The following is a 57671-nucleotide window of genomic DNA, read 5'->3' as shown; positions in this document are numbered from 1 at the left end:
AACTCTTGGCAAGTTTCAGGTGCAGCCACAGGCACAGCAATCACAATCTGAGCAGGTTGCTGTTTTCGCACAGTTACAACAGCAGCCCACATCGTTGCACCAGTGGCTAAACCATCATCTACCAAAATGACTGTATGTCCTTGTAAATCTGTTAAGGGGCGATTTCCCCGATAAAGCCGTTCCCGCCGCTCTAACTCCCGTTCTTCTTGTAGCGCCACTCTGGCAATTACTTCATCAGGTATCTTTTCCAGGCTAATAATATATTTATTGACTATCCGCACACCACCAGATGCGATCGCTCCCATCGCTAATTCTTCTTGATCGGGTACACCCAATTTCCGTACCACTAAAACATCTAAGGGGGCATTTAAGGTTTTGGCAACTTCAAAGGCGACGGGTACACCACCCCTTGGTAGCCCTAATACTAGAACATTTGGGTCGTTAGCATAAGCGCTTAACTCCTTAGCCAAAACTTGACCCGCAAACCTCCGATCTTTGAATAGCATGGTGTGATATTCCTAATTGAGTTTTCAAAAAAAAATAAATATTTACATAAGTTTGTTATTGGCTATCAACCTCAAAAAATGGAGCAATTGAGCAAATTCCAAACTTGTTGTTATAGTTCAGATGTTCTAAATCGATCTTAGAAAGCTAAATGTTCCCTGTCCTCCACTAACGGAGCGACATCTTCTATCTACAGTTCTATCAAACGGATGAGTTAGCTTTAATGCAACAAGATTTCTGCCTCTTGCGCTGAGACTATTTTACTACTCCACACTCAATATCCGTCCCCAAATGGCTTGTTGAGAAGACACAGTGACGCGGTGAACTCTCACTGTAGGGGGTTTACTGCTGTAGATAACTGGTGTTAGCGTGAAGCAAAGTTATAGCGCGACCACAAAAGAAGGGTGACATGGAAAACCTAATGTTTAAGTAGGGGTGCATTTAAAAAATGCTATAAATTTTGCCACTTGCTAACATTTACTGTTAGACTTTTACCGAGTATTTTTTTTACTGCTAATTAAGAAAAAAATACTTACTTGCTAGCAGATGCAAAAATCTATGAAAATCCAGTGATAATTCAATTGTTAATTCTTCGCTTGTCCTCTATTACTGGCATTGTGTTGATATTATCTTTACATTATCCCTTAATTGTGAATATGAGATAATGCACCATCTGCTTGTTCGTTATATAATGCTTAATATTACAGAGACAAGTCATCAAAGTTACCCAATTAACACTTTTAAATAAAAATTAATAGGGTAGAATTACTGAATATGCTTGAAAATCAAAAGAAGGGTGTTTTTAATGATCGGCTTAACTAATTCAGAAAATGGCACAGTTAGCAGCACAGCAGCCACTAAGAGGCTGGCAAGGGCGATGATGGTCTCTGGTGGACAGTTTTCACTGTTATTGGCGTGTTGCAACTGTGTTCAAAGGCAGCAGCAAGTGTTAAATTTGTTAACAGAATTTTCATCAGCAGATATCCACGAAATTTTGCTCTCACCTACTGCTGACAAATTGTACACAGCTATTACAACTGAAATTGGTACTACTCAACCCGAAGCTTTGATGGTACGAGGCTTAGAATCTGTAGTAGCAATTAACCAACTGATTATTAGTACCAATATCATGCGAGATGAGTTTCGGAAACAGTTTCAGTTTCCCTTGGTATTGTGGGTCAATGATGAAATTCTGCGCAAGCTAGTCTGGCTAGCACCCGATTTCAAAGACTGGGCAGCTAGTACTATTAGATTTGATGTACCTAATAATCAGTTAATTGAATCTGAACAACAACCCATCAGCGCCTAGTATTGCCCGAAATTACTTTTATTTAACCCTCCCTTACCCAAGTGAGCTAAAAGCTGCTGGAAGCTATTTTCAAAATTAGAAGATGTTATGGGTGTCGGGCGTGTTAGTTGAAACGTATTTTTTTTCCTTATCCCTTGTCTCATCAATAATTAGTATTATTGGGCGACATTGAAGTATATATAATCTCAAATTTAATCTTTGCCTCCTTAATTCTTTTACATCCAGGGTGATTCTGTTAAAAAATGGTGTAATATTTGATGACTATTTAGCCTTACAATTTTCAAGTAGATGAGGTACAAAATACAAGACTCAATATCAGACATAAAAAATTTCTATTTCCTGCCTCAAAACCCGTAACTTTGTACTTCATCTAAAAGAAAACTGCTGTATGAAACAGCCCTGTCCATCATTCCCCACTCAAGAGCAGGGCTGTTTCATTCCCCAAAGAGCTTTAAAAATCAAGGATTCTAGCAATTAAAATTGATTGGTTTGCGATCGGCGTGCCGATAAAATGAACTATTTTACTGATATTTAAGTGCTTAAATGTTCATCTCATCGTCACCCTTACTTACAATTTTCTCGCTAACCATCTTGACAAATCCTGTTTGAAATGGGATGAATCAGCCCTGCCACTCAATAGGGATTTGAATCAATCCGTCCCCTTTTGACACTTCTAAGATAGTACCCAGAAGTTGGTCTATTTCTTAAGTTGAAGGTGTCGCCACTGCGAACTTTCCAAATTTTGTAATTGGAAAAGGTCAAAGGCTTTCGGGGTTCGCATACTTCTGGTAGATGATTGCCAAGTACAAAGTATGCTGCACCCCTACCCATAACTTTCACCAAACCATTTTTATCCACAAGAACCGACGTACTTTCACTAACCGCTATACCTAAAACACTGCTAGATACACCATCCTTAATTTGACGGGCAATGAAAGTCATAATTCGACCCATTCTTTCCCGCCTGTCAAAGTGTGTATCTACGATAGTTCCCTTCAAATTACTCCAATTGAAAAAGTTGTAAGTAAAAGTAATGTCTCGATAGGGATCTTCAAGTGCGTCTCTAGTTTCAATGCCTTTTTCGGAAGAAGCGCAAGCATCATAAACACAATCACTTTGGATCATTGCACCCGCACTAGTGCCACCAATACCACCTCCCTTAAGGTAAACTGATTTAACGGCAGCCTCAAGCTTGGTATCTTTCCAGTTGCGGATGTATTGACATTGATCCCCGCCAGCAAAGAAAACTACATCAGCATTTCGGATTTTTTCATAAATCTCAGCTTTGTTTGCCTCTTGTCTATCCCTAACCAAAAGAGTTTCCACAAAATTTACACCCTTCATGGCATAAATTAGCCGATTGTAATCGTGATTACCATTAGTGCGGATAACTACAACATTAACTTTAGTGCTGGAGTTACTACCTCCTCTAACTTGGTTAATCATCCACTGGATAGCATCATCGACATCGGGGCCTCCCCCACCCAAACTCAGGACTGGGCCCGCTAAGGAGGGACGGACATCAAAGGAGGGAGAGGTGGAGGGGCGAACATCAACAGTATCACCCAGAAAGAAGCGTTTCCAGCTCGCAATAAAACGGGTTATTAGGAAGGTTCCCATTTTCAACAACTTGATTCCTGTACTTTTCAAGCGCCTTGCTATGCTTGGGAATGCCTTTGTCATACTAAACTTCTAGAGCAAACTGCAATTATTGCTAGGCTGTGACGCATTTTAATTGCTTATTTATTCGTGAAATTTGTCATTTGTCATTAGTCATTTATCTGTTGTTGTGAATAACCAATTGACTTAGGACAGTCTTAACGAAAAATGTGCAATTGAGACGCGCACTAGCTTAACTGTGGCACTAGATCGGGTAGAATTTCCAGCGTACAGGTCTTGTACTGTTTGTTAACACAAAATAACGCAGAGTAATCATTAATTCTCTGCGCTACTGTGCAAAAATCTCTACATTGCTTGTGGCGTTTAATTCTGACCAGATGAAATTTAAAATAGACTAAGTATTAGTTGTCCAGATACTTCCGTAATTACTGGGAATAGTTACCTAATATGCTGAATAACTGGGAACGCCGATTAAATTATTTTCACCATTTAGTTCTTCGTGATAATTGCCAGCGATTGAAAACTAGAAGCGTGATCCCAAGGTATAAATAGTCCACAATAAACAATATCATTAGTTTCTTTAGCTCATAATTTATCCCAAAAGGCAGTTTATTTATGGATTTATTAAAAGCTGATTAAGGATTTATGCAAGTTAAAATAAAATTTTAGATCCCCGATTTCTTCAAGAAGTCGGGGGTCTATATTACCACGGTATTTGCGATCGCTCTTGTACAACTTGCTGATATACTAGTTCGGTTTGCTTGGCTAATTTCGGCCAGCTAAATCGTCGCTCTAAATCCTCATAAGCGTTATCCACCAGCCATTGGCGATAACCGGGATTTTTCAACACTTCCAAAATTCCCCAAGCCAAAGAATCGGGATTGTTCACCCAAGTGACAATGCCTGTTTTGGTATGTTGCACTACTTCAGGAAAACCACCAGTATCAGAAACTACTACAGGTACACGAGAAGCGAAGCTTTCTAAAGCTACAATTCCAAAGGGTTCGTAAAGACTCGGAAAAACCGCGCAGTCTGCAACAGTTTGAAATTTATCTAAGTATTCATCGGAGAGAAAACCAGTAAAATAGCAATGATGCCAAATTCCCAAATCCCAGGCTTGGCGCTTGAGATGGTCAGTATTGCCGCCACCAACGATCACAAATTTTACGTTACCTCCCATTTCTGAAAGGATTTTGGGTGCAGCATTGAGTAATATAGGTACACCTTTTTCGTAGGTCATACGACCGAGGTAGTAAACGATTTTCTCTTCGTCTGCGGCAAATTGGCGGCGAAAATCTAGAGCATGAAAATCGATGTGATGCTGTTTCTTTTCGGCTCGGATACCGTTATAAATGACATCAATTTTGTCCCAAGGACTATATAGCGCTCGTTCTACTTCTTGGCGCATATAGTCGCTACAAACAATAATCCGCCACGCATTGTAAGCTAACAAGGTTTCTTTGCCATTTATATAACCTTGGATATCTGTGTGAATCCCGTTATATCGTCCGTATTCTGTAGCATGAATTGTGGCAATTAGTGGTATTTTAAAATTATGCTTGAGAGCGATCGCAGCATCTCCCACTAACCAATCATGGGCATGAATTAAATCAAAGGGCCCTTCTTCTAAAATTAACTTACCACCGTGATCTCCCATACTCAAGTTGAGATTCACTACCCAGTGGAAAAAGTCGTTACTATATGCGACTGGCACTCGATGTATGTTTACTCCTTCAACAACCTCATACATCGATGCGTGACCAAACTCCGCTGTAATCAGGTGGATTTCATGTCCTAGCTTTACCAGTTCCGGGTACAACTCCGCCACATGCCGCGCAATTCCCCCAATAATCCTTGGTGGAAACTCCCAACTCAGTACCAGTATCTTCATCTACTAGACTCCCCAACACTTTATAAATATCTAACAAACTACATTTACCTAAAAATACAAGTCTGGCTAATGTAGTGAGTACTTTTACTAAAATTTTTAGATTTTTTAACAGTGATATTGTTAAAGGTTATCAACTGTAGGCTAAGGATAAAAAGCAAGGTATAGTAATAATTCGTAATTAGAACAATTGAGCCTCTCGCAACTCAGGTGTCAAGAAGGAATAACGACGGAAACGGCATGAACTCGATCGCGTCCTTGCTGTTTGGCTACATAAAGTGCTTTGTCCGCTGCATTAATCAAGTCTGACGGCGAAATTTCGGAATTTGGCACAATGCTAACAACGCCTAGACTAACGGTAACACGATCGCTCACGCGAGATTGAGCATGGGGAATGGCTAAGTCGCGCACTGCTTGTCCAATAGTTTGAGCTACATAGATTGCTCCTTGAATCTCTGTATTAGGCAGAATGATAGCAAATTCTTCCCCACCGTAACGAGCGACTAAATCGGCTGGACGCTTAACAATATTTTTGAGGGCACTTGCTAATTGCCGCAAACAATCATCCCCTCCTAAATGACCATAAGTATCATTGTAGAGTTTAAAAAAATCGACATCCAACAAAATTAAAGACAGTGACAGTTGTTCGCGTTTGAGTCGCTGCCACTCAGCTTCCAGATACTCATCGAATCGGCGGCGATTGGCTATTTGAGTCAAGCCATCTAAGGTAGCTAATCTTTGTAATTCTTCATTGGCAGCTTGCACTTGCTGGTAAAGTACTGATTGATGAATAGCGATCGCTACTTGACTTGCCAATTGCTGCAACAAATTCACTTCAAATGCTTGCCAATAACGAGGTGCGGCATACTGGTGAACAATGAGTAAACCCCACAGATGCTCCCCATTCAAAATCGGTACTATTACAGCAGCCTTAATTTGATAGAGTTGTAATAACTCAAAAAGATCGGCTGAAAAATCAGACTCCTGAATATCATGGAAGACTTTAGGTAATCCCTGGTAATAGTAGCTAAAATCTTGGTTGAGCGAAAATGGGTGCATTGTCAGTTCTAATCTCTGAGGATAGTTATCACTCAGTGATTCCGCCGCAAAATTGCCACTTCCGTCAGATTCTAACTGGTAGATAGCTACGGAATCTGAACCCAAACATTGGCGAATACTATTGACTGTTGTATTCAGAACCTCCTCCAAATTCAGTGATTGTCGAATCTGTTGAGTTACTTCAGTAATTAGCCGTTCTCCCTCTGCTTGCTGTCGCAACATCACTTCAGCTTCTTTACGAGTATTAATATCTTCTACCGACCCAAGAATCTGTGTTGGAGTGCCGTTAGCATCTCTGGCAAATACGACTTCTCGTGTATTTAGCCAACGCCATTCTCCATTTTTGTGTCGGAATCGGTATTCAGTGGAAAGTACTTCATTATCTTTCAGGTTGACAAAGCGATTCGGTATGTCATTGCAGAGGTGTTGGTCGTCTGGATGAAAGCAATTCATGAACCACTGCGGATCTGCGTTACAAAATTCCTCTGGAGAATAACCTAAAATAGTTACACTTTTCTCGTTAAGATAAACACTTGTGCCTTTTAAGAGGTCAAACAGATACAAAATATGCGGTACGGTATTAGCTACCTTTTGTAGAAAGTCTTGACTGGAGCGTAATGCTTCTTCAGCTTTGTGGCGTTCCTGAAGTGCGACTTTATATCCAGTAATATCTCGTCCCTCTGAGATTAGTAGTGTCACGCGCCCAGTTTCATCAAGTATGGGGCGCAGTGAGAAATCAATCGCGATCGCTTGACCATCTCGACCTACAATGTCAATTTCATAGCGAATAGATTCACCATTAGCAGCAGATGCGATCGCAGTTTTTAATTGCTCTTGAGTATTTAGAGAAATTGTCCACCACTTTGCTTCCCAAAAAGGCTTGCCGACTACTTCTTCGCGATTTATCCCAGCAAAGTCTAGTGCTGTTTGGTTGACTTCTAATACTATTCCATTCGGCTGAAGCAATCCCATAAACTGAATGGTTTGATTGAAGATCGCCCGGAATTTTTGCTCGTTTTCACTTAAAGCTTGTTCTACCAGTTTGCGGTCAGTTATATCTCGTCCAACAGATTGAAGTTCTACAATCGCACCTCGGTCATCAAATATCCCTCGAACAATCCACTGCGTCCACCGCACCCCTTGGCAAGCTACGACACGATTTTCAATGGTGATAACAGGATTTTCTAAGCTGATAGAATTTACCAGACTAAACACACGTTCTTGGTCTTCTTCAAACACAACAGGTTTGTAGTGCTGACCGATAATTTTGTCTCGCTCCAGTCCAAAAAATCGACAGTAAGCTTCATTAACAAAGGTAAAAGTGCCATCTGGCAAGCCTCTAGCAATCAGTTCCGTTTGGTCTTCGAGGATGGCACGAGAACGCGCTTCGCTTTCTTGCAGTGCGGCTTCTGCTTGTTTGCGATCGCTAATATCAAACACTAAACCCTGAAGTACCTGAGTTTCTCCATCGATACCGAGAACGAGATTGGCTTGATCCCGTACCCAAATTATTCTGCCATCGCGCCTAATCATCCGATATTCGACACTGAAAGGCTCTCCCGTGTCAATTGTAGTGTTTACAGCTTGCCAAACGCGATCGCGATCTTCTGGATGAGTGTAATCTAACCAACTATTAAAGAAACCAAAATTCCAGTCTTCAGGGGCAATGCCTAATAATTGTTGCAGTTGTGGACTAATATAAGCTTCTTTTGTAGTGTCATTAATCGGTGAGACATAAACAACGCCGGGAATTTGTTCTACGAGAGTACGATATTTTTGCTCTGCCTCAGAGAGTTGTTCTTGGGGCTGCTTGCGGCTCATGACGTTTTGAATTTCTACAATAAATTATCATTTTTTCTGCTAGAAATCCCGCACTAGAGGCACACTCAAGGATTGTTTAACCTGCCAGCAGCAGCCTGGAACTCATTTGAGGCTGCTGTTGACAGCCTTTGTAATTAAAATTGACGAATGTTGAAGAAGAATTCAGAATAAAAAATTTTGGTGGGGGACTGAAAATAGTAGATTCAGACACTTTTGCTAGCTTGCTGCTTTGCAGGAGTATGCGGACTCGCTTTGCGTAGCGATATCCGCCACTCGGACTCAAATTCATTCTGACTCCTGACTCCTGACTCCTGAATTCTATTAGTTTTGATCCAAGCGCAGTACTGCCATAAAGGCTTCCTGCGGTACATCTACAGTACCTACAGATTTCATTCGCTTTTTACCTTTTGCTTGCTTCTGCAAAAGTTTTTTCTTCCGACTGATGTCACCACCGTAGCATTTTGCTAGCACATCTTTCCGTAAAGCGGGGATATGTTCGCTGGCAATAACTTTACTGCCAATAGATGCCTGAATTGGCACTTTGAATTGATGGCGGGGAATTAGTTCCTTGAGTTTTTCTGCCATTGCCCGCCCGACGTTGTAAGCTTTATCCCGATGCACAATCATCGCCAAGGAATCCACAGGATCGCCGTTAATCATGATATCCAGCTTCACCAAAGGATTTTCACGGTAGCCAATAATGTGATATTCCATACTGGCGTAACCGCGCGATCGCGATTTCATCTGGTCAAAAAAGTCAGTCACAACTTCCGCCAAGGGTAGCTCGTATGTAAGTGTGGTTCGTCCTTGGGCGAGATATTTCATATCTTTGAAGATGCCCCGGCGATTTTGTGACAACTCCATCAAGCTGCCGACATAAGTTTCCGGCGTAATCATCTCTACTTGGACGTAGGGTTCTTCAATTCTTTCGCGATCGTTGGGAGAAGGTAAACGGCTAGGATTATCGATGTACAGTTCCTCACCTTTTAAGGTAATCACCTTATAAACCACCGAGGGGGCTGTAATGATTAAATCTAGGTTATACTCTCGCTCTAGACGTTCTTGGACAATTTCCATGTGCAGCAAACCCAAGAACCCGCAACGGAAGCCAAACCCCATTGCGCTCGAAGTTTCCGGTTCATAATGTAGCGCTGCGTCGTTGAGTTCCAGCTTTTCCAAAGCTTCCCGCAAATCTTCAAATTGATCGGCATCAATGGGGAACATCCCACAAAAAACCATTGGGTTTGCTTCTGCGTAGCCTGGTAAGGGAGACTCCGCTTTCGCCTTACTCAGGGTAATTGTGTCTCCTACCCGTGCATCAGCTACAGCTTTAATTGCCGCTCCCAAATAGCCTACTTCCCCAGCGTGTAGTTCATCGACTTGCTTTTGAGTCGGAGAAAGGACACCTAACTCATCAATTTCAAATTCTTTACCCGATGCCATTAAATGGATGCGATCGCCTTTTTTCACAGTGCCATCCATCACCCGGAAATAGACAATTACTCCCCGGTAACTGTCATAATAACTATCAAAAATTAACGCTCGTAAGCGTTCATTTATGGTATTGGGTGGTGGCGGTATCCGCTCGACAACTGCTTCTAAAATCTCATTAATACCAATTCCCTCTTTAGCAGAAGCCAGAATTGCCCCACTGCAATCTAGACCGATAATTTCTTCAATTTCGCCAATTACCCGTTCTGGTTCAGCCCCCGGCAAATCAATTTTATTCAAAACTGGAATAATTTCCAGGTTACTTTCTAACGCTAAATATACATTTGCCAAAGTTTGCGCTTCCACACCTTGGGACGCATCTACTACCAATAGCGCTCCTTCGCAAGCAACAAGAGAGCGGGAGACTTCATAAGAGAAATCCACATGTCCCGGAGTGTCAATTAAGTTCAGCACATACTGCTGACCATCCTTAGCTGTGTAGTTCATCCGGGCAGCTTGCAGCTTAATCGTAATGCCGCGCTCCCGTTCCAAATCCATATTGTCGAGGAACTGTTCCTTCATCTGTCGGTCTTCAACAGTGCCAGTAGCTTGTAGCAAGCGATCGGCGAGGGTTGATTTCCCGTGGTCGATGTGAGCAATAATACAAAAATTGCGAATGCGAACTGCGGGAACGTCAGTCATATACTATCTTTGCCTTAGCAGCAACCAAAGTTAAAAGGGCAATTTACTTAATGTATTTTAATGCTTTCTTAGCCAAGACGCTCTGCTTTTAGTGCTGAGTTAGGAGTTAGGAGTTACGAGTTAGGAGTTACGAGTTAGAAGTTAGGAGTTAGGAGTTAGGAGTTAAGAGTTAGGGGTTATTATTCTTCCCCTGCTCCCCTGCCCCTCTGCTCCCGGTTCCTCTTCACCCCATCTTTAACTTTCGATCTAAATAGGTGGACATTTAAGAATATTATGAAAGTCTATTTGTCGCTGCTAGTATTCAACAGCTAGGAGCGTACAATAAATGTAAATAAGTACATGTAGGGATCGTGTAGGGATCGTGGGCAATTGCGACTGGTAATTGCCCATAATCGCTGGTTTATCGGCAAAACTTCTAGAGCCATTGTCTAGTCAGTTATATGAAAAATGCGATTTAAAACTTAAAGCTGTTACTTTGGTGCTATTTCAGGGAAGTATTTAACTGTGCCCTTGAAAATTTTTCAGCGAATTAGCCCAAATAATGAATATAACTACTTTACAAAGCTTTAGACAAAACCAATTCAAAGAATTCAGAGTATATAAACCTATGAATATGAGAGAGAAAACTACCAAAGCGGAAAATACACCAGCCGATAAGGTAGAAATTGCTGTCCGCCTAGACTCCGAGTTACTAGAGCAAATTCAGCATCTCACAAATGACCCAAGTAAAGTAATTGAAGTAGCGATTCGCCAGTGGTTACGGGGTGAAATCCTCAGAGATGACGAACTAACGCGCACGCCTGTGCGTACTCCTGTTCCTCCTCGCGGTGAATGGAACGATTGACGCCATTATTTAACTGTCAATGCAAGTTAAAAAAAGTAAAGTTTGCCAATCTAGTTTTCAGAACACCAAAAAATACCCCATCAAACCCAAAAAAGCTGTAAAAATTTATGTATAAATTTCAGCGGCTTTAGTAAAATTACGGTCGGATACCCTTTGTCTATCCAACTCAATTAATGACTATTACTGCCAATTCCCAATTGTCGAATGTATTTTCCCAAAATCTGGAATCTATTACCAGTAAGACTGATGGCTCATTACCAACTCTAGGAGCCGAGTTGGTTTATACGCAAGATGGGGCAGGGCGCTATCTGACCTTTTGTTGGCAGTACAGCGAACTCCTGGGGTTAAATACTGAAAAAATAGTTGACGATCTGAACCAGACTCAAACCTTTGTTCCGGTGGATAAGGTTACTTATTTGGAACGATTGCACCGAATTTTGACAAATTTGGTGCCAGAAAGGTTTCAATGTTGGTTTAGCTATCAGAAGGAATTATTTGAGTTGGACTTAGTGATTAGTCCGATTATGCCGAGTTTGGGAACTACTGCTACTACCGTTTTAGTGATGGGACGCTTAGTACAAGCGACACTCAACAAAAAACAAGCGCGCGTGGCATCAAAAACGCCCACACAAATAGAGTTAGCTTTACGTTCGCAGCAACATCAAAAATTGGTAAATCGCATTACCAGAAATATTCGCCGGACATTGGATTTAGATATTATTTGGCAGCAAACAGTTGATAGTTTGGGGAAAGCACTGCGGCTAGAACGCTGCATTATTTGTCCTTATCAGCCCTCAAGCCCAAAAGTGCAGGTGAAAGCTGAGTATCGCCAGTCAGAACTCAAATCAATGCTTGGCTTAGATATAGATATAGCTTCTGAGCCTGCCTTTGCTCAAGCCTTGGCAACTCTAGAACCAGTCATGATGGAAGTGCCTGGATATAAAGAGTCTGGGCGGCAGAAAACTTTAGTAGTTGCGACTTGCTATCAAGATCAAGCTAATGGATTGGTTGCCTTAAATTGGCAGGATGAATGCTATACATTAACAGAATCAGAATTAGAACTGGCAAAAGAAGCAGCAGATCAATTGGGAACTGCGATCGCACATGCTACTTTATATGAAGAATTAGAAGTAGCGCGTCAGAAAGCCGAAGAAGCTTCCCGCCTCAAAAGCGAGTTTCTGGCTAATGTATCCCATGAAATTCGTACCCCCCTCAACGGTATGATTGGCTTTTTGAAGCTGATTCTAGAAGGTATGGCTGACGATCCAGAAGAACAAAACCAGTTTTTAGCAGAAGCTCATCACTTATCGATACATTTGCTGAATATCATCAACGACATTTTGGACATTGCCAAAATCGAAGCTGGTAAAATGGAGCTAGCTTACGCTCCAGTCAAGCTAGATGAGCTATTCAGTCATGTAGAAGGTTTCATGCGTCCCCAGGCACAAATGAAAAACCTCAGCTTTCGGATGCAAATGCCTGCTACCTCTGATGAAATCATTGTCCAAAGTAACTATCAACGGTTGCTACAAGTGATGCTTAATTTGGTGAACAATGCCATCAAGTTCACCCATGAAGGCGGCGTTACTGTCAGCGCCGATTTAGTACTCAAAAAGGCGAACTTTCAAGATCAGCAATTTCCTGGCATGGTGAGAGTACGTGTGGCAGACACCGGCATCGGTGTTTCTTTAGACAAACAAGATAAGCTTTTTCAATTATTCTCTCAGGTGGATGGCTCCCGCACTCGCCAGTATGGTGGCACAGGTTTGGGACTGGTAATATCGCAGAAGTTAGTGGAGGCTATGGGCGGCGAGGTACATTTTTATAGTTTGGGCGAAGGACTTGGCTCAACAGTGACATTCACCGTGCCACTATATCAACAACCAGTCATGGTTTCGTCTAATGATAGCGACTCAACAAGTAGTGCTGAGTGCTGTTAGCGGGGCGTTTAGCCCGTGCTAAGTTTGGATACCTGGAAATACTGGGTTTTGAGTTTTAAACTTTAAAGTTTTTTAGTAATTAATTATTATTTAATAATCATATTAGGCATGGGGCAAAACAAGTCTAAGTTCTGAGTAAGGAATTTTACTCAGCACTCAGCACTCAACATTCAGCACTCAACATTCAGCACTCAACATTCAGCACTCTTGAGGGGTATTGGCAAAAAATCTTCCTTGTCCTCAACTCCTCGCGTTCTCTTCAGTACTTTAAAAGCTAAAGTAGAGTAGGAGGGCTTGCATGAGAAATTGTTCAGCTAATCTAATATCAAGTTGCTAAAACCAGCAGTGGTTTAGTCAATCGATTTAACAAAGCTGGAAAATAAAACTTTGGATAATGGTTAATGAGTAAGGGTGCATTGGTTACAGGGATCGTTATTATTCAATGCCCCATGACGGCAGTTGCTCCACTTGGGGAAACCCCAAAACCTCACTGCCTCCCCCATTCCCCGTGCCCATCCCTAACTTAGCAGGTCTAAACTATGGAACTTACAATTGACAACGTTGAAACAGTCTTAGATGAAATGCGCCCTTATCTTATGTCTGATGGCGGCAACGTGGAACTCGTAGAACTCGATGGCCCCGTTGTAAAACTGCGGCTGCAAGGTGCTTGTGGTTCTTGTCCCAGTTCTGCAATGACCCTGAGAATGGGTATTGAGCGCCGCCTTAAGGAAATGATTCCCGAAATTGCAGAAATTGAGCAAGTGGTGTAAAAGTTAGGAGTTAGGAGTTAGGAGTTATGAGTTTTCAATTAACTCCTAACTCCTCATTCTTAACTCCTAACTATTTCTATGTCCCATCCTCTCTATATTGCTTTTGTCTGGCATCAACATCAGCCGCTGTACAAATCCCCTGGCAGCGGCGTTTCGCTATCTCCAAGTCAGCAGTACCGTCTTCCTTGGGTACGTTTGCATGGCACTAAAGATTATTTGGATTTGGTATTGCTTTTAGAGCGATATCCTAAGTTACACCAAACGGTGAATTTAGTTCCATCGCTAATATTGCAACTCGAAGATTATATTGCTGGCACTGCTTTTGACCCTTACCTCACAGCAAGCTTGACACCGAATGAGCAACTCACCCAGCAACAGCGCGAATTTATTATCCAACACTTTTTCGATGCCAATCACCATACCCTGATCGATCCTCATCCCCGCTATGCCGAGTTGTACCAGCAAAGGCAGGAAAAAGGGCAAGCTTGGTGTTTAGCAAATTGGGAATTGCCAGATTATGGCGATTTGCTAGCTTGGCACAATTTGGCTTGGATCGATCCGCTGTTTTGGGATGACCCAGAAATTGCTGCTTGGTTAAAACAGGGACGGAATTTTACTTTAAGCGATCGCCAGCGCATTTATTCCAAACAGCGAGAAATTCTCAGCCGGATTATCCCCCAACATCGGAAAATGCAGGAGTCGGGGCAGCTAGAAGTTACCACCACGCCTTATACCCACCCGATTTTACCGTTACTCGCTGATACTAATTCTGGTCGGGTAGCTGTGCCCAATATGACATTACCGAAGCAACGCTTTGAGTGGGCAGAAGATATTCCTCGCCACTTGCGGAAAGCTTGGGACTTTTATAAAGACCGCTTTGGACAGATACCTCGTGGTTTGTGGCCTTCGGAACAATCAGTAAGTCCGGCGGTACTTCCGCATATTATTAACCAAGGTTTTAAGTGGATATGCTCAGATGAAGCCGTCTTAGGATGGACGCTGAAACACTTTTTTCATCGCGATGGGGCAGGAAATGTGGAGCAACCAGAATTGTTGTATCGACCCTATCGCCTGCAAACCGCCGAGGGTGACTTGTCAATTGTGTTTCGCGACCACAGATTATCAGATTTAATTGGTTTTACTTATGGTGCAATGCCAGCAAAAAAGGCAGCAGCCGATTTAGTAGGACATTTGCAAGCGATCGCTAAAATGCAAAGAGATAGTCATAGCGAACAACCTTGGCTAGTTACCATCGCCTTAGATGGGGAGAATTGCTGGGAATTTTATCCCCAAGATGGCAAACCCTTCTTAGAAGCTTTATATCAAAGTTTGAGCGATGAACCCCGCCTCAAACTCGTCACTGTCTCCGAATTTTTGGAAGAATTTCCAGCCACAGCCACCATCCCCGGAGGGCAACTACATAGTGGTTCTTGGGTAGATGGCAGTTTCACCACTTGGATCGGCGATCCCGTCAAAAATCGTGCTTGGGATTATTTGACAGAAGCCAGAAAAATGCTCGCAAGTCATCCCGAAGCGACAGAAGAAAACAATCCTGAAGCATGGGAAGCATTGTATGCCGCAGAGGGTTCCGACTGGTTCTGGTGGTTTGGTGCAGGACACTCCTCAAATCAGGATGCCATTTTTGATCGGTTGTTTCGAGAACATCTGTTTGGTATTTACAAGGCTTTAAATGAACCTGTACCGCCCTATCTCAAGCAACCGCTGGAAATCCACGAAGCACAGGGAAGTCACACCCCACAAGGCTTTATTCACCCCGTCATTGATGGTAAGGGTGACGAACAAGATTGGGACAAAGCTGGACGCATAGAAATCGGTGGGGCGCGGGGGACGATGCATAACAGCAGTGTTATCCAGCGACTTTGGTATGGGGTGGATCACTTAAATTTCTATTTGCGGTTGGACTTTAAAGGTGGCGTTGCACCAGGACGGGGTTTTCCAGCAGAGTTAAATTTGCTGTGGTTCTATCCAGAAAAAACAATGGTTAACAGCCCAATTCCCTTGGCAGATGTACCAGATGCAGCCCCACTTAATTACCATTTCCACCATCTTCTGGAAGTTAACTTGCTGACGCAATCGATTCAATTTCGAGAAGCTGGAGACAATTATCAATGGCATCCCCGTTTCAGCCGCGCTCAAGTAGCAATAAATAATTGTTTAGAGTTGGCAGTACCGTGGGCAGATTTGCAAGTTCCGCCAGATTATCCCCTACGCCTGATTTTGGTGCTTGCAGATGAAGGGCGTTTTTCCAACTATTTGCCAGAAAATGCTTTGATTCCGATTGAAGTGCCTTAGAACTCAATACCCTTGGTTTTACGAAATATCTATTAGGGGCATACAGATGTACGCCCCTAAAGTCGATTTATTTGGAAATCATATTTAATTTTTATAGTTCTAAATCTAAATAATCGAGCAGTATTGGGATGCGATCGTCGGTGGAAGATAAGCAATAATCGAGTAACATCCAGATTCAGGAGTTGGTGCATGACCGATGACGCAGACGACACAGCGAACAGACACTTCAGTTCAGATGCTAACAAACTCAAAGACAAAGCTTCTCGAAATCAAGTGATCACGGCTCCATTACCAGACCCGATTGCAAAAAATATTGAAGCGATTATTTCACTTCATGCCCAGGAAGTTCGAGATATTCCCCTGCACCAGAGGATACTAGAAGCGATCGCTACATTCTTTGGGCGATCGATATTTCTGTATAGTTTGCTAGTCATACTGGCTATCTGGATTTTTAGCAGTTTTTTCGATCGCTTTTTGCCATTCAATCTGCCCTCGTTTAGCTGGTCAGGTCAAGGCTTAGACGCAGCGTCATTGGTGATCTCAACCGGAGTACTGGTACGACAAACTCGCCAAGAAAACTTTGCCGAACAGCGGGCGCAATTGATGCTACAGCTTAACCTGCTCTCCGAGCAAAAAATTGCCAAGATTATTGCTCTATTAGAAGAACTCCGTACTGATTTGCCTGATGTGATAAATCGGCATGATTCGGAAGCGAAATCAATGCAGGAACCGGCTGACCCGATCGCAGTATTGTCAGCACTCCAGAAAAACCTGGCTGAAGAACTGTCAGCCACAGAAGAAAACAATATGAGTTGATCCCAGTTTTTAGTAGACTTTTGTTTCTATTGAAAGACAAAAAATAAAACTTAATGTAGAGTCTTTGTGTCGGAAATCACAATTCATCGTATATTTAACCAGAGGGATAGATATGGCTCAACTGAATGGTGTAATGATGCAGTACTTCCATTGGTATATCCCTCCAGATGGCAATCTTTGGAATGAATTTAAAGATAAAGTCAAAGAGTTAGCTGATGCAGGTGTTACATCTGTTTGGCTACCCCCAGCTTACAAAGGAACAGGGGGTGGCTACGATGTCGGCTATGGAGTCTATGATATATACGATCTAGGCGAGTTTGACCAGAAAGGCTCGGTTCGGACAAAGTACGGCACAAAAGACGAGTATATCGCTGCTGTGAAGGCGGCAAAAGCTGCTGGCATTCGAGTATATGCTGATGTTGTCCTTAACCACAAGTTAGGTGCAGACCAAGAAGAAGAGGTAGAAGCAACGCCCTATAGTCCAGACGATCGCAACCAGCCCATCGGTGAGATGCAAACAATTAAAGTATGGACTCACTTTACCTTTCCAGGTCGGCAGGGCAAATACTCTGATATGGAATGGCACTGGTGGCACTTCGACGCGGTTGATTACAACGTTTACAACGAAGGTGAGAACGCAGTTTATCTGTTCAAAGATAAAAAATTTGACGATAACGTCGATCTGGAAAAAGGCGCTTTCGACTATCTCATGGGATGCGACCTGGATATGGAAAGTCCAGAAGTTCGCGAGGCGTTGAACGACTGGGGTGAGTGGTTTGTAGAAACTACTGATATAGATGGCTTTCGTTTTGATGCGGTTAAACACGTTAGAGCTGGCTTTTTCCCAGAATGGCTGCAACACTGTCGACACAAGGCAGGTCGCGATCTTTTTGCCGTCGGTGAGTATTGGTCTTATGAAGTTGAAGCGCTGCACCATTTCATTAGCGTCACCGGTGGCGATGTGTTGCTGTTTGATGCGCCATTGCACTATAACTTTAGCGCTGCCAGCAAACAAGGCAATGACTACGATATGCGGCAGATATTTGATAACACCTTGGTGCAACAGCAACCTGCTTTAGCCGTCACCTTAGTTGACAACCATGATTCTCAACCTTTGCAGTCGTTGGAATCTGTAGTGGAAGGCTGGTTTAAACCGTTGGCTTATGCGTTGATTCTACTGCGAAGTGATGGTTATCCCTGTATCTTCTATGCGGATTACTATGGTGCTAATTACAAGGATACGGGCAGCGATGGCAATGAGCATGAGATTTGGCTCGATAGTCATAAATGGATAATTGATAAATTTTTGCACGCTCGTCAAACCTATGCCTATGGCGACCAATACGATTACTTCGATCACGCCAATACAATTGCCTGGACACGCTTAGGAGATGAAGAACATCCTGGCGGTATGGCAGTTGTTCTGAGTAATGGAGGAGAAGGGACTAAGTGGATGGAAGTTGGGCAACCCAACAGCACTTACATTGATATTACTGAACATATCAGCGAACCTGTGACAACGAATGATGAGGGCTGGGCTGATTTTCGATGCGATGCTGGTTCTGTTTCTGTGTGGGTTCCAAAGTCTTAGTCGAGGTTTTAGTAGCATTTATAAGAAGAATTCAGAACTCAGGAGTCAGAATTCAGTATGAATTCTGTACGAGTGGGTATAGCGCAGCGTTAGCGAGTCTGCGATAGCGAGTATTTTCGAGTCGCGTCTAAATAATCGGCGTTTAAGACCCCCACAAAACTAGAATTTTTGGTGAAGTCGCTGGTACCAATCCCCGACTGATAGCGTAGCGGTAGCGTTCGCGCAACGTCTCGTAGAGAGGAACGAGCGTCTTGATTCTGACTCCTGTTAGCGATAGCGGGGCGTTTAGCCCATTCTGACTTCTGAATTCTTCTTCAAAAAGCAATTGAACATTGCCTAAAAAGATTCAATTTAGGCAATGTTTAGTCTAAATTTCAGATATGCTTCTTACTGAACCTGACTATTTGTAGAACTATGGTTCAAACTATATATTTAGAATTAGGTCTGAAAACGGAGAGGGGGGGATTCGAACCCCCGTTAAGTTTCCCTAAACAGACTTTCCAGGTCTGCGCCTTAAACCGCTCGGCCACCTCTCCAGGTGTCACAAGTTACGATCATACTATAGAATCCTAGAAAATGCAAAGATAAAGAAAGATATTCTAGATTGAATCTGATAGTCCTAATCCCAAAACGCAAATCCAGATGTCCCGTACATACACAATTAAAGTTCGCGATCGCGCCACTGACAAAACATACACCCTAGAAGTGCCAGAAGACCGCTACATCCTGCACACTGGCGAAAAACAAGGGGTAGAACTACCGTTTTCTTGCCGTAACGGGGCTTGCACCGCTTGTGCTGTAAGAGTGTTGTCAGGAGAAATTTACCAACCAGAGGCGATCGGCTTGTCGCCAGATTTACGTCGCCAAGGTTATGCCTTGTTGTGTGTGAGTTATCCCCGTTCTGACTTAGAAGTGGAGACACAAGACGAAGATGAAGTCTACGAACTCCAGTTTGGACGCTATTTTGCTAGGGGAAGAATTAAAGCGGGTTTACCCTTAGATGAGGAATGAAGAAGAATTCAGGAGTCAGAATTCAGAATTCAGAATTCTGTCTCGATAAACAATTCAAAATCACCGAATTTCTGATGCCTATAAATTTTGGTGACTGGGTGCGAAAAATAGCTATTTTGGCTTGCTTATTGCTCTTGGTGAGTTGCCAAGCTAAAAACCAACTGCCAAACAATGAAGCCCAGGTGAAAGTAGCACGGGTAGTTAGTGGGCAAAGCTTGGAAGTGTTAGGCATGGCTGAACAACCAAATTTGATTTCCCAAGTGCGGTTAGTGGGTGTTGATGCACCAGATTTGCGACAGCGCCCTTGGGGAGAAGCAGCAAAAGAACAGTTAGAGAATCTAATTGGTGGTGTAGAACAATCGGTAACGCTGGAGTTTGATTTAGAAGCAAAAGACAAAATCGGGCGAACTCTAGCTTATGTGTGGAAAAATAAGGTGTTATTGAATGAAGAATTAGTTAAACAAGGGAATGCGATGTTTGTGGGGCGATCGCCTAACCACAAATACGACCTGCGTTTAGAACGTGCCCAACAATGGGCGAGACTTATGGGGCAAGGAATCTGGAACCCAGAAAAGCCCATGCGCCTCACTCCCGCTGAGTTTCGCCGCCAAAATCTTTAATTAGTGCTGTTAGCGGAAGCGGGGCGTTTAGCCCGTACTGAGGGGGAGAGTGAGGAAGTGAAAGAGAAGAATTAATAACGAATGACAAATGACAAATCTACAAATTTTTCTAGATATTGCTACAGAAGCGGCCTTGGCTGCTGGTGCGATTTTGCAAGGTTACTTGGGTAAGTTAGAAGACGCAATTATTGAAAAGGGACGCCCTGGTGATTTAGTCACGGCTGCTGATAAAGCCTCAGAGGAGTTGATTTTAGAAATTTTGCGTCGTCACTTTCCCCAGCACTCGATCCTCGCTGAAGAGTCAGGGAAATTAGGCGATCAAGAAAATGAATACCTCTGGGCAATAGATCCTTTAGATGGCACAACTAACTACGCTCATCAATACCCATTTTTCGCCGTTTCCATCGGGCTGTTAATTAATGGTGTTCCCCAAGTTGGTGTAATTTATGACCCATTTCACAATGAGCTATTCCGTGCTGCTGCTGGTTTAGGGGCAACACGTAACCGTCAGCCCATCAAGGTTTCAGCAACATCTGAACTGGGTAAAAGCCTACTAGTAACAGGATTTGCCTACGATCGCCGCGAAACCTCTGATAACAACTACGCAGAATTTAGTCATCTCACCCATCTTACCCAAGGAGTTAGACGTAGCGGTTCGGCATCGCTAGATTTGGCTTATGTTGCCTGTGGACGTGTCGATGGTTACTGGGAACGGGGACTTTCTCCTTGGGATATTGCCGCTGGGATAATTTTGGTACAAGAAGCCGGGGGCAAAATCACCGCCTACGATGGTACTGCTGTCAAAATTGAGTCTGGTAGAATTCTTGCCACAAATAGTTATATTCACGGCTCCCTCAGTAACGAACTTTTACGGGTTCCGCCACTGTCAGCTTGGGTGTAGCAGATGGGGGCTTTCTCTACGACTTTGGGTACACTAAAAGCAATCTAACTGCTCCTTTGGTGCAAAAACTCTATATGTCTTTCAAAATAGATCGTGGACTATTTAAATATGATTTCATAGATCATCACGCAGTGCTGTGCGTTCCAGTTGATGCCGATGTCAAAGAGATTCGCAAACGCTATCTCCAAGTCGCCCGCCGTTTGCACCCAGACAGTAGTCTTACTGAAACTGCTGCTCAAAAACATCTCGGTAACGAATTGTTATCAAAGCTGGTTAACCCGGCTTACGAAAAACTTGCTGGCGATCGCACTCGCACTGAATATATTCTAATTTTGTCGCAAATTGGCAAGCGTCTGGTACAAGAGTCTACTTCGGTAACTCTAAATACCGACTTGGGTAGACAGTTAGTTGAGGCGGCTAATATCGATCATTTTTATAAAACTGCGATCGCGAAACTAGCCCAAACCCAATATGATTCTTTAGAACAAGCGCAGCAAGTGATTGCCCAAGCTAGTGAGTTGAATTTAGTGTATTTAATGCGGAGTGCGGGTAAATCAGCAGCGCCGCCATCTGCTCAACCCAAAGCCCAATCAGGTACGCCTCAGCCAAATACACCAAAAAATACACCATCAGCACCAACACCAGCCCCACCAAAAGAAGACTTGATTGTAGAACAGTATATTCGTCGCGCTCAATCTTTGATTGACAAAAATCAATTTGCCCCAGCCAAAGTAGAGTTGCAAGAGGCCCTGAAACTAGAACCAAAAAATAGTCGTTGTCATAGCTTAATTGCAATGGTGTATTTGAAGCAAAATCAGCTAAAAATGGCCAAAATCCACTTTGACAACGCTCTAAAATTAGATCCTGGTGACGAAACGGCTCTACAATGGAAACCTAAAATAGATAAGGCTTTAGGACAACAACCTAGCGATCATAAGGTGACTTCATCCCCCAATAATGGAGATAAGCAACCAGAGAAATCTGGTAGTGGTTTGTTCGGTGGTTTGTTTGGTGGGAAGAAAAAATAATGGTGTATCAACCAGCAGCGGGAGCCAGGGATTTATTGCCCTTGGATGTGGAGAAAAAACGCTGGATTGAAGATCGATTACAGCATGTGTTTCACCGTTGGGGATATCACATGATTATCACCTCGACTTTAGAACGGATGGATACCCTGATGGCGGGGGAAGCAATCCAGCGTCAGATGGTGATTCAACTACAACAAAATGGCGAAGATGATGAATTGGGGCTACGTCCAGAATTAACAGCATCTATTGCTCGTACTGTTGTGACTCGGATGGCTGGTGTCACTTATCCACAACGGTTGTATTACAACGCCAATGTGTTTCGCCGCACTTGGGAAAGTAGGCATAATCGCCAGCAAGAGTTTTATCAAGCTGGGGTGGAGTTGTTAGGTACTGGCGGATTGCTGGCAAATGCCGAAGTACTGCTGTTAGTAGCAGATTGTTTAGCAGCATTGGGTTTGCAAGGATGGCATTTAATTTTAGGTGAGGCGGGAATTACCCGCTCGCTCCTGAGTGCCTTTCCTGCTAATTTACAAGATCGAGTTCGCAGTGCGATCGCTCATCTTGACCGCATCACCATAGATAATTTACCCCTAAGTGACAAACTCCGCGATCGCGCCCAAATCATCATGGATTTGCGCGGCCCAAGTGCAGACGTGTTGCAAAAAGTTAGTGGTCTCGATCTAGATGAAGAACAGCGAGAGGCAGTAAATAACCTCAAATCCCTAGTAGAATTACTAGAATCAGAGAAAAAACTTCCGTTAATTCTCGACCTCAGCCTGATCCAAACCATAGACTACTACACTGGTATCGTCTTTGAAGTTGTCAACGATACCGAATCCCAAGCCAGAGTTTTAGGGCGCGGTGGTCGCTATGACCAGCTTTTGGGGCTATATCATCCTCAAGGAGAAAACATTCCCGGAATTGGTTTTGGACTAAGTATCGAAGATTTATACCAAGTTCTGTTGTCTACTCAGCAATTACCACAAGAAACTCCCGCGAGTGACTGGTTGGTAGCACCAGAGACAGCTAGTGCTAACGCCGCCGCCTTTGTCTACGCGCAAAAACTCAGAGATTCTACTGATTTGGTGCGAGTAGAAATTGACTTGGGGGGAAGAGATGCAGAGGCGATTCGCCAATATGCAAGCGATCGCGGCATTGCCCAAATTGCCTGGATCAAAGCTGATGGCTCACCAAAAATAGAACCATTGCGTTAGTGGGTATAGGGGAATGCCACTAAGAAAAGATACAGCCCTTGCTCTAACTGGAACAAGCCTCTAGGCTGGGAACCCATTCTGGGAGGCTCCACCTCCAGTAGCTTGACAAGAGGCAGAGCCTCTTTAAATGCATTCCCAGCCTGGAGGCTGGGAACGAGACGACACAAGCCTTGGAGCTTTTCTTAGTGCCATTCGGGTATAGGGAGTGAGGCAGAGGAGCAGTACTTCTCTACGAGAGGCTGCGCCAACGGCTACGCTCATTAACCGAAGGGCAGAGGAGATAAAACTTTCTCCCCTGCTCCCCTGCTCCCCTGCTCCCCTGCTCCTCTGCTCCCCTGCTCTCCCCTCCCCTGCTAGGCTAGAAATAGCCGATACAGAAAAGAGGGAATCGAGAACATGCCGCATACAATTGTTACAGAAGTCTGTGAAGGCGTTGCAGACTGCGTAGATGCCTGTCCAGTAGCTTGTATTCATGATGGCCCAGGCAAAAATACCAAGGGAACTGATTGGTATTGGATTGACTTTGCCACTTGCATCGACTGTGGCATCTGTCTCCAAGTTTGCCCTGTAGAAGGGGCGATTCTTGCAGAAGAACGACCAGAGTTGCAAAAAACTCCGTAATAGTCCATAGTCAACAGTCAATAGTCAATAGTTATGTTTGACTTGACTGTTGACCAATGACCAATGACAAGTGACCAATGACAAATGATTATTTATTAGAAGTTCAAAATGTTCACGCTGGATACATCAAAGATGTAGATATCCTGCAAGGTGTGAATTTTCAGGTTGCACCAGGGGAATTGGTGACAGTGATTGGCCCCAACGGTGCAGGTAAATCTACTTTGGCAAAAGCAATTTTTGGGCTTTTGATCCCCCACACAGGCACAATTACCTTCAAAGGTGAAAATATCGTGGGGTTAAAGTCCAATCAAATTGTGCAACGAGGAATGTGCTACGTACCGCAAATCGCCAATGTTTTCCCCTCCCTCAGTGTTGAAGAGAACTTGGAGATGGGCGCTTTTGTGCTTAACGTTCCCCTGAAACCAATTAAAGATAGAATATTTACTATGTTTCCTAGACTAAGCGATCGCCGTCGTCAACGTGCTGGTACTCTCTCTGGAGGAGAACGCCAGATGCTAGCGATGGGCAAAGCTTTGATGTTGGAACCTGGTTTGCTGATTTTAGATGAACCATCTGCTGCTTTGTCGCCGATTTTGGTGACACAAGTGTTCGAGCAGATTAAACAAATTAATCAGGCAGGTACTGCGATCGTATTAGTAGAACAAAATGCCCGTAAAGCTTTAGAGATGGCTAATCGTGGGTATGTATTAGAATCGGGACGTGATGCGATCTCCGGCCCTGGTGAAGAATTGTTGAATGACCCGAAAGTGGGTGAGCTATATCTGGGAGCAGGTAAGAGACATTAACCCTTTTTTATCACTCTTGCCCCATTCAACATAACACCAGCTTAATATCGGAGCTTCACCAGTCTATAGCGATGACTAGGTTGGGCTGCGCCGACGCTATCTATAACTAATACAAAAGCCATAACATTACCTGCCACTGCCGCGACCGTCGTTTTCGATGCTCAAAGAATTCTCCCTAATAATCCGTTTCTAATCACATCTACAGCTAGTCGAGAGGCAAAACAGGACATTCATTCAGGAAAAACTGACAAAAACGTAAATTACCCGGATTTACCAAAATCCCATTCGCAATTCGCAATTCTGAATTACGTCATGGATGGGTATTTAGACCCCAACCATAAATTAAATGTATGGGTATCCCAAAATATATCGGTCGAATTAAAGAATCTGGAGGGACTTATTCGCCGTCATAGCAGTTTTTATATTGGATTATATGGATGGATATGGAAGATTCCTACAAGTTAGTTGCCGAATTATTGACGCTAAGTCGTAACAAGGACAAAGGGCGATGAGGCTTATTTTATCTGCATCCTAGCCCAAGTTGTAGCCCCTTAAGCTTGCACAGAGACGTAAAGGACAGAGAAAGAAACTCTCTGGATTCTTTGCGTCTCTGGGATTATTTTTATCTTGGGCGTCCCAATGTAGTGATATATAAAGCAGCTTCATCAGCAGGAATACCCAAAACTTCATTTACTTGATCGTCAAAGAATCCACCGATACCACTGACGCCTACATTCAGGTGCATTGCTGCTAAATTCAGGCGTTGTCCCAAATGACCGGCATCCATGTGCAAGTAACGGTAAACGCGATCGCCATATTGTGCGATCGCAGCTTTCAAGTCGGCTGTATGAAATAACACCGCTGCTGCATCCCGCCCTAATTCTTGTCCCAAACAGAGAAAATGTAACTCTCGCCGAAAGTTTTTAAACCGGATTTGGCGTAATTCTTGGGCTTTGGGCGCGTAATAGTAACAACCCGCCTCCAGTCCTTTGACTCCGCAAACAGCAATGAATGTTTCGATTAAATTTAGATCGAAGTAGTCTGGAGAAATATCTAAGCTTTGGTCGATGTAATTTTGCGGTTGATAAGTGAAATCTAGTAAACTTTTCAATTCATCGAAGCTTAAATCATCACCATTGTAAGCGCGGGTAGAGCGTCGCTTATACATAGTGGTTTCCAGTTCTGATAGTTTTTGTCCCCAGTTTATCGGTGCGGTGGTGGTGGGAATTTTTAAACAGAAAGGAAAATTGTATTTATCCTCTAAAGATTTTTCTTGTTTAATAGTTGGTAGATTAAGATTACCAGTTACACCTGGTTGGATCTGGGTGTGTCGATGGAAATATGTTAATAGTTCGCCATCAGGGATTTGAGGATAACTAGTTTCAGTAGCGGAAGGTAAAGCAGTACATCCCAATGGCAAATTTTGATTAACATCTAACAAGTCTGCCAGAGGTAAGACAGCGATCGCACCTTCTTGTTGCGGATCGATATAAAGCAGATCGTTAACTGATTCATCCACAAAACCGCCGATTAAATGAGGGCGATAATCAGTAATCGCAGCAGCTAACTCGATATTACCCAACAGGTGTCCCGTATCCAGAAAAATCCGCCGATAAGCCCGATCTTCATAGCGCCACGCAGAACGATAGAATACCGCAGTCACAATAATTGCTAATTGGGTATTTTCTAAAGAAGGATGCCAGAAACAAGCTGCTTGAAGAGTTTGCCAAACATCACTTTCCCAATAATGCATGAGAGAATGAGTTCGACACTGGTAGTTATATAGACCAGGCGGCAATAACGACGTACCACGGGAAACCACATACACTTCAGCAGGGTATAGTCCGCCTGCACTGGGAGCAGCGCGTAAATACACTGCACTACCCATAGAAGGCATTTTCGCCGTCAATCCATAACTGCGAAACAATAGCCGTGAAAGTCTTTGCCACCATAGAGCATCTGGGTTATTAGCATAAGCCTCTGCTCTTTCTTGGATATAGGGTTTGAGATCAAAAGTAGAGCCAATTTTGTACTCTTTGAAGGGCACTGGCTGTTTAGTCCAGTCTAAGCGCTGACTTTTGGAAGCGAGAGTCTCAGGGTTGTATTTAGTCCGTTCGTGATAATGCTGGGCAATCGATTGGTGTAATTCTGGCATAGTACTTTTAATATCCTTGGGGCATCCTTTTCTTGATCTTGGCATTCATTAGCCTCATTGTTTCGTGTCAATTGGTACAATCCTCAGAGTCATAAAGTGGTAAATGGTAACAATTGAATTGGGCATTGGTCATTTGTCATTTGTCATTGGTTATTAATTATCCTCCCCTGCCCTCCTGCCCCTCTGCTCCCCATCTTCTTTCGCAGTACCATATAAACGCAAAACTATCTAAGCCTAAATGTGCAATGATACCTGTACGTCAAACTTTATCAAAGCCTGATATCCAACTTTCTTATTTAGAATGGAATCAAGGTCAAGAACCTTTACTGCTGTTACATGGCTTAGGCGATCATGCTCTAGTGTGGTCTAGTTTAGGAGATTACTTGGCGGCGGATTACCACATAGTTGCGCCAGATATGCGCGGACATGGCCAAAGTAGTAAACCAGAGATAGATTATAGCTTTGAGAGTGCGATCGCAGACCTGGAAGCACTCATGGATAGTCTTGGATGGACTTTTGCCCATATTGTAAGTCACTCGTGGACAGGAAAATTAGCCGCCATCTGGGCAAGACAAAACCCAAAGCGTTTACGGAGTATAATTCTCGTCGATCCGATTTTTATCTGGAAAATGCCCAGTCTTTTCAGGGTAACTTTCCCGATGTTATATCGCTTCTTGCCTTTTCTTAAAAGCATGGGCCCCTTTGCCAGTCACGAAGAAGCCGAACAACAAGCACGGCAATTAAAGCAATATCAAGGATGGAGTGCCTTACAGCAGCAAGTCTTCCAAGCAGGAATAGAACAAAAACCCGATGGGAGTTGGGGCAGCAAATTTACCATAGCCGCCCGCGACGGCATTTTTGAGGCAGTGATGCAAGTGCCCGGTTTTACAATTCCCCTTGACACCTCTGCCCTATTCGTCCAGCCAAAACAAGGACTAAACCGCCAAAATTGGCAAATTCAACCTTACAAAACCTATCTTCAAAACTTACGTATCTGCCAAGTTCCCGGCAATCATTGGCCATTTTTGACACAACCAGAGGCATTTAACCAAACTGTGGCAGCTTTTTTGGCAGAACACAGATCAAAAATCTCATGATTATTAGACGGGATTAGTCATACAGCAACAGAAGAATTAATAGGAGCGGATGTCTAGGAGGATTGGGCATTGGGCATGGAGAAGAAACAAGGGAGACAAGGAAGAGGGGGAGATAAAGGAGAGATTTATTTAATAATTCCCCCTTGTCCCTCTTGTCCCCCTCATCTACCTCATCTCCCTCATCTCCCCCCACTCCCCATTCCCCACTCCCCACTCTCCTGTTATGAGCCTTTGTATCAATCCTGTTTGCCCTAAACCAAATCACCCAAATAATCATCAAAACCGCTTTTGTCAAAGTTGTGGTTCCCATCTAGAATTGCTAGGGCGTTATCGGGTGACGTGCCTGTTGAGTGACAAAACAGGTTTTAGTAAAGTTTATGAGGCATACGAGCAAGATACCCCCAAAATTCTCAAGATACTCAAAGAGGATTTATCAGGCGACGCCAAAGCAGTAGAACTATTTCAGCAAGAAGTAATGGTGTTGGGACAATTTAAGCATCCTGGAATTCCCAAAGAAGATAGTTACTTCCAGTATCAAACCCGAAATGGTTTAGTGTTGCATTGCATTGCAATGGAAAAAATCGATGGCTACAACTTAGAACAGTGGCTACAGCAGCAAAATAGCCCCATATCCCAAGAACAAGCCATAGACTGGTTAAGACAGTTGATAGAAATTTTAGATGTAGTACATAGCAAACAGTACCTACATCGAGATATTAAGCCATCTAACATCATGATTAGATCCCCCCTTAAGCAGGGTTGGGGGAATCTAGTAGTGATTGATTTTGGCACCGCCAGTGAAATTAATAAAACCTACCAAGACCAACTAAGCAATGGCGACAAGATGACAGCACTTATGTCATCTGGCTACAGCGCCCCAGAACAAATGAATGGTCAAGCAGTACCGCAGTCAGATTTCTTTGCTTTGGGACGCACGTTTGTATTTTTGCTGACAGGACACCATCCTTTGGAGATGTATGATGTCCAGCAAAATTTGTTGCACTGGCAAAATCATCCGACCCATGTTTCACCCTTACTATTGAATTTAATTGATTGGCTAACAGCATCAGATATAGAAAAACGTCCTACCAGTACTCAAGAAATTTTGCATTCTCTAGAAGAAATAGAAACTCAATTAACAGAAACTACTCCGACAAATAGTAATATCCTAGAATCTTCTAACCTTGAACATTTAACTGTAGATATTAATAACAACTCATTACCTCCAAATAAGCAGCCGGAAAAAGTGCCGCTATTGGCATTTTTTGCAGTTCTATTATTAGTATTAGGATTGCTTAGTATAGTGGCTTTAGCCACACGAAAATCAGATTTACCTGACACATCTTATTACAGACAATATCCAGAAAAGAAAGGTAATATCGATTACTTTTCTTATCAAGAAGGTAGGGATAGTCAGGGAAGGATAGCTGAATTTAATATAGCAGTTTTATCGCTAAAATATAAATGGCTTTTAGGTAGCAACTTTCAAATTAAATCCAATGATGAAATTATTAGCGTTGACCTTTTAAAGTTGAATTTAGAACAAGAAGGTATAGAGAATATAATGGAAGCTCCCAATGAGATTATCTCTGTCGGTACAGCTTCTTGTAAAGGTGATAGATCAGTTCAAGAACGTGTGGCTTTAGAACGTTCAAAACAAATACAACTTTTGGTTAAAAATTTATTTATTAATACACCAAGTGTCAAAAGTTATCGCTTATTGAATTTGGGTCAATTTCAACGGAGTGATTGTCAGGCAAATCAGGATTTAACTACATATCAGACAAGTGTGATAATTATCGGTGTTAAAAGAGAATCATCAGGTGTCATTATTGACGAGGCGCTACGGAATAGGTTAGAAAAGAAGCCTTTTGCTGATTTTAAATTAGAAGATTATTCTTTGGGATCTGCACAGAAGTTTAAGACTATACCGAGCAATTTATAAAATCTCTAGCAAAGTAAAAAAATCAGTCTATAGGCATATCTCTTATGATTAGAGCAGCAGATATCAGCACTCATCGATTAATCAGCCTTATAAACAACTTTCGCCTGTTTGGGATGAACCCGCTACCTACTTATTTATCTTTGTTGACAAATTACTAGTAGCGTCTTCCAGACTAACTAGGACGGTTATTCGCACCGTGAATTTTTAGCATGATTTGTCAAAATAAAAGATAACCGGAGGTTCAAAATATGAAATTTTCAATCCAATCACTTTACACCTGGTATCGCGATGTGCTTCGTAACCCCAAATACCGTTGGTGGGTAATTTTAGGAACGTTGGTCTATTTGGTCAGCCCATTTGATGTTCTTCCAGATTTTATACCCGTTGTGGGACAGATTGATGATGTTTTCCTTTTGACTCTGCTAGTTAGTGAAGTGTCTGGGCTAGTAATTGAAGGCTGGAAAGCTCGTAAGGGTGAGGTGGATGCTGAAGTACCTAATACTACTGAGGGTTCTACCTCTAGTGGAAGCACCATTGATGTTGATGCTGTTTCGGTTAAGTAGTTTTAATAAAACCCCTGCTTTTGGAATTTGAGGTGGGGGATATTTTTTTTTAACGCAAAGGGGCGCGGAGGGAAGCGCGGAGGTTCGCGGAGGATGAGAGGGAGTAAGAGGAGGAGTTAGAGATTGTTGGCTACGCGTTTGATGCCTTCTTTGAGGTGGAGGACGTTAAAGTTGAGGAGAAGACCTAGTTTGCAGTTTGCAAGTTTGAGATAGGTTAGGAGTTGAACGGAGTGAATTGGGTGGAAGGACTCTACAGATTTAATCTCTACAATTACTTGGTTTTCGACAATCAAATCTAATCGATAAACACATTCCAATTGCACATCTTGATAAACTAAGGGCAATGGAATTTGCTTACCAACATTCAATCCGGCTTTCTTCAACTCATAATCCAAGCACTCCTCATAAGCCGACTCCAACAAACCAGGCCCCAAAGCAGTATGCACCCTCATCGCACAACCAATAATCACCCCACTCAACTCATTCTCTCTCATCCTCTGCGTTCCCCTGCGCTTCCCTTTGCGATCCTTTGCGTTTAAAAATCCTTCACAAATTCCGTCAAGAACCTGAATGCCTTCAAAATATAACTAGCGCAATCTCTAGGAGAAGTATTGTAAAACGATCGCCACGCACTCGCTTTATCCTCATCATAGCGATCGCTGCGTTGACTATGATTTTCTAACCATGCCAATCGCACTGCATGGCCGATTAACACATCCAACACCATATATTCTTCAATTTGCAACTTGGGATTATTGGCAGCGATCGCAGCTAATTCGATTAATGCTTCAATATTAACTTGGCGATATTCTGGAGCTTCGATTTTATTCAGCAAATGCTCAACCAACAGAGCAAAATTTCTTTCCCCTGCTGTCATTTCCGACAGCATTATCTCGCTATCTAAACGATTGCGCCGCTCTAGTTTATCGCCAATTACTAGACCTTTGCAATGTTGCATTAATAGCCAAACTTGTTTAAAAAATTCTTTTGGTACGCGCCCCGTCGCACCTTCAGCTTGGCGAAACCGTCGCCAACCACCTGGCGGAACTTCTATCCCTTCGGCGATTCCTGGTAACACCACCCAAGCAATATCACTTTCTTTTTGTTTGACGTGCAGTGATTCTTGCTGGCGCAACAGGTTACTCATGCCAGTATATCCAGTTAATACCTGACGCAAGCGCACTTTAACTTCAAAGGGTGAAAGTTGCATTAAGTAATCGTAAGCTTCATCTTGAGTAACGTGTAATTCCCGCGCTAGTTCGCTGGTTATCAGCAGGATGAGATAGCCGACTCTCAGCGTGAGTAGTCCCTGAAATAGTTCGGGTTCGGAGCGAATTAAGATACCAAGATAGATTAAAATCTCTTGAGTAAGGACGCGATCGCGGATATCTTCACGACAAAAATGGTTAATTTTATCGGCAATTTCATCGTGGGACATGGGTACGGTAATTAAGGACGCTTCGCTGTAAGCTTTACCCACAGCAATTTGCTTGCCCCGTACCAAAATACTCGTCACTGCATCTGATAGGCTGATATCAACCATTTGGCGTAACCCCGCAGCGCGACGCACTACTGCCCAAATGCCTAAATCTCCAGCTTTGGTATAAACTTCATCGAGTAAATCGCCTACGGTGACAGGATATCCTGGCCCACCATATCCGGTATCAAATTTCATTCCCTGTAAGCGAGTTAAAGTTTGCAATAACTCAATTTGTTCGTAGATATTTTCTGATGAACGCAAATGGGAAAGTAATAACCCAAAGTTGGTTTCACACTCCACTTGAAATTCTTGGGTATGTCCTAAGCGCCAGTTTTTCTCAGGGTGATACGCTAAATAATAGCAACGTGGGCTAGCATTTTTTACTGGCGATCGCGAAAATTCTGCATTGGGAAGAAAATCAATTCTTTGGATTCCGGCTGTCAACATTAGCTGATTTAGCCGCCCTAATTTCACCCGTACACCATTACAAACACCATCTTTCAGTTCTTGCATCAGTTCTAGTAATGCTTCAGAACCACTTTCTAACATGGTGTGCGTCAACATTAAAGTTAAGGTAGGACGCCCTAAATCGCTCCAATATTTTTGAATGTAAGCTAGTTCGCTTCTAATTTGATCCAGTAAAAAATGGTAGTCAAGGGTTAAGTAAAACTGTTGAGAATCTGAAAATGAAGGCAAAAATACAATTGTTTCACCGCTAATCCGAAAGATTCTAGATGTTGTCAAACTCCGCAGTCGCCGCACTGGCCGCCCAGTTAAACCAAGTTTGTTATTACGTCCAATTTGGGTATAAATAGCTGAGAATTCTCCAGCTTTTCTCACCTGAATCGGTTCTACTTGGGCAGGTGTTTGGGCTTCAATTCCGTGAACTTCTAGTTTCGTTTGTAAATCTTCATCTTCTGCTAATAAGGCAATTTGTACCAATGCTTCGCGCTGTTTTCCTACACACAAATGTCTTCCCAAAGGGTCGATATCACCAACCGCCAGTAAACCTTCACTCAACATTTCGCCAAGAAAATATAAACTCTGTGCCCACACTAAAGGAATATTTTCATTGGGCAAACGTGGTTGCGTTTGAGGTGCTAACTTTTCTGCCTCTATATTTTCTGCTGGAACATAATAAAGTTCTGGCAATAAACGCAAACCATCTTGTTCTATGAGTAATGATTCTAAAAGCTCTTGGTATTTTTTAACTTGTTCTTGTTCGCCGCGAAATAATCCATCTAGAACTAAATAAGTGAAAAATAACGGCCATTCACATTCAATATGCTCAAATTGCTTGAGTTCCCACGGTTCGTAGTGCAAGCGCTGATGATCTTCTAAAACGGTTTGGTGTCCATCACGCAGAAAGCGTTTGCAGCCGTACTTACCTGCGAGTTTATTGATAATATCGTTTAGAGTGCGATCGCGTAACTCCAAATTTTCCACTGCAAAGGCAGGATAACTAATAATACTTAATAGCGCCGCATCAATTTCTTTGGAACCAGATTCTCTCGGTAATAACGATTCTAGAGTAATCCGGGCGCGGGCAATTTCATCTGGTAGCACATGAATAACCGATGCTTGACTACCCCGCACGCCAAACAAATCCAATCCGTTGATAGCTTCTAAAGCAGCTTTTGCCATGCCTACAGAACTGGCATTTAACTCAGCACTACCACGATTAATTTTATTCCCACGTTCCCAAATGCCGTAATCTGGTGTGCGGTAAGCTCGTCCAATGTAGTAAACTAAATTTTGGACGAAATTCACTTCATCAATGGTATAAATTATTTGCAATCCTGCTGCCGTCATTTGCCCCAAGAACAGTAAAAATATAGATGTGGCATCAAGTTGCAAATGTCCCCATTCATCATCACCAACAACAATATCACCAGTGGCGGTATTATATTTGGCGTGCAGTCCATCCAGTAGCGATTGAGTATGTTTAAATGTCTCTACTTTATGAGCCTGTCGCATCATCGCAAAAAGTAACCCGCGCATCAATTTGATGACACTGTGTTCTAGTTCATAGGTGCGCCCTTCATCGTCGTCAATCTTGCGGTATGCAAGTCCTAAACCCCAAACTGCCAAAATGCTGTAAACGTTGTCTCGCACCCAGGCATCTGTATAATCGCCGTGGGCTGTAATCGCTGTGCTTGCAGGTAGTAAACCCGTAATTGGATTTTGACGAGCCAGGATAATCGTTTTGATTTGCTGGTAGTAATAGTCTAGGCGAGAGAGCAATTTGGTAGATGTTTTCATGGTTGGGTTTAGAACTACTTGCAAAATTTGACCCTGTGACTGTCAAGTGAATTACCTAAACCAAGCCAGAACAAGTTCTGTAATGGTTGATGGGACAACAGCTAAAGGTGGTGTGAGTTTATTATTATCTCCTGTTAATACGCCTCTGGGTACTGAATTTTAGCGATTTTATTTCGGCGTGGCACTGGCGAAATAGTGAAAAATTGGGAAGATTTTTGGGTGTGGTCAGAATTACGTGCTATGAAGTGCAATCTAGGGGATATGAGCTAGTATGCTAGCAGAACAGCAGATTAACTTTTTTCATCATGGAAACTCGAATTAACAAACGCACCCACAGCGATTACACCCAAAGTGCTGCCTATCTGCCCAAGGATTTAGTTAAAATTTTCAAACAGCTAGCTCTTGAGTTAGAAATAGGGCACAGTGAGGCAATGGAAGAAGCTGTCAGGATGTGGTGTGATGCGGCAATCAAAAAGGTAAGTCAACCTTGATGAGGTATCCTACACCCAAACAAAATTTGACTTGTTTTATCCTCTGCCAAAACCTCACAACGTTTCTACTACCTATCTTTATAGTCAGATTAGATGAACGAACAGGAGACATCTATATCTTGGCTGGTGATGAAACTGGTATTGTAATTAACCCTAATGGTAAATGGAGATACGACGAATGACCAAGCCTAAGTTTGCAGCAATGAGCAAAATAGAGTTAAAACGTTATTTATTAGAGAATCGTAATGATACAGAAGCTTTTCACGCTCTAATGGATAAAATTAACGCTGAACCTAACCCAAAGTTTTATACCATAGATGAAATTGGTGAACTGGAAAAACTAATAGAAGCAAAACGGACACGAGAAAATCTCTAAAAATTACTGAAGAAAGGCAGAGGGCAGTTATTGCTGGAGGCAGGAAGAAGAAAATATATTTATTTGCCCTCTGCCAAACGGGTTTAACACAGTCATAAATACAGGTAATTTTTAGTCGTAGATTAGAAAATGACCGCGATCGCCAACTCAAATATGATATTTGTTCAAATCTTTGTGAAGCAGAAACTTTATCAGCAAGCTACGACTGATTACGCCAAATATGAGGATTTAACTCCATTAATGCTTTTGTTGCATCATGCCCAAGTGTCTCAAATGCGACATATTGAGAACCCATCCCGTAGTTCACTTGATGCCCAGTAGCTAACCAAAAGTAGCCTCCGCGCAGAGACAATTGGTCGTATGCAACCAATCCTTCCTCACGAAAAAACTCTTTCATATAGTCGCGGTCAGCACCAATGCCCATTCCTCGTCCTACATATTTAGTATGGCATTGGGCAACAATATCTTTGCTGATGGCAGTAATCCGTTGAGAGACAATCATCCAGCCAATTCCTAGTTTCCGAGTAGTATTAAAGGCATCACGAATGACTTTTGTTACCTCATCATCACCATATTGCGGTGCCCAACGCGGCCCTTCATCTAGAACTACTAAGCCATTGCGGGTTACTCCAAGAGCTTTAAAATCACTCTCAGCCTTACGCTTAGTTTTGCTAAAAATCTCGTACATCACATAATGTTGCTCTGACTCTGAAAGAGTAGCCATATTAATGAGAATGATGCGTCCTTGATCCATGAAACCTTGAACTAGTTCATCAATACTGTATTTGCCCTCAAAATATTTCATTACGCCATTGGTATATGCACGAATCCAAGAACGATTTTGAGCGGGGTTTGTTTTTATCTCTTGAGCCTCGGTTAATTTTTCATTACGCTTTGCACCAGTGTAAATAGAGGGAATTTTATCAATAGCCTCATCAAGTACTCTGCCAGGTTGAGCAAGAGCTAAATTAACTTCTTTGTCAAATATTTCTTCTGTCACTTTGTCTGCTAATTGCTCAGACTTTTCACCGTGCATATTGAGAATTCGTCGGAGTACAGGATTAAGCAATTGCTTAAATGAGGTTTTACTTGTCAACCTTACCTCGCTAATAGGGATATATTGAGGTTTGCGTCCTGCTTTATTTAATAATTCAATAAAATTGAATTTAAAATCTCCTTTCGAGTGTGAACCGCCCCTAGAAATATCTCCAGCCGTATCAGGAATTAAGCAGCCTTGTAGTGGATTAGCAGCAAGTTGAGTGGCTATTAGCGATAAGGCAAGAACTGTTTTACCAGAACCATTTTGACCAAATATACAAGTGTGTTTAGCTTCTCCATGCCCTCCATCATCCCATTCACCAAAGTGTCGATTTACTACTGACATCGGCATTGAAGGTTCATCTGGTAAGTTCCCAATGACTGCTTGATATTTGTTCTCTACCTGGTAGTCTACAATCTCTGTATCATGCAAAACTCTTAAGAGAGTCCCTGATTTTGGTGGACAAGCTATACCCGAAAAAGCACCATCAGAAGCTCGAATACAAGCAATAATTTCTACTTCAGCCGTCAGAATATCGCAATCACCAGAGTAGTAAGGTAAATACCCCTTATCAGCGATAACTTGCTGAAATTCCTGAGTTTCATGAATAGGGTTAACCATGTCTACACGATTTATTCGACATAGCACGCGCTGCAATCCAATATCTGAATTAATTTCTATTTCGCAAAGTTTTCCACTAATACTGCGGTTTTTAACCTGGCTAAGAATAGTAACGTTTAACTTTCCTTTTTTGAAAGAATTAACGGTGGCAATACAATCTTGTTGCAGTAACATATTTATCGACGTGCAGAGGTACGAAAAGAACTAAATAACTTAGGGTAACGACCAACATTGACTTCGCCATATAGACTAATCACAGATGTCGCCTGCTTGGAAAGTAAATCAGCTAAATATAGGGGCATTGGCTCCATAATGCTGCGGGTCTTGGTTTGCGCTTGAACTACACCCAACACTTCATCTAATTCGCAAACCTGCTCGTTATAATGAATTGTCATTACACTCGACCAAGGCCAAGGGCGGAAATTGACAATTTGCATATTCTTGAATGTCAATTCCACTTGCTGATGCTGGGTTTCCAAGGATTTATCAGCAGTATGAGGCTTGCCATAACCTTGGACTTTTGAACCGTGGGAAGACTCAAAAACTTGTTCGTAAGTAACAGGTTTTGTATATTCTCCTGCTTTAAGCGCCAACCCCAAAATTAATTTATCAGATGGGATAAAAGCTGTTGTTATGATACCAGATAGCGCTTTGAGTTGCTTGGAATAAAATTTGCTAATCCCTTTTTTACTTATAGAAATTAGTTTTTCGGCTCCCGTACCACCCCTGCCGCCAAAAATACTAAACCAATCAGAATCTCTATTAAGAAGACACCTTTCGTAGATATCCTGAACTAACTCCCATTCAAGAAAATCAGGGTCTTCCACTGTTGTGTCATCTTTGGGCATGGCAGCAGCAAATTTGCACAAATCCCAATTTAGAGAGGTAAAACTTCCATCGTACATCACCCATTGACCTGACTCGCAGGTGTAACGCAAAGCGGCTAATTCTTGAGCAACACGAAGGTACGAAGCAACCTTGTTGAATGTTTCGCTAGATGTACCATATACCGACTGGAAAAAATATTTTGGTTTAATTTCTTCACAAGTAGAACTAACTACGCCAACTGCTAAAGCGGTCGAAATTTCTCCATAATCACGAGAAACAGTGCTAGCATCTGCACCTAAAACTGGCACATCAAGTATTGTACCATCAAAGATTTTTACCCATTCCCTCGCAATTATTTCTTCTCTGATTTGTTCAACATTATCAGAAATCTCTTGGTGCAATTTTTCCATACAAGGATGAAAATTATTGTCCAAGTCAAGTTGTACTTCCTCGAAGAATAAGGAAGTAACAGGAACTGAATGATTGCTATCCATTTCGCTGAAAAATTAAAAAGTGAATTTGACTCAACTATTAAATTTCACTCCTGCGATAGGCTGAAACTCTTAGTTGAGTCCAAAATACTATTTGATTGTTTCAGCCAGACTACAGCTGTTTTTTAGCCGTGTCAACTAAATTATTGAGCTTTTTGGGAATTTCTCTATTAGCGCTCATCCACCGTCCTAAAATAGCTGCACAGTATTCAGGATTAAGTTCTGCACCATGACAAGTCCTACTTAATTGCTCCGCAGCCATCAGAGTAGTTCCACTACCCAAAAATGGGTCGATAATAACATCATTTTTAGCAGTTAATCGTTCAATCCAGGTTAATACAAAATCAATTGGTTTTCTTCCAGGATGGTCATTTTCGTCGCCATCTACAGGCTGGATAATGCTTTGAGAATAGTTTTGATTACGAATTCCAGTAATTTTGTAAGGACTAAATTCCTTGCAAAATACTGCTGCAATAATATGATTGCCATACCCCATCGGACTTTTACTCATACCGTTTTGTATCCAGTGAGCAATCATGCATTTGTAGGGCATAGTAGTTTTTCTAAGAAAGTGGGAACAAGATTCGTCGCCTGGTGTGACAATTACCAAATCTGCTTTCTCAATCAGCCAATCGTGATTCCATTCAAAGCCTATATCCCAATCTGCCATCCCTGCATTGTATGGAGGGTCAGCGATTGCTAGCCTAGCTGGTGGTGCATTCCATGTGGCAGAGTCACAACAAGTTAAAGTGTGATTTCCGAGTTGCCACACATCACCAAACAATACAGATGGCGACTCTGATATTTCCATAGCTAAAACCTGACTAACTGCCTGCTTAATTGTCTGCTTGGCTATCTCCTGCTTGACATCCTTACGGTATTTAACTAATTTTTTGATTCTTTTGCCCGTTGACTTATCTAAACTAAAGCGTCTAATTACTTCTCGTTTAATTTTTTCTGGCTCTGCTCTCATCTGATAAGCATCTGCAACTGTTACCTCACCATTGCGGATATGCTCCCAAACTTCAGGAAATGAATTCTTGATAGACTTTGCTGCTTCTATGTTTCTAGTACTGACGCTCAACTGTTCTGCCGCTTCCCTTGTACTTATCAAGCCGCGAATTTGCGGCTTGAAATTTTCTGATCTTCTATCCCCACCATGCTGTAAATTTGCAATATCAGCAGCAATAGCCGCCCTTTGGCTTTCACTCAAATGCCGTCGTTTAACGTTGAGTGAAATAACTTTCCACAAAATTTGGAATTCAGTTAAGTCAACATGGTCAATTTTCTGCTTAATACCTAATTCTTTACAAATCTCATAGCGATGCCGACCATCAATAATCTGGTTAGTCCCTTTTAGAACTGTAATTGCTATACCCTGCCCATTGATAGCAATGTCTGCCCTCAAATTTTGAAATTCTTGTGGGCTAAGAGGTGGAAACAAAAAAATATAGGGATGGTAAGTTAGTTCTTCTACTTGCCGGTGATGGCATTTAATATTAGATTGTTTTCTAGGCATGATTCAGAACCCAAGGACTACTGAATTGTGGTTACTTGCCTTTACCAGAGGCAGGGAGCGGTATCCTTACCGCCTTTGCAAAATTATACTGGCTAATTTTACTATAGTACACTAGTACTGCTAAAATTTTATTATTGACTCAGGTACTGCTTTTTGCTCAACAGTGGTTGTAAAGTTTAGTTTTTACAGTTGATCCCAGACTTTAATTACTTCACCATCTTTAAACACAAGTACTCAAGAGTCCACTTGGACGAAAACTGCTCAAATGAGAACCACTGATCAGTATTCTCTTTAACCCAGATAAAGTCATCGTCTTCCTTCCGACTGCTGATTACAATTCAAAATTTTTTAGCCAAGCCATACCATTCACTAAATAGGTCTGCTGGATGGTTTTCTTTACCAAGGGGCTGATTAGATTGCCATGCATCCTCTGTGGCAATCTAACCATCCTGAGTGGATTGCTTCAGTTGCGATCGCTAAAGCTCAAACACATTACCATGACTATGAAGTGAAACCTGCCAACCCATTTCTAATTCTCCGTCGTCCAGGTGACTATGCATGAAGTTGCTTGATACCAGATACTACTTGTATAGATGGAGGAATAGTCCAGGCGAGTTAGCAATTTGGTAGATGTTTTCATGGTTTAGTTTAGAACTACTTGCAGAATTCAACCCCTTAAAGGAGTGGGTTTCTTGCACTTGGGCTATGGGGAATGGGACATGGAGATGGGATTCCGTACCGTAGGGCATACGGAAACGTTAATCTTCCTAGAAATATCGATCTCTGCATGGGTGGAATAATATCGTGTCTGATTGAAGACTTATCATTAAGACCGCCGAGGTGAAGACTTTTTGGGCTTTGTGCATAGATTCGGGAATTATAACTAATTAGCCGAAGATAATATCAGTGGTGGGATAATGTCAAAAAATCAAGAGTGCCTAACTCCGAAGGATGAGCTTATGCTAGTCTAAACTAAATCACTACTCCGAGGTTATGCTTATGCTGGTATAAACTAAAACATTTTTTTTGCAAAAATATAAATATAATTTTAATGTAGATATGTTTTAAGATTGATGTGTTTGTGTTGGATATTCAGCAAATAATTGCAGTCAAGAAAGGGAGGCTATCCTCAACCCAATCAAATTTGATAAAAAATAGGGCTTATGCACTTTACAAATAAATCATCTTGTGCATTTACATCTAGACATCCGTTCAGCCTTTTACAAACCATATTTTATTAGTTGGGTAGGTTAGCAAAAACCGCAGGTATCGCAAAACTCTACCTAGAAGCCTTGAAAAGCATAGTTGTTATTTTGGCTTGGCTTCTCTGTCAATGCTTAAGTCATAAAAAATTAATCAGCTTGTTTACATAATAAATATCCTAGTTTGCTTTATTACACCCTAAGATATTTACTAAATAATAGTTTCAGAAAAAATTATTATTTCACTTACTAACATAAATAATTGAAACCCTGATATAGACTAATATTAGCTTGAAAAAACTAACAATTGTTATTGCTGTTCTGAATGAATCAGATAATTACGGTTTTATCCAAAATAGCAGCAGATAGAACCAAGGGCATAAATATATAAAGAACTTAAAAGTTTTTTACCCAATATCTTGTTCCTTTTTTGTCAAGATAAATATTAATCTTAAATAGGAGTAACACAATGAAAACAGTTGGGATGTATCGTCGAGCTTATCCGAGAGTCTCAGAAACTTTTATCGGAGAGCAAGCCCATAATTTACAAACATACAAACCGTTATTTCTTACTTGTAAGCTATTAGAAGAAATTCCTTTTGACAATATTGCTATTAGTGATAATGATCAATGGAAAATTAAGCAATTATTTCATATAATTTCTGCTTCACCAAATATGTTTGGAAAAGAGGCTGAACTAAAAAATCTAAAATTAATTCACGGACATTTTGGGCCAGATGGTATTTACGCAATGCGATTGGCAGAAAAATTAAATATTCCTTTCATCGTCACATTTTACGGTTTTGATATCACAGTTTCACGTCGCTCTATGTGGCTGTCAGGTAATCCAGCATTTTATCAATTTCTTTTGCATGAAGAAGAATTAAAACAAAAAGCATCTAAATTTATTGCTTTTTCTAGTTTTTTGTATAAAAAGATGATTGAATATGGTTATCCTGAAGATAAAATTATTAAACTAAATAGTGGTATAGATTTAGAAAAATTTGCCCCAGCGAGTGAATCAAAAGGTGAAAGATATATTTTATGTGTAGGCAGACATACTGAAAAAAAAGGAATTGATACCCTATTAAAAGCCTTTGCCAGGATTTCTAGTAGGCATCCAGATGTGTCAGTAATTCAAATTGGAAATGGCACAATGACTGAAAAATTCAAAACTCTAGCAGATGAGCTTGGTATTAGTAATAGAGTCAATTTTATGGGTGCAAAACCTTATGAAGTGATTCAAAAAACCATGAGAAATGCAGAAATATTTTCTCTACCCAGTCAAACAGCAAAGAACGGTGATAGCGAAGGTTTACCGCTTTCAATATTGGAAGCCGCCGCTTCTGGTTTACCAATAGCTTCTACTTGGCATAGCGCTATCCCTGATGCGATTTTAGATGGAGAAACTGGCTTTTTAGTTGATGAAAAAGACGATCGAGCTCTCGCGGAAAAATTAGATATTCTCTTGTCCGATCGGGCTTTAGCTAAAAGTATGGGTAAAAAAGGGCGAGAGTTTATTTGCGAAAATTTTGATATTCGCAAGCAAACTGCCAAGCTAGAAGCTATTTATGATTTAGTAATTAGTTAACGACACTCAAGTAAGAGTATCTCAATTTAGATTACTGAACCTCAAGCATTTGTTAATGAGCAGAAGTTTTCTAATGCCTTGTTTGGAGACAAGTCTCCTTTTTTTAGCCATCCGTATGGTTATTTATTCGCGATCGCCAGTTCTCATAGATTATATTACAATACAGTTCAGTTAAGCATTTCTTTCTTCTCTCAGTGCCCTCTGCGCCTCTGTGGTTCGTTAAAAAATTGACTTTGACAAAGAGTTTTAGCCTTAACTGAACCGTATTAGATTATATTAGTAGCAAAACTTCCTGCGATCGCAGAATAATTCCCCCAAAAATCAAGGTAGCAAGCTAAAAATTTATATAAAGCTACTAAAGATATAAAATTTCCTCAGTATCTACCGGACAGCGCTATTCCGGGTTAGGATGATGACTAGCAATGCTTTGATTTAGCTATCGATATTGAATTGTTGAAATTTTATGGACCATAGTCCACAAGATGGCAGTATCAACCTCCTCTGAGCTGTGGTGAGGAAGTCTCCCAGCGCGGGGGAGACTTAGGAGATATATATCATGCTCACAGAAGATATTCGTGATTTGCTAACTGATACTACCGATTTAAACCAGTTGAAATGGGATTTAAATCGCTTGCAACCTGTGGATGTGGGAGACTACATTACACAATTGCCTGAACAACAACGGGCGATCGCATTCCGTTTACTCAACAAAGCTCAGGCAATTGATGTATTTGAATATCTGCCGACAGAGGTGCAGGAAGAACTAATTAATTCCCTACACGATGTCCAGGTAGTGCAACTTGTAGAAGAGATGAGTCCCGACGAACGGGCAGAATTGTTTGATGAACTACCTGCTGGAGTAATTAAACGGCTGTTGCAGGAACTCAGTCCAGAACAAAGACAAGCAACAGCAACGATTCTCGGTTATCCAGAAGGCACTGCTGGGCGGGTGATGACAACCGAATATGTCCGGTTGCGACAAGGATTGACTGTAGGCGAAGCCCTGAGCAAAATCCGCCGTCAGGATGAAGACAAAGAGTCGATTTACTACGCCTACGTTACAGATGACAACCGGACGCTGGTGAGAGTAGTTTCACTACGGCAATTGCTGTTTACCTTTCCCGATGTTTTCATCAAGGATATTGCTAGCGATCGCGTCATCAAAGTTAAAACTGAAACTCCTCAAGAAGAAGTGGCGCGAATTATGCAGCGCTACGACTTAATCGCTATCCCCGTTGTCGATCGAGAAGACCGATTGGTGGGCATTGTCACCATTGATGATGTCATGGATATTTTGGAAGAGGAAGCCACAGAAGATATCCAAAAACTGGCGGGTGTCAGCGGTGATGAAGCAGCTTTATCCTCTCCCTTACTCACCATCCGCAACCGCTTGCCTTGGCTGTTGGGCATCATGGCCATGTATATTGGTGCAGCCAGTGCGATCGCGCCTTTTCAATCTGTAATTGCCGCAGTGCCAGTTCTAGCAGTAATTATGCCGATTTTTTCTAACACTGGTGGTACTGTCGGTATTCAATCATTAACGGTAACAATTCGCGGCTTGGGAGTGGGAGAAGTAACACCCAAAGATACCTTAAAAATTCTTCGCAAGGAACTTCTAGCTGGTTTAGGTACAGCTCTGGCTTTAGCCACAACGATGATCCTGCTTTCCTTAATTTGGGCGCGGCCCCAAGAGCGATGGGTGGCTTTAATTGCCGGCATGGTCATGGCAACTAATACAATTGTGGCTGTTACACTCGGCACTTTACTGCCAATGGCTTTGAAACGACTGAAGCTTGACCCCGCCTTGGTTAGTGGCCCATTAGTGACTACAATGCTAGATACAATTGGGTTTTTAACATTCCTCAGCCTAATTTCTCTAGCTTTAAACGTTTTTCATTTACCAGCGTGAAGGGATTGGGCATTGGGCATTGGGCAGAAGAGTCAGAGGAGCGGAGGGGCAGAGGAGCAGAGGGGAAAGAACTGCTACTTCTCCTCGGTTACAGAGCATAGCCGTTGGCGCAGCCTCTCGTAGAGAAGTGCTGCTCCCCTGCTCCCCTGCTCCCCTGCTCCCCTGCTCCCCTGCTCTCCTGCTCCCCCGCTCCCCTGCTCCCCTGCTCCCCAAATTCTATGCCTACTACTACCTGGAATCGTCATCACGTTCTTTCTTTAGCTGACTTTACTACCGCTGAATACGATACAGTTTTGCAAACTGCTGCCTCTTTTCAAGAGGTGCTATCACGGCGGACAAAGAAAGTGCCAACCTTGCAGGGACAGGTGGTGGCGAATTTATTTTTTGAATCGTCTACTCGCACCCGCAGCAGTTTTGAACTCGCGGCGAAACGTTTAAGTGCGGATACGCTAAATTTCGCCGCCGCCACATCTTCTATGACTAAAGGAGAAACAATTCTCGACACGGCGAAAACCTATTTGGCGATGGGAACTGATATTATGGTAGTCCGCCATCGAGAGGCAGGAGTACCGAATGCGATCGCATCTGAAATGGATCGTCTAGGTGTACGAGTTAGCGTCCTGAATGCTGGTGATGGTCAACATGAACATCCTTCCCAAGCACTGCTAGATTTATTTACCATAACTACTCTAATTGACCCAGATCATCCGCGACTGGAACTTTTAAAGGGGAAAAAAATTGCCATTGTTGGGGATATTCTCCATTCTCGCGTGGCGCGATCGAATATTTGGAGTTTAATTGCCAGTGGTGCCGAAGTCCATCTGGCAGCACCACCAACCCTCTTACCTAAATTCTTTGCCGAGTTTATCTCGGAGGAAGTAGAAGGCAGAAATTATTCCCCCAATCCCCAACTTTTTCTACACTGGCAGCTAGAACCAGCTTTACAAAATGCCGATTTTGTCATGACTTTACGTCTGCAAAAAGAACGGATGACGGCTCATTTGCTGCCAAGTTTGCGAGAATATCATCAACTGTTTGGCATTACACGCACAAAACTGGAACTTTGTAAATCTAACGTCAAAGTTTTGCATCCAGGCCCAGTCAACCGTGGTGTTGAAATTAGTTCTGAATTGATGGATGACCCAGAATTTAGTCTCATTCAATCACAAGTTACCAGCGGTGTTGCTGTTCGGATGGCGCTGTTGTATTTATTAGGCAGCGGTAAAGCTTAATAAAATCTCAGTTTGAAATTTACTCCCATAGGACTACGTTACGGAAGAATATCTAATCTCATCGAATTTATTATTCTTCCGATCGCATGAGGACAGAATTCTCTAATCTTGGCACACTGGTATCGTAGAAGATCGGGATTTAATGACTTCTAGAAGTGTCCGAGGTAAATTATGAAACGAGTTTTTTTGACGGCAGCAGCCTTACTCAGCACGCTATCTTTAGCTGCTCCCATTCCCGTCAAAGCAGAAAATTCCGCCCCTGTCCGCCGCTTGTTGGAAACTAGAGAATGTTCGGGATGCAATCTAGCAGGAGCTAACCTCAAAGGCGCTCATCTAATCGGTGTTGACTTGAGAAATGCAAATTTAAAAGGAGCTAATCTCGAAGGTGCTAACTTAGAAGGTGCAGATTTAACTGGAGCTAATTTAAAGTCTGCTAATCTTACACAAGCATTTGTTAGCGATACGATGTTAAATAATGCCAATCTTACCAACGTGAATTTGAGTAATTCCCGTTTATATAACAGTGACGTAGATGGCGCTGTTTTAGCTAATATTGATTTAAGCGGTGCTGATGTATTTAATACTGCCATTAGCATTGGTGGTGAATACTAATGATGAGTCATGATTTCCAAGTGATGAGTTAAGAGTTCAACTTTTAACTCATCACTTCTTAAGTTTTATTCGCCGGTAATCGATAGTTCATTAACCCAGATTTTCGGGCAAACTCCCCCTGGCGTTAACTCTGGCTCTTTTTCTACATAAATTATTGACTTCAAGAGTTCCAAGAAATCGCCAGCAACAGTTGCTGACTCAATACTCGTCCTCACTCCCTTATTAACTAGCCAACCATCAAACGGCAAAGAAAAGGAACCTTGCAAGGATTTAACTCCAGCATGGAGAGCTTGTAAATCATCGATAAAAATCACATTTTCAGCAGTTTCTAAGTTCAACTCTTGCTCAGGAGTTGCTGTTGAAAACACGTGATAAAAATTGGGACTGACGCTGACTTTTGCACCAATACTAGCATTACCCGTTGGCTGGGCATTTAACCTTTTAGCAGTGCCAGCACTATGGAGAAATCCTGTTAAAACGCCATTTTCAATCAGTGAAATCTGACGAGTGGGAGTTCCTTCGCCATCAAAACTTTCTGCACCAACGTTAGCTGGGTGCAGTGCATCATCAACAACTGAAAGCAGAGGAGAAGCAATTTGCTTACCTAAATCATCAGGAGTAGATAGACTTTGATTGTCTAAAATACTTTGGGCATTGAACAAGTTAGAAAAAGCACCCAACAGACTTAAGAAAGCTTCTGCTGAAAAAACAACTCGATATTTACCAGTTTTGATTTTTTCATAATTCAAGTGACTGATAGTTTTATCGGCGGTTTCTTTGATGCAACCATTAATATCTAGATTATCTAAATTTTGGTTGATTCTATAAGCGCCTGCACTGCGAGGTTTTTTCCCTTCTTCCTCAGTTTTGCTGTAAAGATAAACTGATGCTAAGGAGTGAGATTCAGTTCTCACCGCACCCTCGCTATTGAGATAAAATCTGTCAATATCTCTTTGAGACAAACCGTTATAAGGCACACCTTTAATTGCTGGATGAGCTGCTAGTAATTCTTTTTCAGCTACCAACAATTTTTCTATGAGTTCAGCAACAGGTGCTTGAGGTACTTTATTCTGAGGTTTACTTGGAATCGGAACAGTCGCCTCTGGACTAAAATCAGGGACATTTTCTTTAACACCAAAAAAACTGGCTTCATAAGCAGTTTTCAAAGCTAATTCCAGTCCCTTGGGGTCTACATCTGTGGTGCTGGTGACACCCATCGTATTCTCTTCATTCCAGACACGAACAGTAACACCAGAGCGATTTGAAGCTTTAACTTGTTTCGGCTCACCTTGGTCTACTTGCACGTTAGTGTCATCTACTGTTGAGCCATAAATGTCGAATTTCTTAATGCCAAGCTTATCAGCATTATCCTTGGCAGAATTTGCAATTTCATTTATATTCGGCATAGTCAATTTTTAGATTTTGGATTTTCTTGCTCCCTACTTCAGCCTGGGAGTGTAATAATAGAAGGCTTCTGCCTCCTAGATAAAATAGCCACCAGGAAGGCGTTTCCAGGTAGAACCTGGAAGTTGATAAAGTTATCTTCCCCCGACGGTAATAGAATCAACCTTGATGTGGGGTTGTCCTACCGTGGTGTAAATACTGCCACTGACGGAACCACAAAAACCCGGTGCAATTTCCAAATCTTGGGAACACATGGAAATTTTATTCATAATTTCCTTGGCTTCACCAATGAGAATTGCTCCCTTTAGCGGTTTGGTGATTTTGCCATTTTCAATTAAATAAGCTTCATCAACACTAAAGTTAAATTGGCCTGTAGCACCAACGCTACCACCACCCATTTTTTTACAGTAAATACCTTTATCAACAGAGGCAAATAATTCATCATTGCTATATTCGCCAGAATCAATATAAGTATTACGCATCCGGCTAGCAGCGGCATAAGTATAATTTTGGCGGCGTCCACTTCCAGTTCTGGGATGTCCAGTGCGTGAGGAACCTGTTCTATCTGCTAAGAAGTTTTTCAGAACGCCTTTTTCAATTAAGAGGGTTCTTTGAGCTGGCATACCTTCGTCATCCATGTCAATTGTCCCGAAGGCATTTTCAGAGCGCCCTTCATCCCAGGCTGTCAAACTTTCGTGGGCAATTTTTTCGCCTTTTTTGTCAGCAAAGGGAGTGGTATTGCGTTCTATTTGAGTGGTTTCTAGTAAGTGTCCGCAAGCTTCGTGGAAGATTACGCCGCCAAAGTGATTGGCCATAATGATGGGATAAGTACCCGATTCCACGTAATCTGCGTAGAGCATTTTTCCAGCCGATTCTGCTATTTTCTCGGCGGCTTGTTGAGAATCCCAAGTTCTCAAGAAGTTGGCATCGCTAGTATTACCCGCGCGATCGCCAATTGAGGTACGATTAGCACCATCAGCACACAACAGGTTAAATCCTACTGACTGCGTGAGGCGAATATCACGGGCAAAAGTCCCATCACTAGCGGCGATTAAAACTTCTTGCCAATCCCGGAAATAGGTAGCACGGCGCGATTGGATGTGGCTAGCTTTTTGCTTCAGGTGGGCAGTACCATCCAGGAGAATTTCTCCCATTTCTCGGATGGAGCTACACACAGGTAGCCATGCATCTTTACCTCTTTTGGTGGCGTAATCTCTCAGTAATTCTAGGTTGATTTCTGGGATGAAAGCCTTAGCAGTGGGTAGTTGCAATCCCAAGATAGAAAGACCTTTTTCTAAGGCTGCTTTCAAACCGGAAAACGAAAGGTCATTGGTGCTAACGTAACAGTCAGCTTTACCACGAAATACTCTGACTCCCGCGCCTGTAGACAGACTGGGTGAAATACTCGTGATAGCGTCATCTTCTGCAAGAGAACTAATATAGTTGCGACGCTCTAAAAATAATTCGATGAAGTCAGCACCAGCGGCGCGTCCAAGCCCCAGAAGGGTAGCCAGAGGGGCTTCCCAGGTTTCATCGAAACGCTCTGGTGTGGAGGAATATTGGAGAGTGGGAAGTTGATTCGAGAGAAGTAGCGTACTTGTAAGCATGAGTAGCCTCGTCTGCTGGCGTAGTTCAGAGATTTGACTGAAAAATCCTGGTGTGTTCAGTCTAACAAATGAGCAAAAGCCACAGTTGCTAGAAAAATGTGTGGATTTCCCTCCCCTTTTACAACGCCTTGGCAAATCCGTCCACAGACTTGAAATTTGGAGCTATTTGACGAAGAATTCAGAAGTCAGAATACAAAAGCGGAGCAAGGAAAGCTCCGCTTTTGGTTTGAGTGTAAAATATAATACATTTATCTTTATGTACTTATCTGGCACTCTTCTCAACGAAAGAATTCATACTTTTCTTCTCAGGTTTATTTACGATTTGCCATTTTCAGTGGAATTCTGAGTGTTTCTTGCTCTTTGAAAGTCTGACCTAAATTGGAAGTCTGCTCTGTTGATACTAGATTCTTAAACAAAAGCTTTAGCGTTCGAGTAATAGTTTTAAGAATTTTCATTTTGCTAGCAGTTGGCTTTTGATCGTATCTCAAAACCATTGGAATTTCTACAATTTTTGGTTTGAGGGCTTTGGCTTTTAGCAGTAAATCTATCATGCAAGCAAATCCACTTTCAGTGAATAGATTGTCCCCATAATACATATCCAGTTTACTGAGGAAAGTACGGTTATACAATCTGTAACCACAAGTGTAGTCTTTTACGCCTGGTACACGGGCGGCAATTCTGAAAAGCCAGCTGGCTCCGTAACTCATCAGCTCTCTAAATTTTGATAAGCCTATGACTTTAGAACCTTTGCGATATCTAGACGCGATCGCAATATCATAGCTACCAGCTATCATAGTGTCATACATCTTTATTAATAGCTCTGGTGGTTGAGTATTATCACAATCCATCGCCGCTAAAAAATCACCTTCTTTGGAAATTTCCAAGAAAGTCGTAAAACCTGTTTTAATTGCTTGACCTAAACCAGCATTTTTGGGATGCTGGACTAATTTTAGTAATATACCTAGTGATTGAGATTCATCTATTGCAGTCTGAGCAGTTTTATCGCTACTGCCATCATCGACAAGAATCAGTTCTATCTCTATATTAAAGATTTGCTGCAATGTTTGAAACTTTTTGAACAAGGGTCGAATTGATTCTTGCTCGTTATATGCAGGTAAAAGAACAAAAAGACTCATAAAGACCTCGTGTGATTTTTAAAATAAAGTGTGATTACTCAAATTTCAAGAATTTAGTAATGCTGATTTTTTGAGAAATTCATCGACTTGTCGAACTACTGCGTTGTTATTGACGCTATCATTGACCAACTGTGAGGTATTGACGACGAAAAAATCATCGTTTTCAGTACTCACTTTTGGAACAAGGCTGGAATAATTTAAAACTTGTAATGGCTGTACTTTAATGGCTCGATTAATATGTGCTGCTACAATGTCATCAGCTTTAAGTTCGGGGAACATTAAACGTATACCTTGGAAAAATATTGGACGTAATTCCTCATCTGGTTGTTTTAACAACGGGTCAGTGGAAAGGATATATTTTGGTAGGAATGTAATGTGATATCCTGCCGTCTCTTCTAAAGAAACTAAGTTACTCATACCGATAACTCCGGTAAAAGGAATATTTTTATCGGCAATATTTACTACGTAATAAGGAACTAGAGGCTTACGAGTAATCAGTACCATGCAGATTACACCCAGGTATTCTACTGTTTCAGTAGTGTCTGAAACCTTCACCAGTCCCTTTGCAGCAACCTGTTGCAAGATATTAACTGGCCCAGTAAAGATGACTTTATCAAAATGCTCTTTTTTACCCTGAGATTCTACCCACATTCCGCCCCCTGGATGAGGTGCGATATATTCAACCGCAACACCTTTGTGGATATGACCTCCAGCCGCGTAAATTAATTTTTCTATATGGTCAAAAACAGTTTTATAACCGCCGGAGACATAACCAAGTTGTTCTTTATTTAATGAAGAATCGCGCGCTGAAAATAGTCGTTTGATATAAGCCCAGATAAAAACTGCTGATATTCGCTTATAGTTTTCTCCTAGTTTGGATAAAAGTAAAGGTTTCCAAAGCTTTTCGTATGTGTTTTTACCACCGAGTTTCAAGAGCCAATCTTCAACTAAAATCTTCTCTAAGCGCCGCCAGTTATTCAGGCGTGAACCATATAGAAGAGTAAAAGCTAATCTGATTTTCCCTATAAGTCCAAATAGAGGAAAACGTAGGAATTCTATACTGTTACTAATAGAATAAAACTTTTTATTGTCATAAAAACCTGTTAAACTTCGATGCCAACGTAGTTTATCCCCAAGACCAATATCTCTGAGAAAATTTATTAAGTTAGTATCAGAAGGTAGGATAACGTGATAAAAGCGATCCCAGGTAAATAATCCGTAATCATGATAGGTAGTAAGTCCACCAAGCTGCTTATTACTATCAAAGACAGTGACTTTATACCCCTGATGTGAAAGACGTTGAGCTAATACTAGCCCAGTGATACCTCCGCCAACGATACCTATATTCATAAATTAAATTTAGTTTTTGTTAAAATGTTTTAGAGGATGATGTTCGGAAACTGTTAATATTAATAATCTGATGATAAAAGATTAATGCCCAACTAGAATAACGCCAGTTATAATAACGGAAATTCCTAACCACTGGCTAAAAACAACTTCTTCTTTTAAAAGATAGTGAGAAGCAATTGGTACGAATGCATACATTAATCCTAAAACTGGAAACGCTTGACTTAAAGGAATTGTCCGCAATACATAAAGCCACAATATAGTCATAAATGTATAGCAGATAAACCAAATCAAAAAATAACGAGATAATAAGAGATTTTTGAGAGATCCGCTTTCTCCTTTATTAGAGTTAGAGATGTAAAATCCATACTTGAGTGAAAGTTGAGCTGTTGTTCCAAACAAAACAACAAGTATTAAATTTAGCCAAGTAAAAATACTCATTTTCGATTTTTCAATATTATCTAAATTTGAGCTTTTTTATGGGGTTAACTACTAAAATAACCCCTAAGAAAATAGTGATAACTCCTACTATTCGATTTAATGTAATCACCTCATTAAAAAAGTAGTATGAACCGAAAAGTATCCCGACATAATTTAAACTTGTCAGTGGATAAGCAATACTCAATTTTACAGATCGCAGAGCCAATATCCAATTTACTATTCCTAAACAGTAGACAATAATAGCTAATGATAATTTTTGAATAAAATCCCAAGTAAATACTCCCTCATTTGTATAAAGCATGGCATTTTTCATCAGCAATTGTCCACAAATACTAAGTAAAATACTTACAAACAAAATAATATAAGGGATTATTTTAAAGTTTGAACTTTGCGACATAGATTTCATAGTACTCTGCCTTAATCAAGATAGTAGGTATGAACCAAGCAGTAAAAAGCCAGTTGTTTTGAACGTTTCATATCTCGGCAACACCTTCTCTAAAATTCGCTCTCTACTTCAGTAAATAGACAACAAAATTAGGAAGGCTATGCTTAAGTGACTGATATCAAAATGATCGTTGAAGCTCATGCCCTAGAGTTAAAAATTCAATACTATGTAATATTTCAGGATAGTTGCTCTATCATGGCAGCGTTCGAGATGATTCGGAGTAAATGCTTAATTTCTTTACTGGGTTATACTCTCAAGCAAACCAGTTTATTGCTTGACAATTTGCACAATCAATTTAGAGTTTGCCCAACTATGAATTACAGATATTTTCTGTGCTACCCAGTTTTGATCTAACAGTGTTTTTAGCGCGATCGCGATAATCTAATAGTAGATGCAGATATAAAGAAGGTTGATAACTTTGTCACCAATTCTCTCTACATACACAAAGTTTGCACTGTGCATAGGTGTAGACAGTTGTAGACATCGCTGATGCTGAACTCTGATTCCACACACATATTTAACAGATGCACCTAAACCAAAATGGATTGCTAGAATTTTTGATTAACCCATTTATTAACTTTCATCAGTTGTATCCTGCTGTCGAAATCTTTTAAAGATACTATCGATCTTCTCAAGCTATAAAACCTAGCTGGATTGATAAATATTCTCTATTTGCTTGCTCCAGGAAAGTTGATTAATGTGCTGAACATATCATAAAATTTCTCCCGACTCACAGACATATCTGTAATCTCGGCTGGCAATTAAGCCGATTTATAAAAGTAAAGGTTTTTACTCAAATTGAGTATGTATACGTACTCTTTTTGGGTATAGTAACGCAATAAGTAATACAAGTCTGGCTGGCGGCGTAAATCATAGAGAGGAGATAAATCAATCTACAGTAATACGCTTTACAGGTTTATGGGGAATTTTGCTGAATGTCCAAATGGAGCCTTTTTAACAAAACAACTAATGCAAACTAGCATCGCTTAATTAACTTTAAGTTGACGTTGGTTGCATTCAATTTGAGATATTTTTACACCATTTAGTATTAGGTTTGCTTGATTTATCCTCGTAATTTTAAATAGGCTTTTTTCTCCCAATTTATTGCTACATACAATTACTTACTAGAATACCACGAGAAAGGTGTGTTGCAAATTTATCGTTATACTTTATCAAAAATTTATCTACTGACAAATACACTTAAACAAAAACTTCATAAAATAAAATTCCTCCTTCATTATGAATTTTTGTCTTGAAAATTTGTACATTTATGAAGTATTTTCTGAGTATTAAACTTGTATTAAGTAAAAAGTGAGTATTAGACTCGATAAATGCAAAGCTAAGAGTTGACCAAAGGAAAATTGAAGCTCGAACAACAGTACTGGCACTGATAGTATCACACAAAATTACACAAAATTACAGCCAGAATTTTAGATGACAATCGAGAGTTTGAATTGTTTTCTATCTATCCACAAAAATTTCTATCTGAATTCACATATCTCATACAGAGCTATTAATCCGCCAATTTTACTTGGCTGGGTAGAGGTTTTTCTATTGTTTGGACTCATTGTCCTGCAAAAGTCTGTTGGTAATGACGAAGACAATGATTAATAATCCAAACTGAATCTGCCAAGGTGCTAATACTAAACTTAAGATAAAGCTAATAGCTGCGAATACACCTGCAAGATATGCTATTTCATCAGTACTCTTTTTGAACAAGTAGCCTGTAGCTAAAGCAGTACATAGTGGTATCAAGAAAAACAAAGGCATTTTAATAACCTCTGAACTAAAGGTTGTAGTGTTTTTAGAACAAATTTTTTGGAAGTGTGGTTAATCTTACATCCAATAAGGTTTTGGCTACAACAGTCGAGCGAAATAAATATTATAGAAAATCAAGATTACGCAACGTTGTATTTTATGCCAATTGGAATAATTATTGCGATAGATGAAGCGCCAAAAAGCTTGACAACTATTTTTTTGTGTTCAATGATGTGCGTAGCAAGTTTTAAAAGTTGGTATGAGACGCTACGCAAAATTGCGTAGTATTTAGAAACAGACAATTCCTGTGGGTGATGCTTTGTCGTTCTCCTCAATCAGCCAAGCTGCCCTGTGCTAGACAAGCTCTGATTCATCTACGCGGATTGAAAAGGTTATAAAACTTGCGTAGGTGGGTTTTGTCTATTTCGCCAATTGCACTCTTGCGAGCAATCATCTGGTAAATTAGCTTAAAACTTTGGCCTTGCGCCAGGATAAGGATCTAGCATATTACCTTTAGAAGTAGCATTTTCATTTTAGACACCTAATGCTGAACATTCCTCAAATACTGGCAACTGAAATAAACCTCAAATCCCATCAGGTGCAAAACGCGCTGGAACTTTTGGCGGAGGGTGCAACAATTCCCTTTATTGCACGTTACCGGAAAGAGCGCACCGATGAAATGAATGAAGTGCAACTACGCGAACTGGCCGATCGATATACTTATTTAACAGAACTGGAAGAACGAAAATCGGCGATTTTAAGTGCGATCGCCCAACAAGGTAAACTCACAGATGAACTCAAAGCTAAAATCTCATCCTGCTTACAAAAAACCGAACTTGAGGATTTATATCTACCCTATCGCCCAAAGCGCCGCACCCGCGCCACTATCGCCAGAGAAAAAGGACTCGAACCACTAGCAGACTTCATCAAGTCGTTAAATGTCAAAAATGCTGTAATTGCATCCTTGGAAGAAGCAGCGGCTAAGTATATTTCGGAAACGCAGGGAGTAAAAACAGCAGAAGAAGCGCTCAAAGGTGCTGCTGATATTTTGGCGGAAGAAGTCGCTGAAAAAGCTGAGTTACGCGCGTATATCCGCGATTATCTTTTAGAAGAAGGGGTATTTGTCTCCCGCATCAAAGATGATTATCCTGAAGGTACAACCAAATTTGAGATGTACCGTAACTATCAAATTAAGGTAAAAAACATTGCACCACACAATATGCTGGCGTTGTGCCGGGGTGAAACCGAAAAAATATTAAGCTTTGAAATTGCTTTTGATGAGGATGCGGTACTTTACTATCTTGAGTCGAAAGAAATTAAAACCAAAGTACGGACAATTCGGGATTTTTATCAATCAATGTTAAAGGATGCATTCAATCGTTTGATGAAAGTCTCTCTAATGGGAGAGGTTATTTCTGAGAAAAAAGTTTACGCAGACATAGAATCAATCAAGACATTTGAAACTAATCTGCGGGAGTTGCTGCTGTCTGCACCAGCGGGGATGAAACCAACCCTGGCGATAGACCCTGGTTTTAGAACTGGGTGTAAGGTTGCTGTCCTCGACCAAACTGGACAATTTTTGGAATATCAAGCAGTATTTCCCCACCAAGCGGCTGAACAGCGACTCAAAGCTGCACAAACTGTCAAAAATCTGATTGAAAAGTACAAAATTGAGTTAATCGCCATCGGTAACGGTACAGCGTCCCGCGAGACAGAGGAATTTGTCACGCAAGTATTGCAAAATATAGAACGCAAACCAGTTAAGGTGATGGTGAATGAGTCTGGCGCATCTATATATTCTGCAAGTAAAGTGGCGTTAGAAGAGTTTCCCGATTTAGATATTACCGTGCGCGGCGCAATTAGTATCGGCCGCCGTTTGCAAGACCCTTTGGCGGAACTAGTGAAAATCGATCCCAAATCTATTGGTGTGGGACAATATCAGCACGATGTCGATCAGAAGTTGTTGAAAAAGAAATTGGATGACACTGTAGAAAGCTGCGTCAACTACGTCGGCGTAGACTTAAACACCGCCTCCAAAGAACTTCTGACATCCGTATCTGGGATTACAGCAACAGTAGCCAATAATATTGTTGCTCATCGCAACCAGCATGGAGCCTTTAAAAATCGCCGACAACTGTTAAAAGTTCCGAAGTTGGGGCCAAAAGCTTTTGAACAAGCAGCGGGTTTTCTGCGGATTCGCGGCGGTGATAACCCTTTGGATAATACAGCAGTGCATCCAGAGAGTTATTCTGTAGTAGAAGCGATCGCATCCGATCTAAATGTGCCATTAAATCAGGTGACACAAATTGCCGAAAAACTCAAAAAGACCAATCTGAAGAAATACGTTACCGATAGCGTCGGCGAACCCACACTGCGCGACATTCTTAGCGAACTGGAAAAACCAGGTAGAGATCCTCGTGCTGAGTTTAAGTATGCCACCTTCAGAGAAGGAATTAAGGAAATCAGGGACTTAAATGTGGGAATGCAACTAGAGGGAATTGTGACGAACGTCGCCAACTTCGGTGCTTTTGTCGATATCGGCGTACATCAAGATGGCTTGGTGCATATATCCCAACTTGCTGATAGATTTGTAGACGATCCCAACAAAATTGTCAAAGTTGGACAAGTAGTCAAAGTCCAGGTGTTAGAAATCAACGAGAAACTCAAACGAATTAGTTTGTCGATGAAAGCAGTTAAACAATAATTAGAAACAGCAGATGGCAGTTTATCAAGTTCGATTTATCAATCCTACACTTGGATTAGATCGCACCATTCCAGTACCAGACGATCAATATATTCTTGATATGGCGGAAGAAGCTGGTATCCGCCTACCATCTGGGTGTAAACAAGGTGAATGTTCTGCGTGTATTGCTAAACTTATTAGTGGTGAAATCGATCAAAGCGAGCAAAAATTTCTGCGTCCAAGTGAAATACAGGCTGGTTATGTTGTTACTTGTGTAACTTATCCTTTGTCTGATTGCACTTTAGAAACCCATCAAGAACAAGTCTTATATAAATCAGCCCTTTACTATAAGCCTGAGTCTGAAAAATCTGAGCGATCGCAATAGTAATTGGTTAAGAAGATTTGTAGGTTGGGTTAAAGGTAGTGAAACCCGACAAAATTGTGAAAATGTTGGATTTCGTTCCTCAAATGCCACGTGCTTCTCCTGTCGGAGACGCTGCGCGAACAAGTCGGGGAGCCCGCACAACACAGTGGCTCCCCAACCGACCTCGGAGTACTTTTTTAAGTAAGACCTAAGTAAGTCGGCGGGAAAATTTATAAGTATGTAACGAAAATTTAACCAGAGCGG

46 protein-coding genes, 1 tRNA gene and 1 pseudogene (1 of these 48 running past the window's edge) are annotated in these 57671 nt (G+C 41.6%); 27 read left to right on the top strand and 21 right to left on the bottom strand.

Annotated features, from left to right (window positions below):
- On the bottom strand, positions 1–506 hold the 5' portion of the coding sequence (locus ACM0OX_RS14975; RefSeq protein WP_414515752.1) for a phosphoribosyltransferase. 160 nt of this gene lie to the left of the window's left edge; only the first 506 of its 666 coding nucleotides appear in the window; it begins with the start codon at positions 504–506; its stop codon lies off the left edge, out of view.
- 803 nt (positions 507–1309) lie between these two features.
- On the opposite strand from ACM0OX_RS14975, the gene ACM0OX_RS14970 reads away from it, so the two are divergent.
- Positions 1310–1813: a hypothetical protein gene (locus ACM0OX_RS14970; protein ID WP_414515750.1), complete on the top strand. Its 504-nt coding sequence runs from the start codon at positions 1310–1312 to the stop codon at positions 1811–1813.
- 120 nt (positions 1814–1933) lie between these two features.
- Here ACM0OX_RS14970 and ACM0OX_RS14965 read toward each other — a convergent pair.
- The 6 genes and pseudogenes from ACM0OX_RS14965 to lepA form a co-directional block, all read right to left on the bottom strand.
- Positions 1934–2094, bottom strand: a pseudogene (locus tag ACM0OX_RS14965) (IS701 family transposase); the annotation flags it as partial.
- Between the two features lie 352 nt (positions 2095–2446).
- A complete protein-coding gene (locus ACM0OX_RS14960) occupies positions 2447–3496 on the bottom strand; it encodes a cyanophycinase (protein WP_414515748.1) in 1050 nt (349 codons plus the stop codon).
- Positions 3497–4136: 640 nt separating this feature from the next.
- On the bottom strand, positions 4137–5324 hold the full coding sequence (locus ACM0OX_RS14955) for a glycosyltransferase family 4 protein (protein ID WP_414515747.1): 1188 nt from the start codon (positions 5322–5324) through the stop codon (positions 4137–4139).
- Positions 5325–5534: 210 nt separating this feature from the next.
- Entirely contained in the window at positions 5535–8201 is a 2667-nt protein-coding gene (locus ACM0OX_RS14950; RefSeq protein WP_414515746.1) for a PAS domain S-box protein, read from the bottom strand.
- A gap of 76 nt (positions 8202–8277) precedes the next feature.
- On the bottom strand, positions 8278–8490 hold the full coding sequence (locus ACM0OX_RS14945; protein WP_414515745.1) for a hypothetical protein: 213 nt from the start codon (positions 8488–8490) through the stop codon (positions 8278–8280).
- 32 nt (positions 8491–8522) lie between these two features.
- Positions 8523–10334 carry a translation elongation factor 4 gene (lepA, locus tag ACM0OX_RS14940; RefSeq protein WP_334843968.1) on the bottom strand — a complete coding sequence of 604 codons (1812 nt, stop codon included), beginning with the start codon at positions 10332–10334 and terminating at the stop codon, positions 8523–8525.
- 607 nt (positions 10335–10941) lie between these two features.
- Here lepA and ACM0OX_RS14935 point away from each other — a divergent pair.
- From ACM0OX_RS14935 to ACM0OX_RS14910, 6 genes are all read left to right on the top strand, one after another.
- Positions 10942–11178 (top strand): hypothetical protein, encoded by a 237-nt coding sequence (locus ACM0OX_RS14935; protein ID WP_292810106.1) that lies wholly within the window; start codon positions 10942–10944, stop codon positions 11176–11178.
- 173 nt (positions 11179–11351) lie between these two features.
- Entirely contained in the window at positions 11352–13118 is a 1767-nt protein-coding gene (locus tag ACM0OX_RS14930; RefSeq protein ID WP_414515743.1) for a sensor histidine kinase, read from the top strand.
- Positions 13119–13657: 539 nt separating this feature from the next.
- Positions 13658–13888 (top strand): NifU family protein, encoded by a 231-nt coding sequence (locus ACM0OX_RS14925; RefSeq protein WP_012408256.1) that lies wholly within the window; start codon positions 13658–13660, stop codon positions 13886–13888.
- Positions 13889–13966: 78 nt separating this feature from the next.
- Complete coding sequence (locus ACM0OX_RS14920) at positions 13967–16201, top strand: glycoside hydrolase (protein WP_414515741.1); 2235 nt, start codon at positions 13967–13969, stop codon at positions 16199–16201.
- Between the two features lie 189 nt (positions 16202–16390).
- Complete coding sequence (locus ACM0OX_RS14915; protein ID WP_414515740.1) at positions 16391–17017, top strand: DUF1003 domain-containing protein; 627 nt, start codon at positions 16391–16393, stop codon at positions 17015–17017.
- Positions 17018–17129: 112 nt separating this feature from the next.
- Positions 17130–18608, top strand: coding sequence for an alpha-amylase (locus ACM0OX_RS14910; protein ID WP_414515739.1), 1479 nt, complete (start codon positions 17130–17132; stop codon positions 18606–18608).
- A 451-nt stretch (positions 18609–19059) separates the two neighbouring features.
- On the opposite strand, the gene ACM0OX_RS14905 is transcribed toward ACM0OX_RS14910, so the two are convergent.
- Positions 19060–19144 (bottom strand) — tRNA-Ser (locus ACM0OX_RS14905).
- Positions 19145–19250: 106 nt separating this feature from the next.
- Here ACM0OX_RS14905 and ACM0OX_RS14900 point away from each other — a divergent pair.
- The 7 genes from ACM0OX_RS14900 to ACM0OX_RS14870 all read left to right on the top strand — a co-directional run bounded on the left by ACM0OX_RS14900 (position 19251) and on the right by ACM0OX_RS14870 (position 24809).
- On the top strand, positions 19251–19619 hold the full coding sequence (locus tag ACM0OX_RS14900) for a 2Fe-2S iron-sulfur cluster-binding protein (protein WP_094353240.1): 369 nt from the start codon (positions 19251–19253) through the stop codon (positions 19617–19619).
- 74 nt (positions 19620–19693) lie between these two features.
- Positions 19694–20239 (top strand): thermonuclease family protein, encoded by a 546-nt coding sequence (locus tag ACM0OX_RS14895; RefSeq protein WP_414515737.1) that lies wholly within the window; start codon positions 19694–19696, stop codon positions 20237–20239.
- An 88-nt stretch (positions 20240–20327) separates the two neighbouring features.
- On the top strand, positions 20328–21140 hold the full coding sequence (locus ACM0OX_RS14890) for an inositol monophosphatase family protein (protein WP_414515736.1): 813 nt from the start codon (positions 20328–20330) through the stop codon (positions 21138–21140).
- A gap of 74 nt (positions 21141–21214) precedes the next feature.
- Positions 21215–22168 (top strand): J domain-containing protein, encoded by a 954-nt coding sequence (locus ACM0OX_RS14885; protein WP_414515734.1) that lies wholly within the window; start codon positions 21215–21217, stop codon positions 22166–22168.
- Complete coding sequence (locus ACM0OX_RS14880) at positions 22168–23382, top strand: ATP phosphoribosyltransferase regulatory subunit (protein ID WP_414515732.1); 1215 nt, start codon at positions 22168–22170, stop codon at positions 23380–23382. Before ACM0OX_RS14885 ends, ACM0OX_RS14880 begins: the two co-directional genes overlap by 1 nt.
- A gap of 396 nt (positions 23383–23778) precedes the next feature.
- A complete protein-coding gene (locus ACM0OX_RS14875; protein WP_094353237.1) occupies positions 23779–24003 on the top strand; it encodes an indolepyruvate ferredoxin oxidoreductase subunit alpha in 225 nt (74 codons plus the stop codon).
- A 77-nt stretch (positions 24004–24080) separates the two neighbouring features.
- The gene (locus tag ACM0OX_RS14870) at positions 24081–24809 is read left to right on the top strand and encodes an ABC transporter ATP-binding protein (protein WP_334843948.1); all 729 of its coding nucleotides are present in this window, start codon (positions 24081–24083) and stop codon (positions 24807–24809) included.
- Between the two features lie 622 nt (positions 24810–25431).
- Here ACM0OX_RS14870 and ACM0OX_RS14865 read toward each other — a convergent pair.
- Positions 25432–26964, bottom strand: a complete 1533-nt coding sequence (locus ACM0OX_RS14865; protein WP_414515729.1) for a SagB/ThcOx family dehydrogenase — start codon at positions 26962–26964, stop codon at positions 25432–25434.
- Between the two features lie 245 nt (positions 26965–27209).
- On the opposite strand from ACM0OX_RS14865, the gene ACM0OX_RS14860 reads away from it, so the two are divergent.
- The 3 genes from ACM0OX_RS14860 to ACM0OX_RS14850 all read left to right on the top strand — a co-directional run bounded on the left by ACM0OX_RS14860 (position 27210) and on the right by ACM0OX_RS14850 (position 30569).
- Complete coding sequence (locus ACM0OX_RS14860) at positions 27210–28061, top strand: alpha/beta fold hydrolase (protein WP_414515727.1); 852 nt, start codon at positions 27210–27212, stop codon at positions 28059–28061.
- A gap of 223 nt (positions 28062–28284) precedes the next feature.
- The gene (locus tag ACM0OX_RS14855; protein WP_414515726.1) at positions 28285–30006 is read left to right on the top strand and encodes a protein kinase domain-containing protein; all 1722 of its coding nucleotides are present in this window, start codon (positions 28285–28287) and stop codon (positions 30004–30006) included.
- A gap of 248 nt (positions 30007–30254) precedes the next feature.
- Positions 30255–30569 carry a YkvA family protein gene (locus tag ACM0OX_RS14850; protein WP_414515725.1) on the top strand — a complete coding sequence of 105 codons (315 nt, stop codon included), beginning with the start codon at positions 30255–30257 and terminating at the stop codon, positions 30567–30569.
- A gap of 116 nt (positions 30570–30685) precedes the next feature.
- Here ACM0OX_RS14850 and ACM0OX_RS14845 read toward each other — a convergent pair whose 3' ends face one another.
- Together ACM0OX_RS14845 and ACM0OX_RS14840 are read right to left on the bottom strand one after the other, a co-directional pair.
- Positions 30686–31063 (bottom strand): GxxExxY protein, encoded by a 378-nt coding sequence (locus tag ACM0OX_RS14845; protein WP_194047259.1) that lies wholly within the window; start codon positions 31061–31063, stop codon positions 30686–30688.
- A gap of 41 nt (positions 31064–31104) precedes the next feature.
- Positions 31105–34311, bottom strand: coding sequence for a glycoside hydrolase family 15 protein (locus tag ACM0OX_RS14840; RefSeq protein ID WP_414515723.1), 3207 nt, complete (start codon positions 34309–34311; stop codon positions 31105–31107).
- A 305-nt stretch (positions 34312–34616) separates the two neighbouring features.
- On the opposite strand from ACM0OX_RS14840, the gene ACM0OX_RS14835 reads away from it, so the two are divergent.
- The 3 genes from ACM0OX_RS14835 to ACM0OX_RS14825 are packed head-to-tail and all read left to right on the top strand — an operon-like array spanning position 34617 to position 35178.
- Positions 34617–34802 (top strand): ribbon-helix-helix protein, CopG family, encoded by a 186-nt coding sequence (locus tag ACM0OX_RS14835; RefSeq protein WP_094328789.1) that lies wholly within the window; start codon positions 34617–34619, stop codon positions 34800–34802.
- Positions 34802–34984: a DUF6888 family protein gene (locus ACM0OX_RS14830; RefSeq protein ID WP_414515721.1), complete on the top strand. Its 183-nt coding sequence runs from the start codon at positions 34802–34804 to the stop codon at positions 34982–34984. The genes ACM0OX_RS14835 and ACM0OX_RS14830 overlap by 1 nt, the downstream gene beginning before the upstream one ends.
- The gene (locus ACM0OX_RS14825) at positions 34981–35178 is read left to right on the top strand and encodes a DUF6887 family protein (protein WP_094341389.1); all 198 of its coding nucleotides are present in this window, start codon (positions 34981–34983) and stop codon (positions 35176–35178) included. The genes ACM0OX_RS14830 and ACM0OX_RS14825 overlap by 4 nt, the downstream gene beginning before the upstream one ends.
- A gap of 199 nt (positions 35179–35377) precedes the next feature.
- Here ACM0OX_RS14825 and ACM0OX_RS14820 read toward each other — a convergent pair whose 3' ends face one another.
- From ACM0OX_RS14820 to ACM0OX_RS14810, 3 genes are all read right to left on the bottom strand, one after another.
- Complete coding sequence (locus tag ACM0OX_RS14820; protein ID WP_414515719.1) at positions 35378–37012, bottom strand: ATP-binding protein; 1635 nt, start codon at positions 37010–37012, stop codon at positions 35378–35380.
- 2 nt (positions 37013–37014) lie between these two features.
- Complete coding sequence (locus ACM0OX_RS14815; protein WP_414515717.1) at positions 37015–38160, bottom strand: hypothetical protein; 1146 nt, start codon at positions 38158–38160, stop codon at positions 37015–37017.
- A gap of 109 nt (positions 38161–38269) precedes the next feature.
- On the bottom strand, positions 38270–39676 hold the full coding sequence (locus ACM0OX_RS14810) for a DNA methyltransferase (RefSeq protein ID WP_414515715.1): 1407 nt from the start codon (positions 39674–39676) through the stop codon (positions 38270–38272).
- A 421-nt stretch (positions 39677–40097) separates the two neighbouring features.
- On the opposite strand from ACM0OX_RS14810, the gene ACM0OX_RS14805 reads away from it, so the two are divergent.
- The 5 genes from ACM0OX_RS14805 to ACM0OX_RS14785 all read left to right on the top strand — a co-directional run bounded on the left by ACM0OX_RS14805 (position 40098) and on the right by ACM0OX_RS14785 (position 46222).
- Positions 40098–40238 (top strand): hypothetical protein, encoded by a 141-nt coding sequence (locus ACM0OX_RS14805; protein ID WP_414515713.1) that lies wholly within the window; start codon positions 40098–40100, stop codon positions 40236–40238.
- 1109 nt (positions 40239–41347) lie between these two features.
- Entirely contained in the window at positions 41348–42469 is a 1122-nt protein-coding gene (locus ACM0OX_RS14800; RefSeq protein ID WP_414515712.1) for a glycosyltransferase, read from the top strand.
- A 556-nt stretch (positions 42470–43025) separates the two neighbouring features.
- A complete protein-coding gene (mgtE, locus tag ACM0OX_RS14795) occupies positions 43026–44378 on the top strand; it encodes a magnesium transporter (protein ID WP_414515710.1) in 1353 nt (450 codons plus the stop codon).
- A gap of 218 nt (positions 44379–44596) precedes the next feature.
- A complete protein-coding gene (locus tag ACM0OX_RS14790) occupies positions 44597–45610 on the top strand; it encodes an aspartate carbamoyltransferase catalytic subunit (protein WP_414515709.1) in 1014 nt (337 codons plus the stop codon).
- Between the two features lie 171 nt (positions 45611–45781).
- Positions 45782–46222, top strand: a complete 441-nt coding sequence (locus ACM0OX_RS14785; protein WP_414515707.1) for a pentapeptide repeat-containing protein — start codon at positions 45782–45784, stop codon at positions 46220–46222.
- A gap of 65 nt (positions 46223–46287) precedes the next feature.
- On the opposite strand, the gene ACM0OX_RS14780 is transcribed toward ACM0OX_RS14785, so the two are convergent.
- From ACM0OX_RS14780 to ACM0OX_RS14750, 7 genes are all read right to left on the bottom strand, one after another.
- Positions 46288–47628 (bottom strand): TldD/PmbA family protein, encoded by a 1341-nt coding sequence (locus ACM0OX_RS14780; protein ID WP_414515706.1) that lies wholly within the window; start codon positions 47626–47628, stop codon positions 46288–46290.
- Between the two features lie 132 nt (positions 47629–47760).
- Complete coding sequence (locus tag ACM0OX_RS14775) at positions 47761–49233, bottom strand: TldD/PmbA family protein (RefSeq protein WP_335007652.1); 1473 nt, start codon at positions 49231–49233, stop codon at positions 47761–47763.
- A gap of 311 nt (positions 49234–49544) precedes the next feature.
- On the bottom strand, positions 49545–50369 hold the full coding sequence (locus ACM0OX_RS14770; RefSeq protein ID WP_414515704.1) for a glycosyltransferase family 2 protein: 825 nt from the start codon (positions 50367–50369) through the stop codon (positions 49545–49547).
- 45 nt (positions 50370–50414) lie between these two features.
- Positions 50415–51719, bottom strand: a complete 1305-nt coding sequence (locus tag ACM0OX_RS14765) for an NAD(P)/FAD-dependent oxidoreductase (RefSeq protein WP_414515703.1) — start codon at positions 51717–51719, stop codon at positions 50415–50417.
- A gap of 81 nt (positions 51720–51800) precedes the next feature.
- Positions 51801–52157: an EamA family transporter gene (locus ACM0OX_RS14760; RefSeq protein WP_334928602.1), complete on the bottom strand. Its 357-nt coding sequence runs from the start codon at positions 52155–52157 to the stop codon at positions 51801–51803.
- Positions 52158–52173: 16 nt separating this feature from the next.
- Positions 52174–52563: an EamA family transporter gene (locus tag ACM0OX_RS14755; RefSeq protein WP_414515701.1), complete on the bottom strand. Its 390-nt coding sequence runs from the start codon at positions 52561–52563 to the stop codon at positions 52174–52176.
- Between the two features lie 1590 nt (positions 52564–54153).
- Positions 54154–54372 (bottom strand): hypothetical protein, encoded by a 219-nt coding sequence (locus ACM0OX_RS14750; RefSeq protein ID WP_335199131.1) that lies wholly within the window; start codon positions 54370–54372, stop codon positions 54154–54156.
- A 532-nt stretch (positions 54373–54904) separates the two neighbouring features.
- On the opposite strand from ACM0OX_RS14750, the gene ACM0OX_RS14745 reads away from it, so the two are divergent.
- Both ACM0OX_RS14745 and ACM0OX_RS14740 read left to right on the top strand, forming a co-directional pair.
- Positions 54905–57064, top strand: a complete 2160-nt coding sequence (locus ACM0OX_RS14745) for a Tex family protein (protein WP_414515700.1) — start codon at positions 54905–54907, stop codon at positions 57062–57064.
- Between the two features lie 13 nt (positions 57065–57077).
- Positions 57078–57428, top strand: a complete 351-nt coding sequence (locus tag ACM0OX_RS14740; protein WP_335187482.1) for a 2Fe-2S iron-sulfur cluster-binding protein — start codon at positions 57078–57080, stop codon at positions 57426–57428.
- Positions 57429–57671: the final 243 nt, after the last annotated feature.

The sequence above is a fragment of the Nostoc sp. PCC 9305 genome (genome assembly GCF_963920915.1).
In the GTDB taxonomy this organism is placed as follows: domain Bacteria; phylum Cyanobacteriota; class Cyanobacteriia; order Cyanobacteriales; family Nostocaceae; genus Nostoc.
This window is presented reverse-complemented; position numbering and strand designations above follow the sequence as displayed.

Excerpts from the sequence above, each read along its gene's own strand:
- ACM0OX_RS14970 (WP_414515750.1), top strand. The coding sequence starts at position 1,310 with ATGATCGGCTTAACTAATTCAGAAAATGGCACAGTTAGCAGCACAGCA.
- ACM0OX_RS14960 (WP_414515748.1), bottom strand. The coding sequence starts at position 3,496 with ATGACAAAGGCATTCCCAAGCATAGCAAGGCGCTTGAAAAGTACAGGA.
- ACM0OX_RS14955 (WP_414515747.1), bottom strand. The coding sequence starts at position 5,324 with ATGAAGATACTGGTACTGAGTTGGGAGTTTCCACCAAGGATTATTGGG.
- ACM0OX_RS14950 (WP_414515746.1), bottom strand. The coding sequence starts at position 8,201 with ATGAGCCGCAAGCAGCCCCAAGAACAACTCTCTGAGGCAGAGCAAAAA.
- ACM0OX_RS14945 (WP_414515745.1), bottom strand. The coding sequence starts at position 8,490 with ATGAATTTGAGTCCGAGTGGCGGATATCGCTACGCAAAGCGAGTCCGC.
- lepA (WP_334843968.1), bottom strand. The coding sequence starts at position 10,334 with ATGACTGACGTTCCCGCAGTTCGCATTCGCAATTTTTGTATTATTGCT.
- ACM0OX_RS14935 (WP_292810106.1), top strand. The coding sequence starts at position 10,942 with ATGAATATGAGAGAGAAAACTACCAAAGCGGAAAATACACCAGCCGAT.
- ACM0OX_RS14930 (WP_414515743.1), top strand. The coding sequence starts at position 11,352 with ATGACTATTACTGCCAATTCCCAATTGTCGAATGTATTTTCCCAAAAT.
- ACM0OX_RS14925 (WP_012408256.1), top strand. The coding sequence starts at position 13,658 with ATGGAACTTACAATTGACAACGTTGAAACAGTCTTAGATGAAATGCGC.
- ACM0OX_RS14920 (WP_414515741.1), top strand. The coding sequence starts at position 13,967 with ATGTCCCATCCTCTCTATATTGCTTTTGTCTGGCATCAACATCAGCCG.
- ACM0OX_RS14915 (WP_414515740.1), top strand. The coding sequence starts at position 16,391 with ATGACCGATGACGCAGACGACACAGCGAACAGACACTTCAGTTCAGAT.
- ACM0OX_RS14910 (WP_414515739.1), top strand. The coding sequence starts at position 17,130 with ATGGCTCAACTGAATGGTGTAATGATGCAGTACTTCCATTGGTATATC.
- ACM0OX_RS14900 (WP_094353240.1), top strand. The coding sequence starts at position 19,251 with ATGTCCCGTACATACACAATTAAAGTTCGCGATCGCGCCACTGACAAA.
- ACM0OX_RS14895 (WP_414515737.1), top strand. The coding sequence starts at position 19,694 with ATGCCTATAAATTTTGGTGACTGGGTGCGAAAAATAGCTATTTTGGCT.
- ACM0OX_RS14890 (WP_414515736.1), top strand. The coding sequence starts at position 20,328 with ATGACAAATCTACAAATTTTTCTAGATATTGCTACAGAAGCGGCCTTG.
- ACM0OX_RS14885 (WP_414515734.1), top strand. The coding sequence starts at position 21,215 with ATGTCTTTCAAAATAGATCGTGGACTATTTAAATATGATTTCATAGAT.
- ACM0OX_RS14880 (WP_414515732.1), top strand. The coding sequence starts at position 22,168 with ATGGTGTATCAACCAGCAGCGGGAGCCAGGGATTTATTGCCCTTGGAT.
- ACM0OX_RS14875 (WP_094353237.1), top strand. The coding sequence starts at position 23,779 with ATGCCGCATACAATTGTTACAGAAGTCTGTGAAGGCGTTGCAGACTGC.
- ACM0OX_RS14870 (WP_334843948.1), top strand. The coding sequence starts at position 24,081 with ATGACAAATGATTATTTATTAGAAGTTCAAAATGTTCACGCTGGATAC.
- ACM0OX_RS14865 (WP_414515729.1), bottom strand. The coding sequence starts at position 26,964 with ATGCCAGAATTACACCAATCGATTGCCCAGCATTATCACGAACGGACT.
- ACM0OX_RS14860 (WP_414515727.1), top strand. The coding sequence starts at position 27,210 with ATGATACCTGTACGTCAAACTTTATCAAAGCCTGATATCCAACTTTCT.
- ACM0OX_RS14855 (WP_414515726.1), top strand. The coding sequence starts at position 28,285 with ATGAGCCTTTGTATCAATCCTGTTTGCCCTAAACCAAATCACCCAAAT.
- ACM0OX_RS14850 (WP_414515725.1), top strand. The coding sequence starts at position 30,255 with ATGAAATTTTCAATCCAATCACTTTACACCTGGTATCGCGATGTGCTT.
- ACM0OX_RS14845 (WP_194047259.1), bottom strand. The coding sequence starts at position 31,063 with ATGAGAGAGAATGAGTTGAGTGGGGTGATTATTGGTTGTGCGATGAGG.
- ACM0OX_RS14840 (WP_414515723.1), bottom strand. The coding sequence starts at position 34,311 with ATGAAAACATCTACCAAATTGCTCTCTCGCCTAGACTATTACTACCAG.
- ACM0OX_RS14835 (WP_094328789.1), top strand. The coding sequence starts at position 34,617 with ATGGAAACTCGAATTAACAAACGCACCCACAGCGATTACACCCAAAGT.
- ACM0OX_RS14830 (WP_414515721.1), top strand. The coding sequence starts at position 34,802 with ATGAGGTATCCTACACCCAAACAAAATTTGACTTGTTTTATCCTCTGC.
- ACM0OX_RS14825 (WP_094341389.1), top strand. The coding sequence starts at position 34,981 with ATGACCAAGCCTAAGTTTGCAGCAATGAGCAAAATAGAGTTAAAACGT.
- ACM0OX_RS14820 (WP_414515719.1), bottom strand. The coding sequence starts at position 37,012 with ATGTTACTGCAACAAGATTGTATTGCCACCGTTAATTCTTTCAAAAAA.
- ACM0OX_RS14815 (WP_414515717.1), bottom strand. The coding sequence starts at position 38,160 with ATGGATAGCAATCATTCAGTTCCTGTTACTTCCTTATTCTTCGAGGAA.
- ACM0OX_RS14810 (WP_414515715.1), bottom strand. The coding sequence starts at position 39,676 with ATGCCTAGAAAACAATCTAATATTAAATGCCATCACCGGCAAGTAGAA.
- ACM0OX_RS14805 (WP_414515713.1), top strand. The coding sequence starts at position 40,098 with ATGCATCCTCTGTGGCAATCTAACCATCCTGAGTGGATTGCTTCAGTT.
- ACM0OX_RS14800 (WP_414515712.1), top strand. The coding sequence starts at position 41,348 with ATGAAAACAGTTGGGATGTATCGTCGAGCTTATCCGAGAGTCTCAGAA.
- mgtE (WP_414515710.1), top strand. The coding sequence starts at position 43,026 with ATGCTCACAGAAGATATTCGTGATTTGCTAACTGATACTACCGATTTA.
- ACM0OX_RS14790 (WP_414515709.1), top strand. The coding sequence starts at position 44,597 with ATGCCTACTACTACCTGGAATCGTCATCACGTTCTTTCTTTAGCTGAC.
- ACM0OX_RS14785 (WP_414515707.1), top strand. The coding sequence starts at position 45,782 with ATGAAACGAGTTTTTTTGACGGCAGCAGCCTTACTCAGCACGCTATCT.
- ACM0OX_RS14780 (WP_414515706.1), bottom strand. The coding sequence starts at position 47,628 with ATGCCGAATATAAATGAAATTGCAAATTCTGCCAAGGATAATGCTGAT.
- ACM0OX_RS14775 (WP_335007652.1), bottom strand. The coding sequence starts at position 49,233 with ATGCTTACAAGTACGCTACTTCTCTCGAATCAACTTCCCACTCTCCAA.
- ACM0OX_RS14770 (WP_414515704.1), bottom strand. The coding sequence starts at position 50,369 with ATGAGTCTTTTTGTTCTTTTACCTGCATATAACGAGCAAGAATCAATT.
- ACM0OX_RS14765 (WP_414515703.1), bottom strand. The coding sequence starts at position 51,719 with ATGAATATAGGTATCGTTGGCGGAGGTATCACTGGGCTAGTATTAGCT.
- ACM0OX_RS14760 (WP_334928602.1), bottom strand. The coding sequence starts at position 52,157 with ATGAGTATTTTTACTTGGCTAAATTTAATACTTGTTGTTTTGTTTGGA.
- ACM0OX_RS14755 (WP_414515701.1), bottom strand. The coding sequence starts at position 52,563 with ATGAAATCTATGTCGCAAAGTTCAAACTTTAAAATAATCCCTTATATT.
- ACM0OX_RS14750 (WP_335199131.1), bottom strand. The coding sequence starts at position 54,372 with ATGCCTTTGTTTTTCTTGATACCACTATGTACTGCTTTAGCTACAGGC.
- ACM0OX_RS14745 (WP_414515700.1), top strand. The coding sequence starts at position 54,905 with ATGCTGAACATTCCTCAAATACTGGCAACTGAAATAAACCTCAAATCC.
- ACM0OX_RS14740 (WP_335187482.1), top strand. The coding sequence starts at position 57,078 with ATGGCAGTTTATCAAGTTCGATTTATCAATCCTACACTTGGATTAGAT.